Source organism: Metallibacterium sp., assembly GCF_054637675.1.
The window spans coordinates 1-56,937 of record NZ_JBTSRB010000015.1; the positions used below are offsets into that span (position 1 = coordinate 1).

Genomic DNA, 56,937 nt, shown 5'->3' on the forward strand with positions numbered 1-56,937 from the left:
GCCCCGCGGCGGGGGCGCGGGCCGCCGCCACTGGCAGATCGAGCAGCAGCGTGCGATCCGGCTTGAGATCCAGCGCGGCCCATTGCTCCAGCGCGCGAATGCGCGCGACGGGCTGGCCGCGCCCACCCCCCTGATAGGCGTAGCTGGCATCGGTGTAGCGGTCGCTGAGCACCCACCGCCCCACCGCCAGCGCCGGCGCGATGAGCTTGCGCACCAACTCGGCGCGCGCGGCGAACATCAGCAGCAATTCGGCCTCGGCGCTGAGCCCGGCCTGCGCGGGATCGAGCAGCAGTGCGCGCAGCGCCTCGCCCAGTGCGGTGCCGCCGGGCTCGCGCGTGCGCAGCGGATCGACGCCCTGCGCGCGCAGCCAGCTTTCGAGACCGCTGAGCAGCGTGCTCTTGCCAGCGCCCTCGCCGCCTTCCAGGGTAATGAAGCGTCCGCGTGTCATGGCTGCCGGTGCAGGATGTATTTGTCCACGGCCTGGTTTTGCTCCTGCAAGGTGTCGGAAAACTGGTGCGTGCCGTTGCCCCTGGCGACGAAGTACAGCGCCTTGCCCGGCGCCGGATGCAGCGCGGCTTGCAGTGCTGGCGCGCCGGGCATGCAGATCGGCGTGGGCGGCAGACCATAGCGCGTGTACGTGTTGTACGCGGTGTCGGTTTCCAGATCCTTGCGCGTGATGTCACCGTGGTAAGCCGCGCCGAGACCGTAGATGACACTGGGATCGGTCTGCAGCTTCATGCCGATTTCAAGACGCCGCACGAACACGCCGGCGATACGCGGTCGCTCGCTGGCCAGCGCGGATTCCTTCTCCACGATCGAGGCCAGGATCAACGCCTGATACGGCGTCTGCAGCGGCAACCCCGGAGCGCGCGCCGCCCAGTCCGCGGCCAGCGTGCGCTGCATGGCCGCGTGCGCGCGGCGCAACACGTCCAGATCGGAATCACCCAGCACGTAGGCGTAGGTCTGCGGCAACAGCCAGCCTTCGGGATTGGGGCCGTCGATGCCGAGGCGCTGCGCCACTTGCGCGTCACTGAGATTTTGCAGCGTGTGGCGCAGTTTGGGCGCCTGCGCCAGCGCCGCGCGCACCTGGGCGAAGGTCCAGCCATCGACCAGGGTGAACATGTGCTGCACCACGCGACCTTCGGCCATGCGCGTCAGCAGCGTGCGCGGAGTCAGCTTGGCATCGAGCGCGTACTCGCCGGCGTGCAGGCGATCGCTAACGCCCATGCTGGCGGCCAGCGCGCGCCAGTACAGCTCCGGCGCGTGCGTGACGCCTCGCTGCCGTAACATTGCAATGATTGATCGCAAAGTCGCGCCGCGCGGGATATCGATACTGTGTGCCGCAGTCTGCGCCAGCGGCGCACCGGCAAAGTCGCGGTAATCGCGATACAGCCAAGCCGCCGCGACGATGGCCAGCACCGCGACGGCGATGATCGCCATCACAGTCACGCGCCAACCCTGCGCCTTGTTCATGCCGTCACTCCCGTTCGGACGCCGCGCGCGGCGAACACGGCCTGCAGCGCAGCATCCGTGAGCGCTGCCAGACCCAGCGCGAAAGCCTAACCGTATTCCGCGAGCAGACCAATGCGCCTGGAGCCCACGCTGCGTACATTGATGGAATTCAGAGCGCGCGGAACACCAGCGTACCGTTGGTGCCGCCGAATCCGAACGAGTTGGACAGAATCACGCGCAGCGGCGCCTGGCGTGCAGTGTTGGGCACGAAATCCAGATCGCAGCCCGCGCCCGGATGATCGAGGTTGATGGTCGGTGGCACTACGCCGTCGCGCAGCGCCAGCACCGAGAAGATTGCCTCGACACCGCCGGCGGCGCCGAGCAAATGCCCAGTCATGGATTTGGTCGAGCTGACCATGAGCTTGTGCGCCGCGGCGCCGAACAGGCTCTTGATGCCCTGCACCTCGGCCAGATCACCGGCCGGGGTCGAGGTGCCGTGCGCATTGATGTAATCCACGTCCTCGGGATTGAGCGCGGCATCGCGCAGCGCGTTCTTCATGCAGCGCGCGCCGCCCTCGCCGCTTTCGCTGGGCGCGGTGATATGGAACGCATCGCCGCTCATGCCGAAGCCGGTCAGTTCACAGTAGATGCGCGCGCCGCGCTTGCGCGCGTGCTGGTAATCCTCGAGCACTAGCACGCCGGCACCGTTGGACAGCACGAAACCGTCGCGATCGCGATCCCACGGACGGCTGGCGCGCATCGGCTCATCGTTGCGCGTGGACAGCGCGCGCGCCGCGCAAAAGCCGCCCACCGCGGTGCCACTGGTGGCGTATTCGGAGCCGCCAGCGATCATCGCGTCGGCATCGCCGTACTGGATCATGCGCATGGCCAAGCCGAGGTTGTGCGTGGCCGTAGTGCAGGCGGTGACGCAGGCGATGTTGGGGCCTTTCAGGCCCAGCATGATCGAAAGGTTGCCCGAGATCATGTTGATGATCGAGCTGGGCACGAAGAACGGCGAGATCTTGCGCACCCCACCCTCGTGGAAGGTGATGCTGGTGCGCTCGATGGTGGCGATGCCGCCGATGCCCGCGCCGACGGCTACGCCGATGCGCTCGGCGTCGTGCTCGTGCGGGTGCAGGCCGGCGTCCTTGAGCGCGTCCATCGCGGCGGCGACGCCGTAGTGGATGAACGGGTCCATCTTCTTGACATCCTTGGCCGGCACGTAAGCGGCGGGATCGAAGTCGCGCACCTCGCCGGCGATGCGTGTGGGAAACGTGGCCGCATCGAACTGGGTGAGCGGACCGATGCCGCTGCGGCCTTCACGGATCGCGCACCAGGCGCTGACCAGATCATTGCCGACCGGCGACTTGATGCCCATGCCCGTGATCACGACGCGCCGCTTGCTCACGCTCTACCTACCTCGGGTCACACCCGATTGACTGGCTGCGCACGCCATACGCAAGCGCAGGGATGTATACAAAACGAAAGCTGCGTCTCGCGACGCAGCTTTGCTGTTTTCGCCGCGGCAGCGGCCGCCAACCACGCAGGCTCAGGCCTTGACGTGCGCCTTGATGTAATCGACCGCCTGCTGCACGGTGGTGATCTTCTCGGCTTCCTCGTCGGGGATCTCGCATTCGAACTCTTCCTCGAGCGCCATCACCAGCTCGACGGTATCCAGCGAGTCGGCACCCAGATCGTCCACGAACGAAGCCGTGGCGGTGACATCGTCCTCTTTCACGCCCAGCTGCTCGACAACGATCTTCTTGACGCGTTCTTCGATGGTGCTCATGGGTTGCATAGCCTCGCGGTAAAAAAGCCGGCGCATTGTAGTGTGAAAGCAAGGGTGTCGCTACTCGCCGTGCGCAGCGCCCCGTGGAGTCGATCACGGCATGTACATGCCACCGTTGACGTGCAGGGTCTCGCCGGTGATGTAGGCCGCAGCCGACGAGGCCAAAAACAATACCGCCTGGGCGATGTCCTCGGGCTTGCCAAGGCGACCCAGCGCGATCGTGGCTTCAAGCATCTTGCGCTGATCCTCGCCCAGCGCGCGCGTCATGTCGGTATCGATGAAACCCGGCGCGACCACGTTGACGGTGATGCCACGCGAGCCGATCTCGCGCGCCAAGGATTTGGAAAACGCGATGATGCCAGCCTTGGCCGCAGCATAATTGGTTTGCCCCGGATTGCCGGTGACGCCGACCACCGAGGCAATACTGATGATGCGCCCCTTGCGCGCCTTCATCATGCTGCGCAGCACGGCCTTGCTGGTGCGATACACCGAGCTCAGGTTGGTATCCAGGACCGCCCGCCAGTCCTCGTCCTTCATGCGCAGCAACAGCTGATCGCGGGTGATACCCGCGTTGTTGACCAGGATCGACAGCGCACCGTGCTCCATGATGATGGACTCGATCAGCGCCTCGACTGCGCCGTCGTCGGTGACATTGAGCACACGCCCCTGCCCGCCGTGCGCGGCCAGACGCTGACCGATGGCCTCGGCGCCGGCGGCGCTGGTGGCGGTGCCAATCACGCGCGCACCGGCGGCGGCGAGGGTATCGGCGATCGCCGCGCCGATGCCGCGGCTGGCGCCGGTCACCAGCGCGATTTCACCAGCCAGAGAAGTGTTCATCGAAACTCCACGAATCAATGCAATGCGTCAACTTGTTCGCGTGCCAACATGCTCAAAAGCCTGGCTGGCAGTTGCAACTCCCGACTGCCCATTTTCCACTGTCACTGCGCGATCCCCGACATCCAACCGGTCAGCCATGCGCCACCCGCCACGCGCCCAGCGCCGCATCCAGCTCGGCCGGCGTGCCCAGCGCACGCGCGTCGATGGACTTGTCGATGCGCTTGACCAAGCCACTCAGCACCTTGCCTGGCCCGCACTCGGCCACGCGCGTGATGCCCAGCGCGGCCAGCGCCTGCACACTCTCGGTCCAGCGCACCGGCATGTACAGTTGGCGCTCCAGCGCAGCGCGGATGTATTCAATGCTGCCATAGGCGCGCGCCTCGACGTTTTGTACGACCGGAACCACCGGCATGCGCCAGGCAATGCTGGCCATGCGCTCGGCCAGTCGCGCCGAAGCCTCGCGCATCAGTTCACAGTGCGAGGGTACCGACACCGGCAGACGGATGGCCTTGCGCACGCCACGCTCGGCCAGCAGCGCCAGTGCGCGATCCACCGCCTCGGCTTGGCCGGCGATCACGGTCTGGCCCGGTGCGTTGAAATTGGCTGGCGCCACGATCTGACCCTCGGCGACTTGCACGCAGACCTCGGCGATCATGGCATCGTCGCCGCCCAGCAGCGCCGCCATGGCACCCTCGCCCTGCGGCACGGCCTCTTGCATCAAGCGCCCACGCTCGGCCACCAAGGCCGCGGCCTCGTCCAGATCAAGCGCATCGGCGGCAACCAGCGCGGTGTACTCGCCCAGACTGTGCCCGGCCATCAGCTCCGGCAGCGCGCCGCCCAGCTTGCGCCAAACACGCCACACTGCGATGCCCGCCGCCAGCAGCGCCGGCTGGGTGTGCTCGGTGCGGTTGAGCTGATCCTCCGGCCCCTGCTGCGCGAGCGCCCACAAATCATGGCTTACGGCCGCCGAGGCTTCGGCAAACGCCGCTTCGATCTCGACATGTTGCGCGGCCAACTCGGACAGCATGCCAACTGCCTGTGAGCCCTGACCGGGGAACACGAATGCCAGATTCGGGACTGGGGACTCGGGACTCGGGACTCGGGAAACTGCATTCATGACGTATGCCATCGAACAATGTGCGTGTGTGGGCGCGGAATGCGCCAATACCGTTGCAAACACGAGTCCCGGATCCCCGGTCCCGGCATTAGTAGCGGATCAGCGCCGAAGCCCAGGTGAAGCCGCCACCGAAGGCCTCCAGCAACAGGGTCTGGCCGCGCTGCACCTTGCCCGAGCGCACCGCCTCATCCAGCGCCAGCGGCACCGATGCAGACGAGGTGTTGCCGTGGCGATCGACGGTGACGATCACGCGCTCCATCGGCAGGTGCAAGCGTCTGGCGGTAGCTTCGATGATGCGCAGGTTGGCCTGGTGCGGGATCAGCCAGTCGACCTGCGCTTCGCCCACACCCGCGGCTTCCAGCGTTTCTCCGACGATGCGATCCAGCGTGCGCACCGCGACCTTGAACACTTCGTTGCCGCTCATGCGAATGCACACGCCGGCATTGGACTCGTTGGCATGGAAACCCACCGACACACCCACCGGGCTGTACAGCAGATCCTTGTGGCCACCGTCGGCGTGCAGCTTGGTGGCCAGGATGCCAGGCTCGGCGCTGGCTTCCAGCACCACGGCGCCAGCGCCATCGCCAAACAGCACACAGGTGGCACGATCGCCCCAGTCGACCATGCGCGTCAGCGTCTCGGCGCCGACCACCAGCGCCTTGCGCGCGCTGCCGGCGCGGATGAAATTGTCGGCCACGCCCAGCGCGTAGAGGAATCCCGAGCACGCCGCGTTGACATCGAACGCCGCGCAGCCGTTGGCGCCCAGGCGATGCTGCAGCAGGCAGGCGGTGGACGGGAAGATGAGATCCGGCGTGGTTGTGCCAACGATGATCAGGTCCAGATCACGCGCTTCGACGCCGGCGCTGGCCAGCGCCGCAGTCGCGGCATGAAACGACAGGTCGCCGGTGGTTTCGCCCTCGGCCGCCTTGCGCCGTTCGCGGATGCCGGTGCGCGAACGAATCCACTCGTCGCTGGTTTCGACCAGGCGTTCGAGGTCAGCGTTGGTGACAACGTGGCTGGGCAGATAGCTGCCCGTGCCGGCGATGCGTGAGTACATCAGACCTGTCCCCGGAAGATTCGAGCTTGTCCACGGCCGCGTTGGACGGCCGTGCGCGCGCAGTGGAGCCGCAGGCTCAGTCTTCGTCGACGACAGCGGCCCGGGTCTGGATGACCTTCTTGCCGCGGTAGTAGCCGTCCTTGGTGATGTGATGGCGACGATGCACTTCGCCGCTGGTCGGATCGGTAGCCAATTGCACCGGCACCAGCGCGTCGTGGGAACGACGCATGCCACGCCGGGAGGGCGTCTTGCGGCTTTTTTGCACTGCCATGGGGTATCTCCGATAACTCTCAGTCGTGTTTCAGTTTGTGCAATCCCGCAAACGGATGCGGGGGCGTTGCAACAGGTTCCTGCGCTTTGGCTTGCCAGGGCGCGATCGCGCTCTCGCTGCCGGGACGCACCGGCACCAGCGGCAACGCCAGCAGCAATTCGTCCTCGATCACATCCTCCAGACGAATCGAGTCCTGCACCAGTAGCGCCTCGTAGCCTGGCGGCAGGGCGAATTCATCGGCCTCGTCGCGGATCAGGCCGAGCCGCAGGTCCAGCGCCAGCATGGTGCGAAAAGGCTCCAGCGTGCGTTGGCACAACAGATCGACCGCCGCGCGAACCTGCAACTCAAGATAGGCCGCGCCCAGATCATCGCGGCCGAATTCGAGCTGATAGTTCACATCCCCCGAGTCACCGGCCAGCAGCGGCCGCAGCCTCGCCAGCCTGGCAACGGGAAAGGATCCGATAAAGGACCGCCGCGCGGAAACCATGCGCCAGGCGTCCACCGACTCGGGCAGATGCGCGGACATGAAGGCGGAATGTTAGCAGCGCACGGCGCCAAGTCAATCGCTTGCAACGCTCAGCCGGGGGCTTGCGGCGCCGCGCTCGCTTCGGGCGTGGCCTCGATCTGATCGAGAAAATCCACCGCGCGGCGCAGATGCGGAATCACGATCGACCCACCCACCAGCAGGCCGACCTGAAAGATCTCCAGCATTTCCTCGCGGCTGACCCCGGCTTGCCGGCACTGCGCCACGTGGTAGCTCACGCAATCATCGCAACGCAACACCAGCGATGCCACCAGGCCCAGCATCTCCTTGGTTTTCACCTCCAGCGCGCCGTTCTTGTAGCACTGCGTGTCCAGCGCGAAGAAGCGTCGCACGACCTGATTGTCGTGCTCGAGAATGCGCGTGTTCATGCGCTGGCGAAATTCGGTGAACTGCTGGATGCGCTCGTTCATGTGCCCTGCTCCGTCAGCCATGCGGCGAGGCGACCGTCGCGATCGGCCGCAGCCAGGTCATCGAAACCGCCGACATGCTGCGCACCGATGAAGATCTGCGGCACCGTGCGCCGCCCGGCGCTGCGCGCCAGCATGGTTTCACGCGCTGCGGGGTCGCTGTCCACGCGCATTTCGTTGTAGCCGAGGCCGCGCGCCTTGAGCAGGTTCTTGGCGGCCACGCAGTACGGGCATACCGCCGTGGTGTAGATGAGGATGGGGGGCTGCGACACTGCGAACTCCTGCTTGATGAACATATTCGAGGCGAATCGAGATGAGGATTCTGCACGTCATTCGCGAATGGGAACGAGCGCGCGCACGTCACGCACGATGAGGTTGCAGGCGCGAAACATCAAGCCATGCACGCAAAAGCCGCGGCCGCGTTGTGCAAAGCGCGGCTTGAAGATCGTTGTACCGCGCTGGCGGGCGCAACGGACTGCGGCTAACGTAATGCAACTCCGATTCCGCCTCGCCCATGCGTTTGCGCCCCCTGCTGCTGTCCTCGTGCCTCGCCGCCGTTGCGCTGATCCCCGCCGCAACCGCCCAGGACGATGTGCGTCTGCCACATCTGGGCAGCAATGCCGACCAGGCCTTCACCCAGGCCGAAGCCGAAGCCTACGGCGCGTCCATGCTGCGCCAGATGCGCGCGCTGGGCCTGGTTCTGGATGATCCGCTGGCCACGCAATACATCAACGCGCTGGGCTACCGGCTGGTGTCCAGCAGCGAATCGCCCAAGACCCGCTTCACCTTTTTCATCCCGCGCGAGGACGTGATCAACTCGTTCGCAGCGCCCGGCGGCTACGTCGGCATCAACTCGGGCCTGATCACCGCGACGCAAAGCGAGGACGAACTGGCCGCGGTGATGGCGCATGAAATCAGTCACATCGAGCAGCATCATCTGCAGCGCGCCTTCGACGATGCCAGGAAGACCACACCGCTGTATGCATTGGCCATGCTGGGCGCGCTGGCCGCGGCGGTCGGCAGCAGCAACGTCAACGCGCCCATGGCCATCGCTTCGCTGGGAAAGGGTCTGGCGCTGCAGCGGCAGATCAACTTTACGCGCAAGGACGAGGCCGAGGCCGATCGCGTAGGCATCCAGACGCTGGCCAACGCCGGCTTCGATCCGGATGGCATGGCTGAATTCTTCAGTCGCATGCAACTGCTGCTGCGCGCCGACAGTGGCGGTTATGAAGTGCCGGCGCTGCTGCAAGACCACCCGGTGACCACGCTGCGCATCGCCGAGGCCGAGGCACGCGCGCACACACTCAAGGCGCAGATGGCGCAGCGCCAATCGCTGCCCCCCACCAGCGCGCGGCTGCCCACGTGGGAAACCTCACTGGTGCCGGTGCCGATGCTGCGACAGCCGGATGATTGGTTCAGCGCAGCGCAGCGCAGCGATGCGCCCGGCAGCAAAGCCGCACACGATTACTACCTGATGATGCGCGAGCGTGTGCGCGTGCTCTGCAGCACCGATTTGAACAGTCTGGCGCGCTACTACGCCGACAATCTCGTACGCCATCCGAGTTTCGATATCCCGTCCAATCATTACGGCTACGCACTGGTGCTGATGCGCAGCAACCACGCCGACGCCGCGCTCAAGCAGCTCGCACCGTTGCTCGCGCAAGACCCTGACAACCTGCCGCTGCGCCTGGCCGTGGCGCACGCCGAACTGCTGGCTGGGCAACGCGCGCAAGCACTGGCGCACTACGCGCGCATCAGCCACGACTGGCCGCGCAACCAGGCCGTCGCGCTGGACTATGCCAGTGCCCTGATCCTCGGCGCGAACCAGGCCGAAGGCGCCAGGGCCGAAGCCCTGCTGCGCCCGCAACTGAACGACAGCGACGCCCCCGAGGTGTACCGCATCTATGGTCGCGCCGCCGAGCTGGCCGGGCTGAAAATCCGCGCCGCCGAGGCCTTTGCCGATGCCACGTTTCTGTCCGGTCACGCCGCCGCGGCACTGGACCAGCTCACGCGCCTGAGTCAGCGCTCCGATCTGGATTACGCGCAGCGCGCGCGCATCGATGCGCGCATCGCCTGGCTTACGCCGATCGTGCTGGACCAGCGCCGCCTGCGCGCCCACTCGGTCGGTGCGGACGGCGGCGACAGTCTCTGATGACAAGTGCATGACAGCGACAGTCTGCGCAAACGCGGCCAACAGCCTTGCCGAGCGCTGCCAACCCGCTCCAAGCAACGCAATGCACGCCGCAGATGCATTTTTGTCATCGCGCTGCAATATCGGAAGACTGCAATAATCCCGTCAACCGCCGGGGATTGCATCGTGCAAAAGCGCATCTTGATCGTCGAAGACGAGGCATCGATCCGCGACATGGTCGCATTCGCCCTGCGCAAGGCAGGCATGGACCCGATCCACGCCGCCGACGCGCGCGCCGCGCAACTGGCGATCGCGGATAAAGTGCCCGATCTGATTCTGCTGGACTGGATGCTGCCCGGACTCAGCGGGCTGGACTTGGCGCGGCGCCTGCGCAAGGAGCAGATCTCGCGCGAGGTGCCGATCATCATGCTCACCGCGCGCGGCGAGGAGATGGATCGCGTCAACGGCCTCGAGGCCGGCGTCGATGATTACGTGGTCAAGCCGTTCTCCTCGCGCGAACTGGTGGCGCGCATCCGCGCGGTGCTGCGCCGCAGTCAGGGCGAGGATGGCGAGGGCATGGTCGAGGTCGGCAAGCTGCGCCTCGATGGCCCCGCGCATCGCGTGCACGCCGACGCGCAGCCGGTGCCGATCGGCCCCACCGAGTACCGCCTGCTGCACTTTTTCATGACCCACCCGGACCGCGTGTACTCGCGCACGCAATTGCTCGATCACATCTGGGGCAGCAGCGTGTACGTCGAGGAGCGCACCGTGGACGTGCATATCCGCCGCCTGCGCAAAACCCTCGAACCGTTCGGCCTCGACGCCATGGTGCAAACCGTGCGCAGCGCCGGTTACCGCCTCTCCGCCGACGCCTGAGGCATGCCGCGCAGCCGCCTGATCAACGCAGTTCTGCTCGGCGGCTGGCTGCTGGCTGTCACCTTGCTTGCTTATCTTGTGCGTCAACCGCTGGCCGGGTTCGCCGTGGCCGCCGCTCTTGCGCTCATCTGGATGTCCTGGTCCATGCAACGTTTGCGTTCCCTCCCCGCGCCCAGCGTCACGCCTGCCGATACGCCCGCGCACCCTGGCCACGATCCGCGCCGCGTGCGCCTGCTGGCGGCGCAGTTCCGTGCGCTGCGCAACGCCGTGGCGGCGCTGCCCGACGCGGTAGTGCTGCTGGATGATCAATGTCACGCGCTGTGGTTCAACCCCGCCGCTGGCGCCCTGCTGGGCTTGCAGCGGCCACTGCATCTGCACTGCAATCTGCGCGAGCAACTGCGCGACACGGCCATCGGCGACTGGCTGGCCGCGGGCGCCAACGAGCCTTTGCAAGACGCGCCAGCGCCGCAAGATCCGCTGCGCCATCTGTCACTGTCGCTGATCCCGGTTGGTGAATCGCAACGCCTGCTGCTGGCGCGCGACATCAGCACGCTGGCACGGCTGGAGCAGATGCGCCGCGATTTCGTGGCCAACGTCTCGCACGAGTTGCGCACGCCGCTGACGGTGATCCACGGCTATCTCGAATTGCTCGATCCGGAAGACGTGCCGCAACTGGCTGGCGTGCTCAACGACATGCGCGGGCAATCCAAGCGCATGGCGCAAATCGTCGAGGATCTGCTGACCCTGTCGCGCCTGGAAACCCAGACCGGCGCCAACGAGGAGCCCGTGGCGATGGCGCCACTGCTGGCCACGCTGCGTCGCGAGGCCGAGGCGCTCAGCCAGGGCCGCCACCGCATCACGCTGGAAGTCGAAACTCCCGCCGACTTGTTCGGCTCGCTGAAGGATCTGCACAGCGCCTGCTCGAATCTGGTCAGCAACGCCGTGCGCTACACCCCCAGCGGCGGCGGCATCCGCATTCGCTGGGAGCGGCGCGACGATGGCAACGGCGCATTTTCGGTGATCGACACCGGCTACGGCATCCCCGCACATCACATCAGCCGTCTCACCGAGCGCTTCTACCGCGTATCCTCCAGCCGCTCGCGTGACAGCGGCGGTACCGGACTGGGACTGTCCATCGTCAAGCACGCGCTGGGCATGCATCAGGCGCGCATCGAGATCCGCAGCGAGCCAGGCCAAGGCTCGACCTTCACCGCGCTGTTCCCGGCCGCGCGCATGCTGCTGCCGATCGCCGCAGCCGATGCGGCGCCCGTGGACTGAGGCAGCACAGGCGCAGGCTTGCCGCAAATCGCCGCGCGCGCGATGCTGGCGGGCCGCACGGACCGATCCATGGACGCATTGACCGACCTTTCCCGCAACGAGCTGTATCTCAACCGCGAACTCGCGGCGCTGGAATTCAACTTCCGCGTGCTGGCGCAGGCGCGCGATCCGCGCATGCCGCTGCTGGAACGCATGCGCTTCATGTGCATCTCGTCCAGCAATCTGGACGAGTTCTTCGAGGTGCGTGTCGCCGTGTTGCGCCAGCACATCAGCTATGGCGATGCGCGCCCCGGCCCGGACGGGCTGGCGCCCGGCGAAGTGCTGGCGCGCATCCGCGAACGCGCGCTGGAGCTGGTCGGCGAGCAATACCGCGTGTGGGCCGAGGAATTGCAGCCGGCGCTGGCCGAGGAAGGTGTGCGCTTCCTCACCCGCGACCGCTGGAGCGCGCGCCAGAAACGCTGGCTGCAGGGCTATTTCCGCAACGAGATCCTGCCGGTGCTGTCGCCGCTGGGGCTGGACCCGGCGCATCCGTTCCCGCGCATTCTTAACAAGAGCCTGAACATCGCCGTGGTGCTGGAAGGCCGCGACGCCTTCGGCCGCGCCGGACACATGGCGCTGGTGCGCGCACCGCGCTCGCTGCCACGACTGATCCGCCTGCCGGCGCAGGTTTCCGACGCGCCTTGCGAGTTCGTGTTTCTGGCCGGGCTGCTGCAACAGTTCGCCGACGAGATGTTTCCCGGCTTCAAGGTGCAGGGCTCGTATCAGTTCCGCGTCACCCGCAACAGCGAGCTGACCGTGGAGGAAGAGGAAGTCGAGAACCTCGCCAGCGCGCTGACCGCCGAGTTGATCGAGCGCGGCTTCGCGCGCCCGGTGCGCCTGGAGGTTGCCGAAAACTGCCCCAAGCCGATCACCGATCTGCTGATGGCCAATTTCGAGTTGAGCGAGCAGGACGTGTATCGCTGCGCCGGGCCGGTCAATCTCAGCCGCGTGGTCTCGATCTTCGACCAGGTGGATCGCGCCGATCTCAAGTTCCGGCCGTTCACCCCGCGCCTCAGTCCCGCGCTGGCGCAAGGCGCCAATGTGTTCGAGGTGGTCGGCAAGCGCGACGTGCTGCTGCATCATCCCTACGAGTCGTTCCAGTCGGTGATGGAGATGCTGCGCCAGGCGGCTACCGATCCCGATGTACTGGCGGTCAAGCAAACGTTGTACCGCGTCGGCAGCGACTCACCACTGGTCGAGCATCTGGTCGAAGCGGCGCGCGCCGGCAAGGACGTGACCGTGGTGGTGGAACTGCGCGCGCGCTTCGACGAGGAAGCCAACATTCGCCTCGCCAATCGCCTGCAGAGCGCGGGCGTGCAGGTGGTCTACGGCGTGGTCGGCTACAAGACTCACGCCAAGATGCTGCTGGTGGTGCGCCGCGAGGGCCGCAAGCTGCGTCGCTATGTGCATCTGTCCACCGGCAACTATCACCAGATCACCTCGCGTCTATACACCGACATCGGCCTGATGACCGCGCATGCCGAAATCGGCGAGGACGTGCACAAGGTGTTCCAGCAGCTTTCCGGGCTGGGACCGACGATCAAACTGACGCGCCTGCTGCAATCGCCGTTCACGCTTTACAAGGGATTGCTGCAACGCATCGAGCGCGAAATCAGCCACGCTGGCGCGGACAAGCCAGCACGCATCATCGCGCGCATGAACGCGCTCAACGAGCCCGGCGTAGTCGAGGCGCTGTATCGCGCCTCGGCCGCCGGGGTCGAGATCGACCTGATCGTGCGCGGCGCCTGCACGCTGCGCCCGGGCCTGCCTGGCATTTCCGAGCGCATCCGCGTGCGTTCGATTGTCGGGCGGTTTCTGGAGCACAGCCGCGTGTACTGGTTCGCCAATGACGGCGCGCCGGAGCTGTTCTGCTCCAGCGCCGACTGGATGGAGCGCAACCTGATGCAGCGTATCGAGGTGTGCTTTCCGATCCTCGACGCAACACTTGCGCAACGCGTCTATGACGAGACGCTGGCGAATTATATCAGCGACAACGCGCAGGCTTGGATTCTGCAGCCGGATGGCCGCTACGAGCGCGCTGCGCGCGGCGACGGTCCCGCGCACTCGGCGCAGCGCACGCTGCTGGCCAAGCTCACCGGCTGAGTCCCCACCGCACGCAACCGCGCTCATGCGTGCCGCTGCACCGCAGCGCGCAGCCGCTGGCGTCAATACGGGGGCGGAGTAAAATACTTCGTCCTCGCCCCGGCCCCGCGGCCTTCATTCGCCACCGCGCGCAACGCGCCGGTGCTGGCTCCCACACTTTTCTTTCGCCGCCCGCGCTGGCGGCTCCATTTCCTGGAGTAGTCATCGATGATCTTCGAAACCCTCGCAACCTACGGTCACGAGCAGGTGGTGTTTTGCCATCAGAAGGATGTTGGCCTGAAGGCCATCATCGCCATCCACAACACCGTGCTCGGGCCATCGCTGGGCGGACTGCGCATGTGGGCGTACAAGACCGAGCAGGAAGCGCTGAACGACGTGCTGCGCCTGTCGCGCGGCATGACTTACAAGAACGCCGTGGCCGGCCTGAACCTGGGTGGTGGCAAGGCGGTGATCATCGGTGATCCGACCAGGGACAAGTCCGAGGCGCTGTTCCGCGCATTCGGCCGCTTCGTGCAATCGCTGGGCGGCCGCTACATCACCGCCGAGGACGTTGGCATCGATGTCAACGACATGGAATACGTGTTTCGCGAAACCGAATTCGTCACTGGCGTGCATCAGGTGCACGGTGGCTCGGGCGATCCCTCGCCGTTCACCGCCTACGGCACCCTGCAAGGCCTGATGGCCGCGCTCAACCACAAGTACGGGCATGAGGACGTGGGCAAGCCCAGCTACGCAGTGCAGGGCGTCGGCCACGTTGGCCTGGAATTCGTCAAGCTGCTGCGCGAGCAGGGCGCCAAGGTGTTCGTGACCGACATCAACAAGGTCGCGGTGCAGCGCTGCGTGGATGAATTCGGCTGCGAGGCGGTGGGACTGGATGATATCTACGATGTCGATGCCGATGTCTACAGCCCGGCCGCGCTGGGTGGCACCGTCAATGAGCAAACCCTGCCGCGCCTCAAGTGCAAGATCATCTGCGGTCCTGCCAACAACCAGTTGGCCAACGACGCCATCGGCGATGAAGTGACCCGGCGCGGCATTCTGTACGCGCCCGATTACGCGGTGAACGCCGGCGGCGTGATGAACGTGTCGCTGGAAATCGACGGCTACAACCGCGAACGCGCCATGCGCATGATGCGCACGATCTACTACAACGTCGGGCGTATCTTCCAGATCGCGGATCGTGACGGCATCGCCACCTACAAGGCCGCCGACCGCATGGCCGAGGAGCGCATCGCCACCATCGGCAAGATCAAGCTGCCAACCATGGGCAACGGCCCACGCTTTCTGGGGCGCATGCGTGGGCAGTGAGTGAAGCGCGGTAACCGGGAACAGGAATCCGGTAGCCGGTTATCCAGTCTTCCATCACACTGAGCGACGGAGACTTGCATCGTGCTGCCGCTGACTTCGACCTCCCGTTCAAAAGCAAGCCGCCCGATTGTTGAGCAAGTGTCTTCCTGGCACTTGCTCGAGTTGCGAGTCCTGCGCAAGTCCATAGCCGCTCCCGCTTCTGGCTTCCGGTTACCGGCTACCGGTTGCCTGCTTCCAGCTACCGGTTACCCGTTCCCTGCTACCGGCTGACCCCCATGCGCCCGTTCTCCCTCGATGAAGACCTCGATCTGCTGCGCGACAGCGTGCGCGCGTTTGCGGACAAGGAAATCGCGCCGCGCGCGGATCGCATCGATCGCGAGAACGAGTTCCCCGACGACCTCTGGCGCAAGCTGGGTGAGCTGGGCCTGCTCGGCATCACCGTGGCGCCCGAGTTCGGTGGCAGCGGCATGGGTTACCTCGCGCACCTGGTGGCGATGGAGGAAATCTCGCGCGCCTCGGGTTCGGTCGGCCTGAGCTACGGCGCGCACAGCAATTTGTGCGTCAACAATATCTTTCTCAACGGCAGCACCGAGCAGCGCGCACGTTATCTGCCCAGGCTGTGCAGTGGCGAGTGGATCGGCGCGCTGGCCATGAGCGAACCTGGTGCCGGCTCCGATGTGGTCGGCTCGATGGCGTGCCGCGCCGAACGCAAGGGCGATCACTGGATCGCCAACGGTTCGAAAATGTGGATCACCAACGGCCCCAACGCCGATGTGCTGGTGGTGTATCTGCGCACCAGTGGACGTGAGGCCGGCAGCCGCAGCATGACCGCCTTCATCGTCGAGAAAGGCATGCCGGGTTTCTCCACCGCGCAAAAGCTGGACAAGCTGGGCATGCGCGGCTCCAACACCTGCGAGTTGGTGTTCGAGAACTGCGCGATCCCCGACGCCAACCGCGTCGGCGAGGTCAACGAAGGCGTGCGCGTGCTGATGAGTGGCCTCGACAGCGAGCGTCTGGTGCTGGCCGGCGGCCCGATCGGGCTGATGCAGGCGGCGCTGGACATCACCCTGCCCTACGTGCGCGAGCGCAAGCAGTTCAACGCGCCGATCGGTACCTTCGAGCTGATGCAGGCCAAGATTGCGGATATGTACACCGCGCTGCAATCGACGCGCGCCTATGCCTACATGGTCGCGCAGCAGTTCGACCGCAAGCAGCGCTCGCGCATCGATCCGGCCTCGTGCCTGCTGCTGGCTAGCGAGAACGCGGTACAGGTGGCGCTGGAGGCGATCCAGGCGCTGGGCGGCAACGGCTACATCAACGACTACCCGACCGGGCGCATCCTGCGCGACGCCAAGCTCTACGCCATCGGCGCCGGTACCAACGAGATCCGGCGCATGCTGATCGGGCGCGAGCTGTTCCACGGCAAGTCCTGATGCAATATGCGCCGAACACGTTTGCGGCAGCGCAACAGACGGCGTGATAATTGGGCCTTTCCATGATTCGCGGCACCCCCTGCCGCACGGAGTACAGCAATGTCTGACATCATCATCGCCGGCGCCAAGCGCACCGCGATCGGCTCGTTCCTCGGCCAGTTCACCGGCGTGCCCACACCCACGCTGGGCGCCACCGCGATCCGCGCCGCGCTGGCACACGCCGGGCTCGCGCCTGATCAAGTGTCCGAGGTGATCATGGGCTGCGTGCTGCCCGCCAATCTCGGGCAGGCGCCGGCGCGTCAGGCCGCGCTGGCCGCGGGCCTGCCGGCCAGCGCCGGCTGCACCACGATCAACAAGGTTTGCGGCTCGGGCATGAAGGCGGTGATGCTGGCGCATGATCTGATCCGCGCCGGCAGCGCCGATGTCGTGGTCGCCGGCGGCATGGAGTCGATGACCAACGCCCCGCACATGCTGCAGGCGCGCATCGGCATCCGCTACGGCGAGGGCACGCTGGTCGATCACATGGCCTGGGATGGCCTGACCAACCCCTACGACGGCAAGGCCATGGGCGTGTTCGGCGAGCTGTGCGCCGACAAGTACCACTTCACGCGCGAAGCACAGGATGCGTTCGCGGCCGAGTCGGTGCGTCGCGCGCTGGCCGCGCAACAAAGCGGCGCTTTCGCTGGCGAGATCGTTCCGGTGAAAGTGTCCACGCGCAAGGGCGAGCTCGAATTCAGCTCCGACGAGCAGCCCGGTCGTTGCGACATCGGCAAGATCCCCAGCCTCAAGCCGGCGTTCCGCAAGGACAACGGCACGATCACCGCGGCCAGTTCATCGAGCATTTCCGATGGCGCTGCGGCGCTGGTGCTGCTGCGCGCCGAGGACGCAGTGCGCCGCAACCTCAAGCCGCTGGCGCGCGTGATCGCGCACGCCACCCACTCGCAGGAGCCGGAGTGGTTCACCACCGCGCCGGTGGGTGCCATCCAGAAAGTGCTGGACAAGGCCGGTTGGCGCGTCGAGGACGTCGATTTGTTCGAGGTCAACGAGGCCTTCGCGGTGGTGGCGATGGCACCGATGCGCGAGCTGGGCATCAAGCACGAACGCCTCAACGTACACGGCGGCGCCTGCGCGCTGGGTCACCCCATCGGTGCCAGCGGCGCGCGCCTGATCGTGACTCTGATCCACGCCATGACCCAGCGCAAGGTCAAGCGCGGCGTCGCAGCGCTGTGCATCGGCGGCGGCGAGGCCACCGCCATCGCCATCGAATTGGCTTGAAATCGTATGCGCGCAACCCGCGCCGCTGATGCCGCGACCTTGTGCTGCACTGGCTTGCGCGCGTGTATTGTCGTTAAATAGCAGTATGGTTTCCGGGTTGACCGGTCGTTACGCGGCGCTTGCGCCCACAATGGCCGAGCTTGCAGCAATGGGGAATTCATTGCGGCGGCTTTGTACCGGACAGGTTTTCTGCGCTGACGTCGGGCCCGCGTCAGCGCAGAGCAGACGACGATTGGAAGCCGGGCCGCTTGCGGGAGTGCGTTTTTGTGGCATGCTCCCACTGGCGCCGGCGTTAAAGTCGCGTTTTAATATGGCGGCCATCCTTTGGCACTCACGGCATTTAGGAGAGACACACAATGAAGCTCACCCGCATCATTTTTGCGGCTTCGCTGGTTGCGTTGCTGGCTGCTTGCAGCCATCAGGAATCCAGCGAGCAGGCTCCGGCCGCCGCCAGTTCGGCTGCCATGGCACCGACTGAGGCTCCGGCCCCGGCCATGTCCAGCACGGCCGCTGCTCCGGCTTCGGCCAGCACCGCTGCCCCGGCTCCGGCCACCACGGCTGCGGCTCCGGCTGAACCCAGCACCGCTGCTCACGGCGGCTGATCGGTTCATCCCGATCACGAAAAACCGGTCGCAGTTGCGGCCGGTTTTTTTGTCCACGGAATCGTCCGCGCGCGGGTATCGCCGCCACCGACACGCCCTTATCATGCACAGGCATTCAAGCGGCCGAGAGCATGAGCATTCTCACCACGCGCATCGATGCGCGCTCCCCCGAGTTCCTCGCTAACGCCGAGCGCATGCGCAGCCTGGTGGCGGATCTGCGCCAGCAACTGGACCGCGCCGCCGCCGGTGGCGACGCCAAAGCACGCGACAAGCACTGCGCACGCGGCAAGCTGCTGCCGCGCGAGCGCATCAGCGTGCTGCTGGATGCCGGCAGTCCGTTTCTTGAAATCGCCCCGCTGGCCGCGCACGGCATGTACGAGGGCCAGGCGCCGGCTGCCGGGCTGATCGCCGGCATCGGCCGCGTGCACGGTCGCGAAGTGCTGGTGATCGCCAACGACGCCACGGTCAAGGGCGGCACCTACTTCCCGATGACGGTGAAAAAACACTTGCGCGCGCAGGAGATTGCGCTGGAAAACCGCCTGCCCTGCGTGTACCTAGTGGATTCCGGTGGCGCCTTCCTGCCGTTGCAGGACGAGGTGTTTCCCGACCGCGAGCATTTCGGCCGCATCTTCTACAACCAGGCACGCATGAGCGCGCTGGGCATCGCCCAGATCGCGGTGGTGATGGGCTCGTGCACCGCCGGTGGCGCTTACGTGCCGGCGATGAGCGACGAGACCATCATCGTCAGGGACCAGGGCACGATTTTTCTCGGTGGTCCGCCGCTGGTGAAAGCCGCCACCGGTGAGATCGTCGATGCCGAGGCGCTGGGCGGCGCCGATGTGCACACCGCGATCTCGGGGGTGGCCGACCACTACGCCGAGAACGACCGCCACGCCCTGCAACTGGCGCGCGATGCCATCACCCAGAGCAACCGCCCCGCCGCACCGCAGCCGCCGCAAGCTCCGCGCGCGCCACGCCTTGCCGCCGATGAACTGTACGGCATCGTGCCGCTGGACGCGCGCCAACCCTACGACGTACACGAGATCATCGCGCGCCTGGTCGACGACTCCGAGTTCCACGAGTTCAAGGCACGCTACGGCAAGACGCTGGTGACCGGCTTCGCGCACCTGTGGGGCTTCCCGGTGGGCATCGTGGCCAACAACGGGATTCTGTTTTCCGAGTCCGCGCTCAAAGGCGCGCACTTCATCGAGCTGTGCGCACAGCGCGGCGTGCCGCTGATATTCCTGCAAAACATCACCGGCTTCATGGTGGGGAAAAAATACGAAAATGGCGGCATCGCCCGTGACGGCGCCAAGATGGTCACCGCCGTCGCCTGCGCCGCGGTACCCAAGTTCACCGTGGTCATCGGTGGCAGCTTCGGCGCTGGCAATTACGCCATGTGCGGGCGCGCCTACGGAGGGCGCTTTCTGTGGATGTGGCCCAACGCGCGCATCAGCGTGATGGGCGGCGAGCAGGCCGCCAGCGTGCTGGCCACGGTGCGCCGCGACGGCCTCGAAGCGCAGGGCAGGATCTGGAGCAGCGAAGATGAGGAAGCCTTCAAGGCTCCGATCCGCTCGCAGTACGAGCACCAGGGCCATCCCTGGTACGCCACCGCCCGACTGTGGGACGACGGCATCATCGATCCTATCGATACGCGGCGCGTGCTGGGGCTGGCGATCTCGGCGAGCCTCAACGCCCCGATCGAATCCACGCGCTTCGGCGTGTTCCGCATGTAGCGCCGCTCGGATTCAGCGGTGCTTGCGCACGCGAAGTTGCACTGCGCCACTGCGACCACTCAGAAAAACTCATATTCCAACTGGAAGCGCAGCGTGCGGTCGGGCGAGCCGTTGACGGTACCAAACAGCAGCGCGGCGTCGTACTTCAGCGTGCGTCCGGCACCCAGCGCGGCGCGTCCGAAGAATGCCGGACCGAGCTTGTTCTCGGCGGCATGCAGGTAGCCGATGCGACCGAACGAGCCGAAACCCTGCAGGCCCGGCTCGAACAGCGCGTTGCCGCGCCACTTCCACTGCCATGCGTACTCGAATTCGGTGCCGGGCTCGCGATCGCTGGCGAGGCCGCGCGTGAACAGCAGGTTGAGGTTGACCAGGGCGCGACCGAATTCCTTCTGCAACATCGGCCCCAGCTCGATGTAATTCTTTTTCTCGATCCGATCGTGGGCGATTTCGGCGAACAGGCCGACGTCCATCCAGTATTCGCCGATCTCGGTCAGCTGGAACACGTTCTCCCATTCGTAGCCCTCGATCCGCGCGGCATTACCCGGCATCTTGGCGTAGAACACCGCGAGTTCGGTGAACCAGCGTGGCGCGATGCCGTAGCCAATGTCGGTGACATACTGTTGCGCGCGGTCGCCGGACTGGCCAGGCCACTGCTGGGCACCGCCGCGCAGCTCCAGCTCCCACTCGCCGTAGCTGACCTGGGGTGTGTAAACCTTGGACGCGGGGCCAGCCTGCGTCAACGCCGGTACGCACGCGAGCAGCAGCAGCGCGAGCGCGCGATGGCAGCGAATCAACAATCGGTTGCGGATCATCGGAATACCCCTGGTGTCTGGAATCGAAGCGAACGGAACCTGCGCGCCGCGGCGGCACAGTGATTGCGGAACGAGGAAAATTCAGTCGGTCATGGCGCGTCGTGCCGCCTCCGGGCGCATCCCGCGCGCCGGCCTCCCCGCGAAGCGCATGCCGACGCTCAGCAACATGACCGTCGCCAGCCAGGCCAGCAACTGGATCGGCGTCGGCCGTGCGGTGTAGCCCACCAGCACGTGCAATGCCTGGCCCGGCAGCGAGCGCTCGCTGAGCAGCGCACCGGTATTCCAGAGCGGCTCGCCCAGCGCCGGTAGCAAGTTGGCCTGCACCAGGAACGCCATCGCGTCCGCCGCCAGCCCGGCCGCCAGCAGGATCAACAGCGCATTGGTGGCGCCGAAAAAATGCCGCAGCGGGATGCGTAACAGACCGAAGTACAGCAGCAAGCCGATCGTCATGCCGGCCGTGAGGCCCAGCGCCAGTCCCGCACTCAGGTGGCCGGCGCCGTCGGCGAGCATGCCGTAGAGGAACAGCACCACCTCGGAGCCCTCGCGCAGCACCGCCAGCGCCACCACCACGACCAGCACGGCCAGCGGGCTGGCGCCAGCGCGCACGGCCTGCCCCACGCCCTGCATGCGCGCGGCCAGTTCGCGCCCGTGCGATGCCATCCAGACGACATGCCAGGCGATCATCAGCACCGCCGCCAACAGCACCGTCGCGTTGAAGACCTCCTGGCCGACGCCGCTGAACAGCGCGGCGATGCGACCGGCGCCCAGCGCCACCAGCACCGCGCCGAGCACGCCCAGACTGATGCCACCTAGAAGTGCCACACCGCGGCGTGACACGCCGCGCGTCGCCGCGGCCACGATCGAGACGATCAGCGCCGCCTCGAGCACCTCACGGAACACCAGCAGGGCAATCGCGAGCATGGTCTCACTCCACGCGCAGCAAGCCCTGCGCCGTCGCAGGGTTGAACTCACCGAAAAAGTGGTACTGCCCCGGCCGCAGCGGACCGACGAAGATCACCGCGCTGCTGTTCGGAAGGATCACCTTCTCGCGGTCGAAGTCGTTGCTCTCGAACTCCTCCGGCGTGGCGTCGCGGTTCTCGACCACCAGCTTCACCTTGGTGTTGGCGGGAATCGTCAGCGTGACCGGCTGAAAGCGATGGTTCACGATCGCCAGCCGGAGCGTCAGCGGTTCGGCGGCCACTGCAATGCGCGCAGTACCCGTGGCTGCAAACGCGAGCACACCGGACAAGAGAATGGAAATGCGATGCGGCATGACGAGTCCTCCAAAGATGTAGCGAATAATAACGATTCGTATTTGCTATTACAAGATGGCAAGAGTCCCGTGGTCCGGCCCGCTATCATTCCCGCCCTGCCCGGGAGTTCGCATGTCCAGTCCACTCGAAATCACCCGCACGGGAGCTGTCGCCCGCCTGACCTTGGCCCGCCCGCAAGTGCACAACGCCTTCGACGATGACCTGATCGCGCAGTTGACCGAGGCGCTGCTGGAGACCGATGCCGACCCGAGCGTGCGCGCCGTGGTGCTGACCGGCAGCGGCAGCACTTATTCGGCCGGGGCGGATCTGGACTGGATGCGGCGCATGGCGACTGCAGGCGCCGAGGAGAATCGCGCCGATGCGCTGCGCCTCGCGACGCTGATGCGCACGCTCAATTTCCTGTCCAAACCGACCCTCGCCCGCGTCAACGGCGCGGCTTACGGTGGCGGCGTCGGCTTGATCGCCTGCTGCGACATCGCGATCGGCATCGAGGGCGCCAAGTTCGCGCTCAGCGAGGTCAAGCTTGGTCTGGTGCCGGCGGTGATCTCGCCCTACGTCGTCGCGGCGATCGGCGCACGTCATGCGCGGCGGCTGTTCGTCAGCGGGGAAGTGTTCGATGCCGCCGCAGCCCTGCGCATCGGGCTGCTGCACCAGTGCGTGCCGGCAGCGGATCTGGACGTTGCGGTCGATCGCGCCCTGCATGCACTGGGCAAGGGCGGGCCGCTGGCCCAGCACGAGGCCAAGCGGCTCGCGCTGCGGCTGTCCGGGATGACGCCGGACAGCACCGATGCACTCGATCGTGAACATGCCACGCTGATCGCCACGTTGCGCGTTTCGCCCGAGGGCCAGCAAGGTCTCGGCGCGTTTCTGGACAAGAGATCGCCGTGCTGGATCGCACCCTCCGAATGAGCACGACCGCGCGCATGTTCAAACGTATCCTCATCGCCAACCGCGGCGAGATCGCCTGTCGCATCATCCGCAGTTGCCGCAAACTGGGCATTGAAACCATCGCGGTCTATTCGCAAGCGGACGCCGATGCGCAGCACGTGCGCCTGGCCGATGTGGCCTTGCCAATCGGCGGACCGCGGCCGCAGGACAGTTATTTGCGCGGCGAGACCCTCCTCGACGCCGCGCGGGCCAACGGCGCCGAGGCCATTCACCCCGGCTACGGTTTTCTCTCCGAGAATGCCGACTTCGCCGAGGCCGTCGAACGTGCCGGGCTTGCATTCATCGGTCCGCGCGCGGCGTCGATGCGCGCGATGGGCTCCAAGGCCGGCGCCAAGGATCTGATGGCCGCGCACGGCGTGCCGGTGGTGCCCGGCTACACCGGCACCGATCAGGATCCGGCGCTGCTGGCGCGCGAGGCCGAGCGCATCGGCTTTCCGTTGATGATCAAGGCTGCCCACGGCGGCGGCGGCAAGGGCATGCGCATCGTGCGCGCAACCGGTGAATTCGCGCAGGCACTGGCTGCGTGCCAGCGCGAGGCGCAAGGCGCCTTCGGCAACGCGCGCGTGTTGCTGGAGCGCTACATCGAACATCCGCGCCACATCGAGTTTCAGATCTTTGGCGACAGCCACGGCCACGTGATCCACCTCAACGAGCGCGAGTGCTCGGCGCAACGCCGTTACCAGAAGGTGATGGAGGAAACCCCCTCGCCGTTTCTGACCACGAAACTGCGCGCGCACATGGGCGCCGCCGCCATCGCCGCCGGCAAGGCGCTGGATTACAGCAACGCCGGCACGGTGGAGTTCATCGTCAGTCCGCGGGGTGAATTCCATTTCATGGAACTCAACACGCGCCTGCAGGTGGAGCATCCGATCACTGAGCTGACGCTGGGCCTGGATCTGGTCGAGCTGCAACTGCGCGTGGCCGCGGGTGAGTCGCTGCCGCCAGCGCTGCTGCGGGGCACGCCGCCGCAGCACGGCCACGCCATCGAGCTGCGCCTGTATGCCGAAGACCCTGCGCAGGGCTTTCTGCCCGGTTCGGGCAGGCTCGAACATCTGGCCCTGCCGGCTGCCTCAGCGCACGTGCGCATCGACAGCGGTGTGATCGAAGGCGACACGGTGAGCATCTTCTACGATCCGATGATCGCCAAACTCATAGCCTGGGATCTGGACCGTCCGCGCGCACTGGCGCGCATCGCCGAGGCGCTGGCGGCCTGCCATGTGCAAGGTCCGAAATCGAATGTGGCATTTCTGCAGCAACTCATTGCGCACCCCACGGTGCGCGAGGGGCGCATCGACACTGGTTATCTCGATCGCGCGCTGGACGAGTTCCTGCCCGCCGCTGCGCAGTTCAACGCCACGGCGATCGTGGCGGCAGCGGTCACGGCACTGCTGCACGCAGAAGCCGACGCGCGGGGGGATGCTTCGCCGTGGGCACCGCGTGACGCCTGGCGCATGCAGGGCGCCGCGGCGCGCGAGTTGTTTCTGCAGCAGGACGAGACACGTCTGCGCGTGCTGGCTCGCGGCCACGACGGTGACTACGAACTGCACGTCGACGGCTGCGACGCCGCGTTCGTCGTGGCCGGCGCGCGCCTGGATGCCGATGCGCTCAGTTTGCGCGTCGATGACCGCGCGTTGCGTCTGCACGTGCACCGCGCCGGCAGCGTGCTGGAGGTGCAGCACGATGGCACGCGTCACGGGTTCACGCTGGTGCCGGCCTACGTCGCGGCAAGCGCCAGTGCCACGCACGACGATGCCGTGCGTGCGCCCATGCCCGGTCGCGTGGTGCTGGTACAAACCGCGGTCGGCGCCGAGGTCGAAGCCGGCGCGGTGCTGCTGGTGATGGAAGCAATGAAAATGGAGTTGTCGCTGCGTGCGCCGCGCACCGGCACCGTGGCGGCGGTACAGACAGCGGCTGGCGATTTCGTCGAGGCCGACAGCGTCCTGATCCGCCTCGGTTGATGGCATCGATTTGCGTTGCGTGAACGTGTCCGCAAAGTGCCTGTGGGGCATGATGTCTGCCCGCACGGCTTCTGCATTCACGGCATCGCGTCGTACTCCGGGAAGCATCCATGACTCACACGCTCTACGCTGAAACTCCCTATCAGATGCACTGCACCACGCGCATCAGCGCCGTGCGCGATGCGGGTGTCGAACTCGAAGCCACCGTGTTTTATCCGCTGGGTGGCGGCCAGCCCGGCGACACGGGCTGGCTGATCGACGCTTCCGGCCAGCGGCAACGCATCATCGACACCCGTCGCGATCGCGACAGCGGCGCCATCGTGCATCTGCTCGAACCAGGAGCGATCGCCTCGCCGGTGGGCAGCACCGTCGATATTGAACTCGATTGGGCACGCCGTCACCGCCACATGCGCATGCATACCTGTCTGCATCTGCTCTCGGCGGTCGTGCCTCACGGCGTGACCGGGGGCAATCTGAGCGCCGACAGCGGCCGGCTGGATTTCGACACCGATGGCGCCACGCTCGATGCCGCGCATATCCAGACCGAGCTGGCGCGGCTGATCACGGCTGATCTTGCCGTCAGCACGCGCCTGATCAGCGGCGCCGAGCTGGCCGCGCAGCCGGAGCTGATCAAGACGCTCACAGTCAAACCACCCATGCACTTGCCGCAGATCCGCCTGATCGAGATCGTCGGCGCCGACCTGCAGCCCTGCGGCGGCACGCACGTGGCGCGCACCGGCGAGATCGGCGTGGTGCGTGTGCTCAAGATCGAAAGCAAGGGCACGCGCAACCGTCGCGTGGTGCTGGGCTTTGCGGAGGACGCGGCATGAACGAACACGTGCGCGTGGTCGAGGTCGGGCCGCGTGACGGCCTGCAAAATGAACAGGCCATCGTGCCGACCGCCATCAAGATCGAGCTGATCGAACGCCTCGCGGCCTGCGGTTACGACACCGTGGAAACCACCAGTTTCGTCAGTCCGAAGTGGATTCCACAACTGGCTGACGCCGAGGCGGTGATGCGCGGACTGCGGCGCAGACCCGGCGTGCGCTATCCGGTGCTGGTACCCAATCTGCATGGCTATGCGTGCGCGCGCGCTGCCGGCGCTTCCGAGATCGCGGTGTTCACCGCCGCCTCGGAAGCGTTCAACCAGAAGAACATCAACGCCTCGATCGATGAATCCATCGCGCGCTTCGAGCCGGTGCTGACGCAGGCGCTGGCCGATGGCGTCACGGTGCGCGGCTATGTCTCCACGGTGCTGGGCTGCCCCTATCAGGGCGAGGTGCCGCTGAGTGACGTGGTGCGCGTGGCCGCGCGCCTGCATGCGCTGGGCTGCGGCGAGATTTCGCTGGGCGACACCATCGGCGTGGGCACGCCGGCCAAGGCGCGCGCCATGCTGCGCGCGGTCAGCGAAGCGGTGCCGATGGCCACGCTAGCGGTGCATTTTCACGATACTTACGGGCAGGCGCTGGCCAACATTCTGGCTTGCCTGGAGGAAGGCGTGCGCGTGATCGATGCCGCCGTCGCCGGTACCGGCGGCTGCCCTTATGCGCGCGGCGCCAGCGGCAATGTGGCCAGTGAGGACGTGATCTACATGCTGCACGGCATGGGCCTGCACACCGGCGTGGATCTGGATGCGCTGGTCGCCAGCGGCCACTGGCTGGCCGCGCAATTGGGCCGCGTCACCGGCAGTCGCGTCGGTCGTGCGCGCGCGGCGGAGGCTGCATGAGCGCCGCGTTCCTGATCCGCCCGATCGCGGCGGCCGATGACGCCGCGATGGCGGCGATCATCCGCAGCGTGATGCCCGAGTTTGGCGCCGACGGTGCCGGCTTCGCCATCCACGATCCCGAGGTGGACTGGATGAGCCGCGCCTACGCGGCGCCGCGCAGCGCGTATTTCGTGATCGAGCGCGACGGTGCCATCGAAGGCGGCGGCGGCATCGCGCCACTGGCCGGCGGCGCCGAGGACACCTGCGAGCTGCGCAAGATGTATTTCCTGCCGGCGCTGCGCGGGATGGGCGCGGGTCGTGCGCTGATGGCGTGCTGTCTGGATGCCGCGCGCACCAGCGGCTTCCGCCAATGCTACATCGAGACCCTCACCGGCATGGATGCGGCGCAGACGCTGTATCTGCGGTCGGGCTTCACGCGCATCACCACACCCATGGGCGGTACCGGCCACCATGGCTGTGATCGCTACTACCTGCGCACACTGGATTGATACACGCCTGATCTACGCACCTGGTCAGCGAACGCAAGTCGCCGCACGCGGCTAAAATCACGTTTTCGATGGTCGCGGAAACTCCCATGCAGCTCGATCAGATCAAGGCCGCGATCAGCGGCGGCGCTTCCGGCCTCGGCTACGCCGTGGCCGAGCATTTGCTACGTCAAGGCGCGCGCGTATGCCTGCTGGATATCAACGCCGAGCGCGGTGCGCAAGCCGCGCAGGCGCTGGGACCGCTGGCGCAATTCCTGCGCACCGATGTCGGCAACGAGGACGAAGTGACCGCCAACCTCGCGTGCGCGGCCGAGGCCATGGGCAGCCTCAACGCCGCGATCAGTTGCGCCGGCATTCTTGGCGCCGGGCGCGTGCTGGGCAAGGAAGGCCCCATGCCGCTGAGCAGCTTCGCGCGCACCGTCGGTGTGAACCTGATCGGCAGCTTCAACCTGGCCAAGGCCGCCGCCAACCTGATGCAGCACAATGCCGCGGGTGAAGACGGCGAGCGCGGCGTGATTGTGTTCACCGCCTCGATCGCGGCCTTCGAGGGGCAAATCGGCCAAGCCGCTTACGCCGCGTCGAAGGGCGGCGTGGTGGGCATGACCCTGCCCATGGCGCGCGAGTTCGCGCGCATCGGCGTGCGCGTGATGACCATCGCGCCTGGCGTGTTCCACACGCCCATGGTCGAGGGCATGCCGGCGCAGGTCTACGACAGTCTGTGCGCGCAGGTGCCCTACCCGCCGCGCCTCGGTCAGCCGCAGGAATTCGCCGAAACCACGGCCTTCATCCTCGGCAACCGCTATCTCAACGGCAGCGTGATCCGCCTAGACGGTGCGATCCGGCTGCAGCCGAAATGACTCTCCACACCCTGCGAGCGCTCCTATGAAAGCCTCAGATATCAAGCGCGGCAACGCCGTCGAACACGCGGGCAGGACATGGCAAGTGCGCGAGGTCGAGAAAAGCTCGCCCACCGCGCGCGGTGGCAACACCACGTATCGCTTCGCGCTGTACGCCATCCCCGGCGGCCAGCGCCTGGACCTGACCCTGCGCGCCGACGACGAGCTGCGCGAAGTCGAACTAAGTCGCCGCCAGGCCCATTTCTCATACAAGGATACCGACGGCTATGTGTTCATGGATGCCGAGGACTACACCCAGTACATCCTCGGCGCCGAGCTGCTGGGCGAGGGCGCCGGTTACATCATCGACGGCCTGGACGGCTGCTACGTGCAGTTGATCGACGAGCAGCCGGTGGGCCTGCAATTGCCGTCCAGCGTCGCGCTGCGTGTGGTGGAGACCGCACCGGAACTCAAGGGTGCCAGCGCCACCAAGCGCCCCAAGCCCGCGCGGCTGGAGACGGGGCTGGAGATCCAGGTGCCGGATTACATCAGCGTCGATGACCAGGTACTGGTCAGCACGCTGACCGGCGAATTCGCCGGCCGCGCCTGAGCCGCGCGACGATGGCGATGGGTGCGCCCGGCGATCCAGCACGCGAAGCAAGATGCCGGTGAATTCGCGCTGGTCGCTGCGCGGCGCGCTGGACAGCAACCTGCTGCGCCTCAGCCGCCCCGATGTGCCGCTGATCGTGGCAACGCGCAATACCGTCGGCGTGGTGCTGCCGCTGCTGCTCGGCCTAGCCTTCGGCAAACTCGGCATCGGCATCTGGCTGGCACTGGGCGCACTGGTGGTGATGTTTTCCGATCAGCCCGGCCCTTATCGGCAGCGGCTGTCGCACATCGCCATGGCCGCACTGGGCGCGGCACTGGCGGGCTGGGCAGGATTCGTGTTCGGCGCGCAGCGCGAGATCATGATCGTGCTGGCCCTGCTGCTCGGATTCGGCGGTGGTCTGCTGGTGCAGTTCGGCGCGGCCGCATCGCGCATCGGCATGACCAGCATGATTCTGCTGGTGATCGCCGGCGCCTCGCCCATGCCGCTGCCACAGGCCACGCTGGATGGACTCTTGCTGCTCGGCGGCGGGCTGCTGCAGGCGCTGCTGGCGGTGGCGGCCTGGCCGCTGGGGCGCTGCCGCCCACAGCGCACGCTACTGGCGCAGATCTACCGCGAGCTGGCGCAACTGACGCGGCAGCGCCCTGGCGACGATGACGCACCGCCGCTGAGCGAGCGCCTGCTGGACGCGCAGACCATGCTGCTCGGCGGCTACGACGTGCGTGGACGCGCCAGCGAAGCACTGTTGGTGCTGCTCGACGCGGCGGAACAATTGCGCCTGCATGTGCTCGCCCCGGACGATGCCGTGCACACACCGGCACTGAGCCACGATACGGCCGCCGTGCTCGATGCCATCGCCGCGGCGCTGCAGACCGGCACGCCGAGCAGCGCGGCCGCGGATGCGCTGCAGCGCCTGCAGCAGCAGTCCGCGGCGGCCGGCATGGCGCAGGCCGCCGCGCTGGCGCCGCTGGCGCGCGCGGTGCGCAACGCCAACTGGGCCGGCAGTGCCGGCGAGCTGCGCGCGGCGGCCGACGACCGCAGCCTGCCGCCAGCACTGCGCGGCGATTCGCCCTGGGTGCAATTGCGCGCCAACCTCAACATGAAATCGGCGGCGTTCCGCCACGCGCTGCGCATGGGCGTCGCGCTGGCGCTGGGCGTGGCCGTCGAGCGCTATCTCGGGCTGGCACACGGTTACTGGCTGCCGATGACGCTGGCGATCGTGCTGCGCGCGGATTTCGCCGCCACGCTCAGCTTCGGCGTGCAGCGTGCGCTTGGCACGGTGCTCGGCCTGCTACTGACCACGCTGCTGCTGAATCTCAGCAGCAGCACCCTGGCCGCGATCCTGCTGCTGGGCGTACTGGCGTTTTTGTTTCGCTGGCTGGGCAACAGCAACTACCTGCTGGCTGTGGCCGCGCTGACCGGCGCCGTGGTCATTCTGCTGGCGCTGGCGGGCGAATCGGCGGCGCAGTCCATGCACGACCGCCTGATAGCCACCTTGCTGGCCTGCGGCGCCGCGCTGGGCGGCTATCTGTTGTGGCCGACCTGGGAACGCACGCGCATTCAACCGGCACTGGCGGCAATGCTGCGCGCGTATGCCGATTACCTCGAAGCACTGGCCGGCGCCGATGCGCGTCAGCTCACGCACATGCGCGCCGCATCGCGTCTGGCGCGGGTCAACGCGCTGGCCTCGCTGGAGCGCCTGCGCGGCGAGCCCTTCGCCACAGCGGAGCTGCGCATGCGTGCTGAGCGCGTATTCGCGCACGCCAATCGCCTGGTGCGCAGCGCGATGAGTCTGGAGTTGCTGCCCGCGGAGCAACGCGCCGCGCCCGCGGCCGCGGCGTGGCTGCGGCAATGCGCCGAAGGCGTCAACGCCTGCGCGCGCTATCTGGATGGCGCACGCGACGTGGCGCTGCCGCCCCCGCCAGATGTACCCAGCGAGCGCCTGATTCTGCAGCGTCTCGCCGACGCACTGCGCGCGCTGCAAAACGTGCTGCAGCCGGCACCGGCAGCCAACGCCGGCGCAGATTGAGATTTGCGTCCGGCGGCACCGACGCAACGCGGCGCTACACTTCAAGCCCGCCAGATTCCGCCACGTCAGGAACGTCCATGTCCAAGCCCCGACTTCGCGCCGCACCCGCCCTGCTCTGCGCGCTGCTGCTCAGCGCCGCAATCCTCAGCGCGCACGCCACCGACTATCAGTTGGCCGATGGCCGGGTGCGCTTCAGCGCCCCCGATGCATGGCCGCAAATCATGATGCAGACCAGCGGCAATCCGCAGTTCATGGCGTTTCAGGTGCCCGACCCCTCGCCGGTGAGCCAGCGCGTGCTGGCGCGCGTCACCGTCACCGTGGAGAAGATGCGCAACGGTCCCGCGTTCCAGCAGTGGGTCAACCAGCGCGTGCAGCACAGTCATCAGTTGCCGGGCTATGAATCGGTGGCGCAGCCAGGCTCGAGCAGCAACGTGGTGCGCTATACCGCGCTGGAGAGCGGCGTGCGCATGAGCTACAGCGAGCGCTATTTCCTCAAGGGTCTGGAAGGCGTGCAACTGCGCTGCCTGCGCCCCAATCGCGGCGAGGTCGACGCGGCCTGGGTGGCCAGCTTCGACAAGGGCTGTGACGCGATTGCCGCGAGCTTGCAACAAGGCGGTTGAGCGTGGCCGCACTGGCCGCCGAGGAGGCGCGCGCGCTGGCGCTGGACGCGAATGACGCGCTCAGCGCGTGGCGCGATGCGTTTCTGATTCCGCCGCACGGCGCGGGTGAGCAGGCGTATTTCTGCGGCAACTCGCTGGGCCTGCAGCCGCGCGCCGTGCGCGCCGCACTGGATATCGAACTGGAAAGTTGGGCGCGGCGCGCGGTGGAAGGTCACTTCGAAGGCCCGCAGCCGTGGATGGACGTGCAGGACGATTTGCAGCAGATGCTGGCGCCGCTGGTTGGCGCCGCGCCCACCGACGTGGTGGCGATGAATACGCTCAGCGTCAACCTGCAGTTGTTGCTGGCCAGCTTTTATCGGCCGCAGGACGCGCGCAACGCCATCCTGATCGAGCGCGGCGCGTTTCCGTCGGATCGGCACGTGGTGGTTTCACACCTCGCCTGGCACAGTCTGGACGAATCCGCGCTGATCGAAGTCACGCCCGATGCGCATGGATATTTCAGCAGCGAGGCCTTCGCCGCCGTGTTCGCGCGGCACGGTGCGCGCATCGCGCTGGCGCTGCTGCCGGGCGTGCAGTATCGCAACGGGCAGGTGTTCGACATCGCCGGGTTGACCGATCTGGCGCATCGCCATGGCGCCATCGCCGGCTTCGATCTGGCGCACGCCGTGGGCAATATCCCGCTGGCCCTGCACGACTGCGGTGTCGATTTCGCCGCGTGGTGCAGCTACAAGTACCTCAACGGCGGCCCCGGCGCGCCCGGCGGCGTGTTCGTGCATCCGCGCCATGCGCAGCGGCCACGCCTAGCCGGCTGGTGGGGTCATGCGCAGACCACGCGTTTCCAGATGGCAGCGGAGTTCGTGCCCGAGCAGGGCGCACGCGGCTGGCAATTGTCCAACCCGCCGATCCTGGCCATGGCACCGCTGCGCGCCAGTCTGGCGCCGTTCGCCAGCATTGGCATGCCGGCGCTGCGCGCGCGCGCACTACGCCTGACCGGCTATCTCGATGAACTGCTGCGCGTGCATGCGGCGAACAGCATCGAGATCCTGACCCCCGACGACGAATCCCAGCGCGGCTGCCAGCTCAGCCTGCGCGTACGCGCCGGACGCGAAGCGGGGCGCGTGCTGTTCGCGCACCTCGTCGCGCAGGGCGTGCTCGGCGACTGGCGCGAGCCGGACGTGATCCGCCTGGCGCCGGTGCCGCTGTACAACCGGCACACCGATTGCCTGCGCGCGCTGCGCGCTATCGTTGACTGGGCGCGGGGATGAAAACAAACCCCGCGTCGGCGGGGTTTGTTTTACTTCACGTCGAGCAAGCTCACTTACTCGCCGATCTGCTTGCGCAGGTGCTCGCGGCGCTCCTGCGCGTCGAGGCTGAGCGTGGCGATGGGGCGTGCTTCCAGACGCTCCAGACCGATGTCCTCGTCGGTCTCCTCGCAGAAACCGTAGCGGCCTTCCTCGATGCGACGCAGCGCCTTGTCGATCTTGGCAATGAGCTTGCGGTAGCGATCGCGCGTGCGCAACTCCAGCGAATTCTCGGTTTCGCGCGTGGCGCGCTCGGCGTCGTCGCCGACATCGCGCACTTCCTCGCGCAGGTTGTCCATGGTCTGGCGCGATTCCTCGACCAACTGATCGCGCCAGTCGCGCAGCTTATTGCGGAAATAGGCGAGATGCCGCGGGCACATGTACTCCTCGCTGGTCTTGGGCTTGTAGCCCTTGGGCAGATCGATGTGCGTGGAGGCGGGCAGTGCGTAGCGACCGTCGTCGCGGGTGAGCGCGACGTCGTCGATGGATTTGATGGGGGGGGCTTTGATCGAATTCACGGAGCTGCTTGGTTTGACAGTGGGTTTGCCGGCCACGGAAGTTGGCAGCTTGGCCGGGTGCGATTGCACGGGTTTGACCGTGGCGGACTTGCCGGATTTGACGACTGCGTGGCCGTGCCTGGCCGATTGCTCGGCGGGCTTGGGCGCGGGCTTGCCGGCGCGCTTGACCATGGGCGCCACAGCGGGCTTGCTGGCCGGTTTGGCGGCTGGCTTGTGCGCGGGCAGCTTCTTCGCAGGGGTCTTGCCGGTTGGCAATTTCTTCCTCGCGGGTGTCTTCTTGACTGCCGGTTGCGCGCGGGCTGCCCCGGGGGTCACAGGCCTCTTGGCCACAGGCTTCTTGGTCGCGGGCTTCTTGGTCGCGGGCTTGCCGGCCACGGCGGACTTTTTGGCAGATGCAGGCTTGTGCGCGTTGGTAGCTTTCCTGGCCGGCGCAGCCTTTTCCGCCGCAAGCGGCTTCTTCACCGCGACCGGTTTCTTTGCCGATTTCGCCGGCTTGGCTGCTGCCTTGGTGGCGGCTTTGGCCGTGCTTGCGGGCTTGTGCGTTTTCATCATCTGTTCCCCGAGGGCGGGCGCTACCTGCCGCGCGCCTGTCGATGCGGACTCCGTGGCCGCGGGCTTCGGCGGTTGAGGCTCGAAGGCGGCGTGTTATAGCCTAGTCCCCCTGCCCCGGCAATAAGCGCGTCGTCGCGCGCGCTCGCCGCCTCTGGTCGTATCCCGGCGTGACCCGCCTCATTCTTGCCTTGCTGGCACTGTACAAACGGCTGCTCAGCCCGCTGTTGGGGCAGCACTGCCGCTTCCATCCCAGTTGCTCGGACTACGCGCGCATCGCGGTGTCGCGCTTCGGCCCGTTGCGCGGCAGCATGCTGGCGCTGTGGCGCATCCTGCGCTGCCAGCCACTGTGCCATGGTGGCCACGATCCGGTGCCCGAGCACTTCCATCTCACCCGTTGTCATCCCAAGGAATCCGAGCATGAGCGAACGCTGGCTGATCCGTGACGCCGAGTTGGTCAACGAGGGCCGCCGCTGGCACGCCGATGTGCGCATGCGCAACGGACGCATCGCGCGCATCGCGCCCGGCCTCGCCGCCAAACCCGGCGAGCAGGTACTGGAGGCGCGCGGACGCTGGCTGCTGCCGGGCATGATCGATGACCAGGTGCACTTCCGCGAGCCGGGGCTGACGCACAAGGCCGATATCGAGCACGAGTCGCGCGCCTGCATCGCCGGCGGCATCACCAGCTTCATGGACATGCCCAACACGCGCCCGCCAGCGCTGGACGCGGCGCTGCTGGAGGCCAAGTACGCGCGCGCCGCCGAGGTCAGCCGCGCCAACTACGGGTTCTACATGGGTGCCAGCAACGACAATCTCGAGCACATCAAGCGCCTCGACCCGCGCAGCGCGCCGGGCGTGAAGGTGTTCATGGGCGCGTCCACCGGCAACATGCTGGTGGACGATCCGGCCACGCTGGATGGCATCTTCGCGGCGGCACGCGTGCCGGTGATCACGCACTGCGAGGACACGCCGATGATCGAGGCCAACCTCGCCGCCGCGCGCGCGCGTTACGGTACGAACATTCCGATTGGCGAGCATCCGTTGATCCGCTCGCGCGAGGCCTGTCTGAAGTCCACCACGCTGGCGATCTCGCTGGCGCGGCGTCACGGTACGCGCCTGCATGTGCTGCACATCTCCACCGCCGACGAGCTGGCGCTGTTCGCGCCGGGCCCGGTCCAGGGCAAGCAGATCACCGCCGAGACCTGCGTGCATTACCTGCACTTCTGCGATGCAGATTACGCGCGCATGGGCAATCGCATCAAGTGCAACCCCGCGATCAAGACCGCCGCCGATCGCGCCGCGATCACCCAGGCCTTGGCCGAGGGGCGCATCGACGTGCTGGCCACCGATCATGCCCCGCATCTGGAAAGCGAGAAGGCGCAGGATTACGACCATGCACCGTCCGGCCTGCCACTGGTGCAGTACGCGCTGCAGGTGGCGCTGGAGCGCGTGTTCGACGGCCAGCTCACGCTCGAGCGCGTGGTCGAGGCGGTATGCCACGCGCCGGCGCTGCGCTTCGGCGTGCACCAGCGCGGCTTTCTGCGCGAGGGCTATCACGCCGATCTGGTGCTGGTCGATCCGGCCCATCCGCATGCGGTGACACGCGGCGAGATCTTGTCCAAGTGTGGCTGGTCGCCATTCGAGGGCGAAACCTTGCGCAGTTCGATCGCGGCCACCTTCGTCAATGGCAGCATGGCCTTCGACGGCACGCAAGTGCTGGACGGAGTGCGCGGGCAACGTCTGGCTTTCGCGCGTTGATGGCGTGCCGGGCCAAGGGCGTGGCGGGTTAAAATCACGGTCTTTGCGCATCACCTCATGCCCGATTTGCCGACCGCGCCCGCGTCCCCCGCGCCGCTGCTGACCACGCCATCACTGCCTGCCGATGCGCGCCAATGGCGGCGCTGGCTGCAGCCGCCCGGCGCCGGCCTGGCGCTGGCGCTGTGCGAGGCCGCGCGCGGCGCCGATGCGCCGGTGGTGGCGATCACCGCCGACAGCGCCGCGGCACTGACGCTGGAGCACGATCTGGCGGTGTTCGCCGGTGAGCTGCCGATCCTGGCGCTGCCCGACTGGGAAACCCTGCCCTACGAGCTGTTCTCGCCGCACAGCGAGATCGTCGCGCAGCGTATCGCCACGCTGAATCGCCTGCCGGGGCTGCAACGCGGTGTGCTGGTGCTGCCGGCGGCCACGCTGATGCAGCGTCTGGCGCCGCGCAGCTATCTGGCGCAATCCGGTCTGCAACTGGCGCGCGGCCAGAAGCTCGATCTGGAAACCGAGACGCGGCGCCTGCAATCCAGCGGCTACCGGCGCGTGGCGCAAGTGGGTGATCCGGGCGAATTCGCACTGCGCGGCGCGGTACTGGACATCTACCCCAGCGGCGCGCCGCTGCCCTACCGTATCGAGCTGCTCGATGATGAAATCGACTCGTTGCGTAGCTTCGATGTCGAAACCCAGCGTTCGCTGCAGACCCTGCAACGCATTGACCTGCTGCCGGCACGCGAGTTTCCGCTCACCGAGGAGGCCGTGCGCGGCTTCCGCGCACGCCTGCGCGAGCGTTTTCCGATCGACGTGCGCCATTGCCCGGTGTATCAGGATCTGCGCGAAGGCAGCACGCCCGCCGGCATCGAGTACTACCTGCCGCTGTTCTTCGCGGCCACCGAAACGCTGTTTGACTATCTGCCAGCGCGCGCGGTGTTCGTGCTGGCTGACGCGGCGCTGGATGCGGCCGAGCGTTTCTGGCAGCAGACCGGTGCGCGCCATGCGCAGCGCGCGCACGATCTGGAGCGCCCGATCCTGCCGCCGGCCGAGCTGTATCTGGCGCCACAGGCGCTGCGCGAGCAGCTCAATCGCAGCCGCCGCGTCGAGCTGTGCACCGCCGATGCCGCGCACGCGCAGGCGCTGGACATCGGCGCCGCGCCGCAAGTGCAGGCCGTAGCGCACGCCAGTCCCGCGCAAATGCTGCAAACCCTGCTGCAGGGCCTGCGCGGCTGCGTGCTGCTGGCTGCTGATTCGCCGGGGCGCCGCGAAATGCTGCGCGAACTGCTGACCACGACCGCGCTCAACGCCGAGACGCTCGCCGACTGGCCCGCGTTCCTGGCTTGGCGCGACGCGCAGGTGCCCGCGCAAGCGGCGGCGCGCCTCGCCCTGAGCGTGGTCGCGCTCAGCGCCGGCTTCAGCCTGCCGCGGGCCGGCATCACCGTGCTCAGCGAACAGGAGCTGGTCGGTGAGCGCGTGCGTCAGGAGCGCACGCGCCGACGCGGCGCGGCGCGCGATCCCGAGGCGGTGCTGCGCGATCTGACCGAGCTCAGCATCGGCGCGCCGATCGTGCATGTTGATCACGGCGTCGGCCGCTATCTCGGGCTGATCACGCTGGATGTCGGCGGCAGCACCGGCGAGTTTCTGGCGCTGGAGTATGCCAAGGGTGACAAGCTCTACGTACCGGTGGCGCAACTCGGGCTGATCAGCCGCTACAGCGGCGCCGCGCCCGAGCTGGCGCCACTGCACAGCCTCGGCGGCGACGCCTGGGAGCGCGCCAAGCGCAAGGCCGCCGAAAAGGTGCGCGATGCCGCGGCCGAACTGCTCGGCCTGCACGCCGAACGCGCGGCGCGCGGCGGCGCCGAATTGCGCGCCGATCCGGCTTTGTACGCGCAATTCGCCGCCAGCTTCCGCTTCGATGAAACTCCCGATCAGCAGACCGCGATCGAGGCCGTGCTCGCCGATATGGCTGCCCCGGCGCCGATGGATCGCGTGGTCTGCGGCGATGTCGGCTTCGGCAAAACCGAAGTGGCGCTGCGCGCGGCGTTCGTGGCCGCGCTGGCCGGGCGCCAGGTGGCGGTGCTGGTGCCGACCACGCTGCTGGCGCAGCAGCACTGGCAGAATTTCCGCGACCGCATGGCCGACTGGCCGATCCACATCGAGGCGCTGACGCGCTTCCAGTCCCGCGGTGATGCGCTCACGGTGCTGCAACGCCTGGCGAGTGGCGAGATCGACATCATCATCGGCACGCATCGCCTGCTGCAGACCGATGTGCGCTTCGACCGGCTCGGACTGGTGATCGTCGATGAGGAGCACCGCTTCGGCGTGCGCCACAAGGAGCAGCTCAAGCGCCTACGCGCCGAGGTCGATCTGCTGACGCTGACCGCCACGCCGATTCCGCGCACGCTGAATATGGCGATGATGGGCATGCGCGACCTGTCCATCATCGCCACGCCGCCGTCGCAGCGCCTGGCGGTGAAAACCGTGATCACACCGTGGGACACGGCACTGATCCGCGAGGCGTTTCAGCGCGAGCTGGCGCGCGGTGGACAGATTTATTTTCTGCACAACGAGGTCGACAGCATCGAGCGCATGCAGCGCGAGCTGGCCGAGCTGGTGCCCGAGGCGCGTATTCGCATCGCGCACGGCCAGATGCCCGAGCGCGAGCTGGAAAACGTGATGCTCGATTTCCACCGCCAGCGCTTCAACACGCTGGTGTGCACCACCATCATCGAATCCGGTATCGATATCCCCAGCGCCAATACCATTCTGGTCAACCGCGCCGACAAGTTCGGCCTCGCGCAGTTGCACCAGTTGCGCGGTCGCGTGGGGCGCTCGCACCACCGCGCGTATGCGTATCTGATCGTGCCCGAACGCGCCGCGCTGAACGGCGACGCCGAAAAACGTCTGACCGCGCTGGCCTCGCTGGAGGAGCTGGGCGCCGGTTTCACCCTGGCCACGCACGACATGGAAATTCGCGGTGCTGGCGAGCTGCTGGGCGAGGAGCAATCCGGCCAGATCGAGGCACTTGGTTTCACCCTGTACACCGAACTGCTGGAGCGTGCGGTGCGCGCGCTGCGTCAGGGCAAGGTGCCCGATTACAGCTTCAATGCCGAGCACGAGGCCGAGATCGTGCTGCACACGCCGCTGCTGATCCCGGACGACTACCTGCCCGACGTGCACGCGCGCCTGACCCTGTACAAGCGCATCGCCAGCGCCAGCACGCCGGCCATGCTGCGCGAGCTGCAAGTGGAGATGATCGACCGCTTCGGCCTGCTGCCGCAGCCGACGCGCGATCTGTTCGCGGCGGCCGAATTGAAGCTGGCCGCCAATGCGCTGGGCGTGCGCAAGCTCGAACTGGGCGAATCCGGCGGGCGCTTGCAATTCCGCGCGCAGCCCGCGATCGACCCGCGCAAGGTGATCCGCATGATCCAGCGCGAGCCGAAGGTCTATCGCCTCGATGGACAGGACAAGCTGCGCATCACGCGCGAATCGGCCACGGCGGAAGCGCGTATCGCCTTCGCGCACGCGCTGCTGGAAGCGCTCGGTCCCGCCATCGGTTGAACCGCGCTGTCAACGCCGATGCGCATATCAGAAACGGATGATGTTGCTGCGCAATGCAAGAAAGTGTTGCGGGCCGCATACGTGCGGCGTAAGTTTCGAGCACGCGGCGAATTGTCGCAGAGCACGTGGCGGCAACGTTCGCACGCAGCGCATGTGTCCGGTTTCTGATGGGAGCCCGCGATGACGGCAAGCACGGATCTCAAGCACTTCGGCAAGATCTCGGCAGCACTGGCCCTGCTGCTGTGCGCGGCATGCATGGCAGCACCCGGCGCACGCGCCGCAGACAGCGCGGACGGCGCACAGTGCCGCGCACTGGCGCAACGCATGCTGGACGCTCTGGTCAGAGGCGACAGCAGGGCCGCTGCGCACGCCTTTGATACCGACATGCGCACGGCACTACCCCCCGCCAAGCTGTCCGAGCTGTGGGGCGAAGTGCAAAGCAACTTTGGAAAGTACAAGGCACAGAGCAGCGCGCGCATCCTGAAGGTCAACGGCATCAACGTGGTGATCACGCCGATGCAGTTCACCAAGACCGCACTCGACGCGCAGGTAGCCTGCAACGCGCAGGGCCAGATCGCCGGCTTCTTCCTGCGCCCCGACAACACCTGACCTCGGCACAGCTTCTCGAAGTGCCCTGCATGGCGGGGTGCCATGCCCCGCGCACATCGTGAACACGAGGGACTGCGCGCGGGCAGAATTCACCGCATGCTTCCGTGCCACGCGCATGCTGCCGATCACGGAGAGCTTGATGGCGCGGCGCTGGGTGTCGGATTCCTCACTGATGCGCCATCATTCACGCATGCTGCGCACCCCTCCTCCCGCGACCCTCGGCGTCGGCGCGCGCGCGCGCGCCATGCGCGCCGCGCAAGCCTTGGGCATACCGGTTGATTACGGTCACGCGCGCTCGCTGCGTCCGCAGCGCGAACCGGCGCGACTGCAATCCATCGGTCTCGACGTCCAGCAGCGCCCCGCCTGGCTGCGCCCGCGCGCGGCCGCGGCATTCCTGCGCATGCGGCGGGCGGCGATGCATGATGGCATTGAATTGCAGGTGGTCTCGGCCTGGCGTTCCTGCGAATACCAACTGGGCATCATCAGGCGCAAATGCGAGCACGGACAGGACATGGCCGCGATCCTCGCGGTCAGCGCCGCCCCCGGCTACAGTGAACACCACAGCGGGCGCGCGCTGGATCTGACCAGTCCCGGCAGCGCGGTGCTGGAAGAGGCGTTCGAGCAAGCGCCCGCATTCGCCTGGCTGCAGAACCACGCACGCAATTACGGCTTCGCGCTGTCCTACCCGCGCGGCAACCGTCACGGCATCGCCTACGAGCCATGGCACTGGTGCTGGCACGCGCGTCGGGCGCGCTGAAATGTCCCTCACGCAAAGTTTATGCGGCGTGTGAAACCATGCTGGGTGCCCGCTCCAGCGCGGCTTGCGCGGAACCAATGCGTATGGGTTTTGTCTCAGCACGTCGACACCCGAAACGGATTTCAGCGCGTTTTTGCCAAGGCATTGTGCACGGCAAGCGCGTCGGCCATGCGGGCCATGGCGATGGCATTCGCTCCGTCGCGTGCCATTCGGCCGATGATGCCTGCCACAGGATGCGCACTGGTGCATCGGGTTTGTTGTTGCAGGCAACCAGGAGCAACCGTGTCATGAATCAGGCAAGTCCCGGCAAGATCCTCATGCTCTACGATCGCGCGCACAGCGGCGAGCGGCTGTTTCTCGAAGCGCTGCGCATCGCGGCGGAGAAACACTGCGTGCTGTACATCGTGGGCGCATGCGAGAGTGCACCCGAAAGCAGCACGCCGGACTGGGCGCCCCTACCCAGCGACCGTGTGGCGGATGATCTGATCAACATGTCGCGCATGGCGCAAAGCCACGGCCTGATGATCGACGGCTGCGTCCTCGCCGAGCCGTCAGCCGAGCAATTGCGCGGCGTGCTGCAGGAGCAGGCGATCACACGCATCGTGCGCATGCACCCGGGTAGCCGCGAAAGCGTGGAACGACGCTGGGGCCGCGCGCTGGAGCAGGCGGCGCAGGCTCTGGGACTGCCCTTGGTCGACGTTGATCCCACGGCCACTGCAACGTAATTGACCGCTTCACCCACGGCTTGAACGCCGACTGCAAGCCGCGCCCCGTGGCCGGGTTCGCGCACGCCTATAATCGCGTTTTTACGCTTGGAGTGTTCCGATGCCGCAGACCATGCGCGCGCTGGTCAAGCGCGAGCCCGCCAAGGGCATCTGGATGGAGGAGGTACCGCTGCCCGTGATCGGCCCCAACGAGGTGCTGATCAAGCTGGAGAAGACCGCCATCTGCGGCACCGACCTGCACATCTACAAGTGGGATGAGTGGTCGCAACGCGTGATCAAGCCCGGTCTGGTGATCGGCCACGAGTTCGTCGGCCGTATCGTCGAGATCGGCGCGGGCGTCAAGGGTTACAGTCTCGGCCAGCGCGTCAGTGCCGAGGGCCATATCGTCTGCGGCATGTGCCGCAACTGCCGCGCCGGCCGCCAGCACCTGTGTCCCAACACCGTCGGTATCGGCGTCAACCGCCACGGCGCCTTCGCCGAATACATCGCCATGCCGTCCAGCAATTTGTGGCCGATCCCGGATCAGATTCCTTCCGAGCTGGCGGCGTTCTTCGATCCCTATGGCAATGCCGCGCACTGCGCGCTGGAGTTCGACCTGATCGGCGAGGACGTGCTGATCACCGGCGCCGGCCCGATCGGCATCATCGCCGCCGGCATCGCCAAGCATGTCGGCGCGCGCAACGTGGTGGTCACCGACGTCAACGACTACCGCCTCAAGCTGGCCGCCGACATGGGCGCCACGCGCGTGGTCAACGTCGCCAACCAGTCGCTGACGGATGTGGTCAAGGATCTGCACATGGAAGGCTTCGACGTGGGCCTGGAGATGAGCGGCAACCCGCGCGCCTTCAACGACATGCTCGAGGTGATGTACCACGGCGGCAAAGTCGCGCTGCTCGGTATCCTGCCCAGGGGCGCCGGCATCGACTGGGACAAGGTGATCTTCAAGGGCCTGACCCTGCAGGGCATCTATGGCCGACGCATGTACGAGACCTGGTACAAGATGACGCAAATGGTGCTCACCGGGTTCCCGCTGCAGAAGGTGCTCACGCACCAGGTGGCGATCGATGATTTCCAGCGCGGCTTCGACCTGATGGAAGCCGGCGACTGCGGCAAGGTGGTGTGCTCGTGGAACTGAGCGCCGCATCGATGAGGACACCCGCATGACCTACACCGCCAAGGCGCGCTACGCGCAGGAACTGGCCGGCATCGAGCAGCAGGGCCTGTTCAAGCGCGAGCGCATCATCACCTCGCCGCAATCGGCCGAGATCACCCTGGCCGACGGGCGCCGGGTGCTGAACTTCTGCGCCAACAATTACCTGGGTCTGGCCGATCATCCCGAGGTGATCGCCGCGGCCAAGGCGGCGCTGGACACGCACGGCTTCGGCATGGCCAGCGTGCGCTTCATCTGCGGCACGCAGGATCTGCACAAGCAGCTCGAGGCGAAGATCGCCGCGTTCTTCGGCACCGACGATGCCATCCTCTACGCCGCCTGCTTCGATGCCAACGGCGGCCTCTACGAGCCGCTGCTGGGCGAGGAGGACGCGATCATCTCCGACGCACTCAACCACGCCTCCATCATCGACGGCATCCGCCTGTGCAAGGCCAAGCGCTTCCGCTATGCCAACTGCGACATGGCCGATCTGGAGAAACAACTGCAGGCCGCCGACGCCGTCGGCGCGCGCAGCAAGCTGATCAGCACGGACGGTGCGTTCTCGATGGACGGCTTCATCGCGCCGCTGAACCGCATCACCGCGCTGGCGGAAAAGTACGCCGCCATGGTGCATATCGACGAGTGCCACTGCACCGGATTCCTGGGCGCGACCGGCCGTGGCTCGGCCGAGGTGCACGGGGTGATGGACAAGATCGACCTGTTCACCGGCACCCTGGGCAAGGCCCTGGGCGGCGCGCTGGGTGGTTTCACCACCGGTCACGGCGAGGCCATCGAGCTGCTGCGCCAGCGCTCGCGGCCGTATCTGTTCTCCAATTCCTTGCCGCCGCACGTGGTGGCCGCGGCGATCAAGGTATTCGACATGCTGGAGAGCGCCGCCACGCTGCGTGAACAGCTGCAGGACAACACTCGTTACTTCCGTGAGCACATGACGCGCGCCGGCTTCGACATCAAGCCCGGCACGCACCCCATCGTGCCGGTGATGATTTACGACGCACCCAAGGCGCAGGCCATGGCCGCCGCGTTGCTCGACGCGGGCATCTACGTCACCGGGTTTTTCTATCCGGTGGTGGCGCAGGGCCAGGCGCGCATTCGCACGCAGATGAGCGCCGCGCACGCGCGCGCGCATCTGGATCAGGCCATCGACGCGTTCACGCGCGTCGGCCGCGATCTTGGCGTGCTGCGCCACTGACGCGATGCAAACCGAGCGCGTCCGGCTGTTCCAGACGCTGCCGCAAGCTTGCGGCTACTGGCACGGACGCACTGCGGTCAATCTTGTGCTCGATCCCAGCCTCGAAGGCCTGGCCGCGCTATACCCGCAGGCGCTGGCGCACGGCTTCCGCCGCGCCGGCCCGCACCTGTATCGGCCCAATTGCCCGCGCTGCACCGCTTGCGTGGCTTGCCGCATTCCGCTGGACGCGTTCCGTCCCGATCGCAGCCAGCGCCGCTGCCTGAGCCGCAATGCAGCGTTGCAATGGCACGATGCCGAGCCCGGCTTCAGCCCAGAGCGCTGGGCGCTGTATCAGCGCTATCAGCGCCAGCGCCACCCGGGCGGTGGCATGGACGATGGAACCATCGAGGATTTCCGCGAGTTTCTCGCCGTAACCTGGAGTCCGACGCACTTTCTCGAATTGCGCGAGGGCAACCGCTTGCTCGCCGTGGCCGTGACCGATATCGGCAGCGCGGCGCTATCAGCCGTGTACACGTGGTTCGATCCCGCCGAAACGGCGCGCGGGCTGGGTACACTGGCGATCCTGCAGCAGATCGACTACGGCCGCGCGCACGGTCTGCAACACTTGTACCTCGGTTACTGGATCGCCGGGCACCCGAAGATGGACTACAAGTGCCGCTTCCGCCCGCTGGAAGTGATGGGGCAGCATGGCTGGCAGCGCCATGATGTCGCGGCCGATTCGAAAGGCCGCTGACCGCGCGCGACGAGGCATTGCCAGTACCGCGCATCTGCGCCAGCAACAGTAAAAAGACCATCTCAACCGCGATAGCCGTCCGTGGCGCGGATCAGCGCATCGGTGTTGCCGGGCTCGAAGGCCGAGTGGCCAGCGTCGGACACGATCTCAAGCCTGGCCTCGGGCCAGACGCGATGCAGATCCCACGCCGAACGCAGCGGGCACACCACGTCGTAGCGGCCTTGCACGATGGTCGCCGGGATGTGGCGGATGCGGGCAACCTCCAGCAACAATTGATCGTCCTGCTTGAGAAATCCGCCGTTGACAAAGTAATGGCACTCGATGCGCGCAAAGGCCAGCGCGAAGGCATCGGCGCCGCTGGACTCGATATGCGCGGGGTCTTGATACAGAAAACTAGTGGCGCCTTCCCATACCGACCAGGCGCGCGCCGCGGCCAGGCGCACGGCGGCATCCTCGTGGGTCAGACGGCGATGGTAGGCGCTGATCAGATCGCCGCGCTCGGCGGGTGGAATCGGCTCGAGATATTTTTCCCAGGCATCGGGAAACAGCGCGTCACAACCCTGCTGGTAGAACCACTCCAGTTCCCAGCGGCGCAGCAGGAAAATACCGCGCAATACCAGCTCGGTGACGCGCTCGGGATGCGTCTCGGCATAGGCCAACGCCAGCGTCGAACCCCATGAGCCGCCAAATACCTGCCAACGCGCGATGTCCAGATGCGCGCGCAGACGCTCGATGTCGGCGACCAGATCCCAGGTGGTGTTCTCGCGCAATTCGGCGTGCGGCGTGGAACGTCCGCAGCCGCGCTGATCGAACAGCACGATGCGATAGACCGCAGGATCGAAAAACTGCCGGCAGCGCGCGTTGCAACCGCCACCCGGACCGCCGTGCAAGAACACCACCGGCTTGCCTTGCGGATTGCCACACTGCTCGTAGTACAGCGCATGCAGCGCGGAAACCTGCAACTGGCCCGTGGCGTAGGGCTCGATTTCCGGATACAGAGTGCGCCGCGTGCCGGCGTGTTCGTTGGACATGGCCTGGCTCCAAACGCATGCGGCGCCGAGTGGCGCCGCAGGATGACCGGAACTGGTCGGGGCGGCGAGATTCGAACTCGCGACCCCCACAACCCCATTGTGGTGCGCTACCAGGCTGCGCTACGCCCCGACGCGATTCCAGAGCGCGCGATTGTAGCAGTGTCGCCGCGCCAAAAAGAAGCACGCGCACCTCAACGCAGCAGGGTGAGCAGCTCTTCCAGTTCCTGACGCAACTGGCGTGCCACCTGCCCCGAATAGCTGGCCTCGACCTTGGCCTGGCCACCTTCCAGACGCTGGCGCGCTCCGGTGATGGTGAAGCCCTGTTCGTACAGCAGCGCACGGATCTGGCGGATCATCAGCACATCGTGGCGCTGGTAATAGCGTCGGTTGCCGCGACGCTTGACCGGATTGAGCCCGGAGAACTCCTGCTCCCAGTAACGCAGCACGTGCGGTTTCACGCCGCACAAATCGCTCACCTCACCGATGGTGAAGTAGCGCTTGGCCGGAATCGGCGGAAGCTCGCTGTTGCTACCTGGGTCCAGCATATGCCTCAACCCTCTGTTTCAGTCGCTGGCCGGCGCGAAAGGTCACCACGCGCCGCGCGGAAATGGGGATCTCCTCGCCGGTCTTGGGGTTGCGGCCCGGACGCTGATTCTTGCTGCGCAGCTCGAAGTTGCCAAAACCGGAGAGCTTGATCTGTTCGCCGTCTTCCAGCGCCTTGCGGATGGCCTCGAAAAACGCGTCCACGAATTCCTTGGCCTCGCGCTTGTTGAGGCCCACTTCGGCAAACAGCCGCTCGGCCATTTCTGCTTTGGTCAGTGCCACGACTACCCCCTGATACGCGCGGCGTATGCCTGCGCCAGTGCTTGCAGCACCCGGGACACGCAGGCATCCGCGTCGGTATCGGTTAGGGTGCGCGAATGTTCCTGCAAAATCAAGCCCATGGCATAACTTTTGTGTCCCGGATCGAGTCCGGTGCCGCGATAAACATCAAACAGGCGCAGCTCGGCCAGCACCTCGCCCGCGGCCGCGCGGGCCTGCGCCTCGACCTGTGCCCAGGTGACCGCCTCGGCCACGACGATGGCCAGATCACGGCGCACGCCGGGGAAGCGCGGCAGCGCCTGCGGTCGCGGCAAGGTTTGCGCACGCAGCAGGGCCAGATCGAATTCGGCTGCGTAGACGATGGTTTCCAGCCCCAGCGTCTGCTCCAGCAGCGGGTGCAGCGCGCCGATCACGCCCAGTTCCCGCGTCCCGTCCAGCAGGCGCGCGCCGCGGCCCGGATGCAGCCATGCGGGCAAGCCATCGGCCACGAAGCACAGGCCATCGGCGTCAGCGCCGCGCAAAGCCAATACCGCTTCGATATCACCCTTGAAGTCGTGAAAATCCAGCGCGCGCGTCGGCAAACCCCATTGCTCGGACGAGGCTGTACCGCAGGCCACAAGCGCCAGCCGCTCGACTTCGCGCTCCGCGGCGGGCGCCGGATGAAAACTGCGTCCGATCTCGAACAGGCGCACGCGCGACTGCTGGCGATTGCGATTGGCGCGCAGGGCGGCCAGCAGGCCGGGCAGCAGCGAGGGGCGCATGCGCGCCAGCTCGGCCGATAACGGATTGGCCAACGGCAGCGAGGCCTCCAGCATGTGCCAGGGTGCCAGCAGCGCAGCGCCGACCAGCGACAGGTTTACCGCCTCGCGGTAATCGCGCGCGGCCAGCGCCGCACGCAAACGCCGCAGCGGAATGCGTGCCTGCGCATCGGGCTGCACCGGCATGGCTTCGCTGGGCAGACTGCTGGGCACGCGCGCGTAGCCGTGGATGCGCGCGATTTCCTCGATCAAATCCTCTTCGCGCGCCAGATCGAAACGCCGTGTCGGCGCTAGCGCCAGCCAGCCGTCGGTCTCGCGCGCGAGCTTGATGTCCAGCGCCAGCAGGATGCGTTCCACATCGTTGTCGGGAATGGCGAGACCGAGCACGCGCGCCAGGCGCGCGCGACGCAAGCGAATCGATGCGCGCGGCGCTATCCAACCCGGCAACTCGGCGCGCTGCAGTGGCCCCGCGCGACCACCGCAAACCGCCAGCAACAGTGCCGTGGCGCGCTCCAGCGCACGTTCGGGCAGATCCGGATCGACGCCGCGCTCGAAGCGATGCGCGGCGTCGGAATGCAGGCCGAAGCGACGCGCCACGCCCATGATCGCGGCCGGCGCGAAGTGCGCGCTTTCCAGAAACACCGTGCGCGTGCCCGCGCCGACCGCGCTGTCGGCGCCGCCCATGACCCCGGCCAGCGCTTGCGCGCCCTGCGCATCGGCGATCACCAATTGACCATCCAATTCAACCACGCTGCCGTCGAGCAGGCGCAGATGCTCGCCGGCGTGCGCCCGGCGCACCGCGATCGCACCATCCAGCCGCGCATCGTCGAAAGCATGCAGCGGCTGACCCAGCTCCAGCATCACGTAGTTGCCAACATCGACGATGGCGCTGATCGGGCGCAAACCGGCACGGCGCAGACGCTCGGCCATCCACAGTGGCGTGGGTGCTTGCGCGTCGAGATCCTCGATCACGCGCCCGCAATAGCGGGGACAGACTTCGCCCGCCTGCAACTGCATTGCGCGGCTGCGCGCACTCCGCGCCGGCACCGGCGCGCAGTCCGGCAGGCACGTGGCGCCGCCGAACAGCGCGGCGACATCGTGCGCCAGCCCGACCATGCCAAAGCAATCGGCGCGGTTGGGCGTGAGCTTCAGCTCGATGCTGGCGTCGGGCAAGCCCAGATACTCGGCCAACGCATGGCCGACCGGGGCATCGTCGGGCAGCTCCAGCAGGCCGGAAGCATCGCTGTCCAGTGCCAATTCACGCGCCGAGCACAGCATGCCCTGCGAGCGCACGCCGCGCAGTTCCACCGCGCGAATAGGCACATCACCCGGCAGCAGCGCGCCTTCCAGCGCCAGCGGCGCCTTCAGGCCCACGCGCGCGTTGGGCGCGCCGCACACGATTTGCAGCGGCGCCGCCAGACCTGCCTCGACGCTGCATACGCGCAGGCGCTCCGCGTTCGGGTGCGGCTGGCATTCGATGATCGCGCCGATCACCACGTGATCGAGACCGGCGCCGAGCGCGGTTACCGCCTCGACTTCCAGCCCGGCCATGGTCAGTCCCTCGACTAGCACATCGCGATCGGCGCCGACGCCCACCAGCGCGCGCAGCCAGCGTTCACTGAATTTCATCGTGTCTGCCCCTCAGCCGAACTGCGCCAGAAAACGCACGTCGTTGTCGAAGAACGCGCGCAAGTCATCCACGCCATAGCGCAGCATGGCGAACCGCTCCACGCCCAGCCCGAAGGCGAAGCCGGTGTAGCGCTCGGGATCGATGCCACCGTTCTCCAGCACGCGCGGATGCACCATGCCGCAGCCCAATACCTCCAGCCAGCGCATGTTGCCCGCGGCGTCATCCCAGCGGATGTCGACCTCGGCCGAAGGCTCGGTGAAGGGAAAGTAGCTGGGGCGAAAGCGCATCGCGAAGCTGCGCCCGAAAAACGCCGCGATGAACACCTCCAGCGTACCTTTCAGATCGGCGAAGCTGACCTGCTCGCCGACCATCAGGCCCTCGACCTGGTGAAACATCGGCGAGTGCGTCTGATCCGAATCGCTGCGATAAACGCGCCCCGGCGCGATGATGCGCAGCGGCGGCTGGCGTCCCTGCATGGCGCGAATCTGCACCGGCGAGGTGTGTGTGCGCAACAGCTCGCCGCTGGCGAAATAAAACGTGTCGTGCATGGCACGCGCCGGGTGCTGCGGCGGAAAATTCAGCGCCTCGAAGTTGTGCCAGTCGTCCTCGATCTCGGGGCCTTCGGCGCGCTGATAGCCCATGCGCTCGAAGATCTCGCAGATGCGCGCCTCGGTCTCGACCACCGGATGCAGACTGCCCTGCATCGCGCCGCGTCCGGGCAGGCTGACATCGATCGCCTCGCGCGCCAGACGCGCCTGCGTCGCGGCAGCCTCCAGCACGTCGCGCCGTGCGGCCAGCGCGTCGCTCAATTCAGTCTTGAACACGTTGAGTTCGGCGCCGCGCTGCTTGCGCGCATCGGCCGGCAGCGCACCCAGTTCCTTCAACGCCGCGGTCAGCAGCCCGTTCTTGCCGAGCAGGCTGACGCGCAGGCTTTCCAGCGCCTGCATATCGGTCGCCGCGGCAATCGCGCCACGCGCGGCATTGATGCGTTCCGCCAAGCTGTCCATCGACGCCTCAGCAAATCAAGTAAAGCCAACAAGGCACGCCATCGCGCAGCGCAGCCCAAAAAACAGAAGCCCCAAAACGAATGGGGAGCGAGCCCAAGCCCGCTCCCCACAGTGCGTCATGCCGACCGGCGCGAGTCCGGTGGCCATTGCGCTCAGGCGGCGAGTGCGGCCTTGGCCTTCTCGGCGATCACGCCGAAAGCCTTGAGGTCATGCACCGCCAGATCCGCCAGCACCTTGCGATCCACCACAATCCCGGCCTTGGTCAGGCCATTGATCAGACGGCTGTAGGACAGGCCGTGCAAGCGCGCGGCGGCATTGATGCGCACGATCCACAGCGCGCGGAACTGACGCTTGCGCTGCTTGCGGCCGATGTAGGCGTACTGCAACGCGCGCGTGACCGCCTGCTTGGCGACGCGGAAGACCTTGCGGCGGGCGTTGTAATAGCCCTTGGCGCGGCCAATGATTTTCTTGTGACGGCGGCGCGCGGTGACGCCACGCTTTACACGTGCCATGGGTCAGATCCTCAGAGGTAAGGCAGCATGCGCGCGACATGGCCTGCGTCGCAGGCGCGCACATGGTTGGGTCCACGCAGATTGCGTTTGCGCTTGGTGGACTTCTTGGTGAGGATGTGACTCCGAAAGGCGTGGCCGGCCTTGAACTTGCCGCTCGCCGTCTTGCGGAAGCGCTTGGCCGCCGCACGATTGGTCTTGATCTTGGGCATGGAATGCTCCTGGTTTTATGGACTGACCCCGGCGGCGGCGATTGCCGCGCTTGCCATCCCTGCCGGAACCCGCGAATCCGATTCAACAGCGAATCGGGCCGTGCAGTTTATACGCAAACCGATGCCGCTTCCAGCGCGAAAGCCGCGCCGGATGCTGCATGCCGATGGGGGCCACCGCGCGCCGTGGCGCGACTGCGCCGCTTATTTCTTCTTGGGCGCGATCATCATGATCATCTGGCGCCCTTCGAGCCTTGGAAACTGTTCGATCACGCCCTGCTCGGTCACGTCCGCCTGGATGCGCTTGGCCAGCTCGTAGCCCAGCTCCTGGTGCGACATCTCGCGCCCGCGAAAGCGGATGTTGACCTTGACGCGATCGCCCTCGTCGAGAAAGCGCAGCAGGTTGCGCATCTTGATCTGGTAGTCGCCCACATCCGTGGTGGGGCGGAACTTGAGTTCCTTGATCTCGACCTGCTTCTGCTTCTTCTTGGCCGCCTGGGTCTTTTTCTGCTGCTCGAAGCGGAACTTGCCGAAGTCCATGATGCGGCACACCGGCGGATCGGCCGTGGGCTGGATCTCGACCAGATCCATGCCGACTTCCTCGGCCGCACGCAGCGCTTCTTCGCGGGTCAGGATGCCGAGCTGTTCGCCTTCGGCGTCGATCACGCGCACACGCGGCACGCGGATCTCGTTGTTGCGACGGTGTGACTTGGTTTCGGTAGGCGTAGCGATCGTGATGTCTCCGGGAACAATTTGCACCACCGGGCATCTTGCCGCGGTTTGCAAGCAAACGGTCGCGGCAGAGCCGCGCCACCTTTGCTGCGATTCGCGCCAACGCGCGCATCGCAGCGAGGCACATCCTGTGCCGATACCCCAAGGAAGGTCTGAACAAGTTCAGAGGTCCCTAAGCGGGTTGTGCTGCTGCTGCCAAGCGGGCGGCGAAATCGGGCAGCGCCATGCTGCCCAGATCCTCGCCGCTCAAAGCGCGCACGGCAACCGCGCCCGTTTCCACCTCGCGGTCACCGACCACCAGCAGATAGGGCACGCGCTGCAGCGTGTGTTCGCGAATCTTATAGCCCACTTTTTCGTTGCGCAAATCGGCTTCGACGCGGAATCCTTGCCGCACCAGCGATTGCGCCACCCCGGCGGCATAGCCCGCATGCGCATCAGTGATGTTCAGCACCACGGCTTGCAGCGGCGCCAGCCACACCGGAAATGCGCCGGCGTGGTGCTCGATCAGAATGCCGATGAAGCGCTCCATCGAGCCGACGATGGCCCGGTGCAGCATCACCGGATGGCGGCGCTGGCTGTGCTCGTCCACGTATTCGGCGTCGAGGCGGCCGGGCATCATGAAGTCCACTTGCATGGTGCCCAACTGCCAGGTGCGGCCAATGGCGTCCTTGAGGTGGTATTCGATCTTGGGGCCATAGAACGCGCCCTCGCCCGGCAGTTCCTGCCATTCCACGCTGGCGCCGCGCAGTGCCGCGCGCAGCGCGTGCTCGGCCTTGTCCCAGGTGTTGTCATCGCCCAGGCGTTTGTCCGGACGCAACGCGATCTTGACCTGGATATCAGCGAAACCGAAGTCAGCGTAGACCTTCAGCGCCTGACGGTGGAACGCGGCGACCTCGGCCTCTATCTGTTCCTCGGTGCAGAAAATATGGCCATCATCCTGGGTAAATCCGCGCACGCGCAGGATGCCGTGCAGCGCGCCCGAGGGCTCGTTGCGGTGGCAGGCGCCGAACTCGCCGTAGCGGATCGGCAGGTCGCGGTAGCTGTGCAGGCCCTGGTTGAACACCTGCACGTGGCCGGGGCAGTTCATCGGCTTGACCGCGTAGGTGCGCTTCTCCGACTCGGTGAAGAACATGTTCTCCTTGTAATTGTCCCAGTGGCCGGATTTCTTCCACAACGACACATCCAGGATCTGCGGGCAGCGCACCTCGCCGTAGCCGGTGTCGCGGTACACGCGGCGCATGTATTGCTCGACCACCTGCCAGATCGACCAGCCCTTGGGATGCCAGAACACCAGGCCCGGGCCTTCCTCCTGCAGGTGAAACAGGTCCAGCGCCTTGCCGATCTTGCGGTGGTCGCGCTTCTCGGCTTCCTCGACCTGATGCAGATAGGTCTTGAGGTCCTTGTCGTTGAGAAACGCGGTGCCGTAGATGCGGCTCAACATGGCGTTGTTGCTGTCGCCACGCCAGTAGGCGCCGGCCACCTTGAGCAGCTTGAAGGCCTTCAGGCGCCCGGTATCCGGCACGTGCGGTCCGCGGCACAGGTCGGTGAACTCGCCCTGCGAATACAGCGACAGTTCCTCTTGCACGGGGATGGCGCGGATGATCTCGGCCTTGTAGGTCTCGCCAATGCCCTGAAAAAACGCCACGGCCTCGTCGCGCGATTTCACCGTGCGGCTCAGCGGCATGGCCTCGGCGGCGATCTTGCGCATCTCGTTCTCGATGCGTGGCAAATCCTCGGGCGTGAACGGCCGCTGGTAGGCGAAGTCATAGTAGAAACCGTTGTCGATCACCGGCCCGATGGTCACCTGCGCGCCCGGAAACAGGCGCTGCACCGCCTGCGCCAGCAGGTGCGCGGTGGAGTGACGGATGATCTCCAGCGCCTCGGGGCCTTTCTCGGTGATGATTTCGAGCGTGGCATCGCGCTCGATGACGCGGCTGAGATCGACCAGTGCGCCATCGACGCGCCCAGCCAGCGCGGCCTTGGCTAGGCCGGGGCCGATGGACGCGGCGACATCGCGCACGCTGGGCGCGTGCTCGAAACCGCGCTGGCTGCCGTCGGGGAGGGTGATCTGGATCATGGCATTGCATTCCAAGGCAAATCGCTGGCCCACAAAAGGGCCACAAAAAAGGGCGTCGAACGCCCTTGTGGTCGGCGCGACGCATGGCGGATGGATTCAGTGGGTAGTGCTCATGTCACACGCTCGGCTTGCGGTTGCCCGCGCGCCACCCGATGCAGTGGAAGCTGCACGCAAGCTAGCCAGCGGCCCGCACGCTGTCAACGGCGCGACAGGTACGGCTGATAGACTTCACCCATCCCCCAGGCCGATTTTCCATGCGCATTCTGGTCACCGGCGCGGCCGGCTTCATCGGCGCCGCGCTGATCGAGCATCTACTGGCGCGCGGCGAACGCGTGCTGGGCATCGACAACCACAACGATTACTACGACCCGGCGCTGAAACAGGCGCGGCTGGATCGCTTCGCCACGCATCCGGGTTACCAACACGTGCGCCTCGACATCGCCGATGCCACCGCGCTGCGCGCTGCGTTCACGCAATTCCACCCCGAGCGCGTGGCGCACTTGGCTGCGCAGGCCGGCGTGCGCTACTCGCTGCGCAATCCCGAGGCTTACGTGCGGAGCAATCTGGTCGGCTTCGGCCATGTGCTGGAAGCCTGCCGCCACGGCGCCGTGCAGCACCTGGTGTTCGCCTCATCCAGCTCGGTGTACGGCGCCAACCGCAAACTGCCCTTCAACGAAGCCGATGCGATCGATCACCCGGTCAGCCTGTATGCCGCCACCAAGAAATCCAACGAACTGATGGCGCACGCCTATAGCCATCTGTATCGCCTGCCCGCCACCGGGCTGCGCTTTTTCACCGTGTACGGGCCGTGGGGGCGGCCGGACATGTCGCCGATCCTGTTCGCCGATCGCATCAGCCGCGGCGAAGCGCTGGATGTGTTCAACCACGGCCAGCACCGGCGTGATTTCACCTACATCGACGACATCATCGCCGGCGTGCTGGCGGTGCTCGACCAGCCCGCCACGCCCGATCCCGCCTACGACGCGCTGCACCCGCACCCCGGCCGCTCCGCTGCGCCGTTTCGCATCTACAACATCGGCGGCGATCAGCCGGTGGAGCTGCTGCGCTTCATCGATCTGCTGGAACAGGCGCTGGGCCGGCGCGTGGAGAAAAACTTGCTGCCCATGCAACCCGGCGATGTCGAGGCCACCTGGGCCGATGTCTCCGCGCTGCGCGCCGCCACCGGCTGGCAGCCACGTGTCGGCATCGAGGACGGCATCGCGCGCTTCGTGGCGTGGTATCGCGATTACTACGGACGCTGAAGCAAAACGCGTCTTATCATTGTCATCGCCCTGCAATTTTCCCACTCGGAGCACGCCGCATGTGTGGCATCGTCGCCGCCGTGGCGCAACGTGATGTTGCGCCGATCCTGATCGCCGGACTGAAAGCGCTGGAATACCGCGGCTACGACTCTGCCGGCATAGCCGTGATCACGCCGCTGGGCCTGCGCCGCGTGCGCGCCAAGGGCAAGGTGCGCGAGATGGAGCAGCGCTATCTGGCCGACCCGTTTTCTGGCAGCACCGGCATCGCGCACACGCGCTGGGCCACGCACGGTGTGCCCAGCGAGGGTAACGCGCATCCGCTGCTGGTCGGTCGAGTGACCGTCATACACAACGGCATTATCGAAAACCACGCCGCACTGCGCGGCGAACTGCAGGCACGGGGGCGCGTGTTCGAGTCGGAAACCGATACCGAGGTCATCGCGCATCTGGTCGATATCGAGCTGGCGCGCGGCCTCGGCCTGCGCGAAGCCACGTTGCGCGCCATCGCGCGTCTGCAAGGCGCCTACGCCATCGCGGTGATGGACGCGCACGATCCCGAGCGCATCATCGGCGCGCGCCTCGGCAGCCCGCTGGTGCTGGGCGTGGGCATCGGCGAGCACTTTCTCGGCTCCGACGTGCAAGCGCTGATCCAGGTCACGCGCCGCGCGATTTATCTGGAGGAAGGCGATCTGGCCGAAATCCGCCGCGACGGCTATGCCGTGTTCGACCGCAATGGCGCGCCAGTACAGCGCGCCGTGCATGAAACCGAACTCAGCAGCGACGCCATCGACAAGGGTGAATTTCGCCATTTCATGCTCAAGGAAATCTACGAGCAGCCGCGCGCCGTGGCCGACACGCTGGAGGGTCGCCTCGGCGCGCATGGCCCGCTGCCCAACATCTTCGGCCCCGGCGGCGACGCGCTGCTGGCGCGCGTGGCGGGCCTGCATATCGTCGCCTGCGGCACCAGCTACCACGCCGGACTGGTGGCCCGCATCTGGATCGAGGCGCTGGCGCATCTCCCGGTCTGCGTCGAGGTGGCCAGCGAATACCGCTACCGCGAAGTGGTGGTGCCGCCCGGCACGTTGTTCGTGGCGATCTCGCAATCCGGCGAAACCGCCGACACGCTGTCGGCGCTGCGCGAAACCCGCGCGCGCGGCTATCTGGGCACGCTGGCGCTGTGCAACGTGCCCGAGTCCTCGCTGGTGCGCGAAGCCGACCTCAAGCTGATGACCCGCGCCGGCCCCGAGATCGGCGTGGCCTCGACCAAGGCCTTCACCACGCAGCTTGCCGCGCTGGCGCTGCTGACGCTGGAACTGGCGCGCACGCGCGGCCTGGCGCAAGCGCGCCTGGATGCGCTGGTCGCCGAGCTGGCGCATCTGCCGCGCATGCTCGAACAGGCGCTGGCCATCGATGCCGACATCGAGGCGCTGGCCGCGCGCATCGTGCCGCGCCAGCATGCGCTGTTTCTCGGCCGCGGCACGCAGCAGGCGGTGGCCATGGAGGGCGCGCTCAAGCTCAAGGAGATCTCCTACATCCACGCCGAGGCCTACCCCGCCGGTGAACTCAAGCACGGTCCGCTGGCGCTGGTGGACAGCGACATGCCGGTGATCGCGGTGGCGCCCAACAACGCGCTGCTGGACAAGCTCAAGTCCAACTTGCAGGAAGTACGCGCGCGCGGCGGTGAGCTGTACCTGATCGCCGACCGCAATTCGGCGCTGGAAGGCGAAGATCCCACGCGCGTGCTGCGCCTCGACGTGGGCGGCGAGATGATCGCCCCGGCCGTGCTGACCGTGCCGCTGCAACTGCTGGCTTACCACGTCGCCGTGCTGCGCGGCACCGATGTCGATCAACCGCGCAATCTGGCCAAATCGGTGACGGTGGAATAGACCGCGCGAGTTCGAAGCCAAACTGTTCTAACCAAATATAGTCGTGAACAGGTCATTAAAGTCGTGAACAGGGGCCTAGGCTGGGTGCGGCTTTGCAGGCATGACGCAATTTTCGTTTCGTCTAAAGTCGTGAACGTACAGCTCAGCGAGCCTGCGCATGCTCGCCACAGCTATCCCCGGCGCTTATTTGCCTGCAGCCTCTGCCCGCTTGTTATCGAGCAGGCCGCGCGTGCGTATTCTGATCAAACCTGTTGCCCGTAGCGGTCTGAACCAGGCCACTTGGAACGGTCTCAAACCATCCACGGACGGGCTCAAAGGCGCCACGACTCGAGAGCGTCTGCAAGAACAGCTCGACCGGCCGCAGGCCCCCCTTAGCGGACACCTGCCGCAACGCGCCGCCTAGGACTTTGTCGCCGCACCCTAAACCTTTGGCACCTCCCGACATTAACGGCTAGGTGACTGAAATCGTTTATGTTCGCCGGCGACGGTGCATTTCGTTATTTTACCGAACTGTGTGGAAACGCCGCCGTTTCAGGTGCAGTTGTCGGGAAATGACACCGTTTAAGGTCCTGCTCCACGCTTGCGCGGCGAACACG

Annotated in this window: 54 protein-coding genes and 1 tRNA gene; 30 read left to right on the top strand and 25 right to left on the bottom strand. The window is 66.6% G+C overall.

Translation table 11 applies throughout. From position 1 onward, the window contains the following. The 11 genes from tmk to grxC all read right to left on the bottom strand — a co-directional run. A partial coding sequence (tmk, locus tag ACYDAT_RS06825; protein WP_461449166.1) for a dTMP kinase occupies positions 1–448 on the bottom strand: 448 nt, incomplete at its 3' end. Then, positions 445–1,473: an endolytic transglycosylase MltG gene (gene mltG, locus ACYDAT_RS06830; RefSeq protein ID WP_461438362.1), complete on the bottom strand. Its 1,029-nt coding sequence runs from the start codon at positions 1,471–1,473 to the stop codon at positions 445–447. The genes tmk and mltG, both read right to left, overlap by 4 nt. A gap of 148 nt (positions 1,474–1,621) precedes the next feature. Further along, positions 1,622–2,860, bottom strand: a complete 1,239-nt coding sequence (fabF, locus tag ACYDAT_RS06835) for a beta-ketoacyl-ACP synthase II (RefSeq protein ID WP_461438363.1) — start codon at positions 2,858–2,860, stop codon at positions 1,622–1,624. Between the two features lie 141 nt (positions 2,861–3,001). Further along, the gene (gene acpP, locus ACYDAT_RS06840; RefSeq protein ID WP_081128385.1) at positions 3,002–3,241 is read right to left on the bottom strand and encodes an acyl carrier protein; all 240 of its coding nucleotides are present in this window, start codon (positions 3,239–3,241) and stop codon (positions 3,002–3,004) included. Between the two features lie 93 nt (positions 3,242–3,334). Then, positions 3,335–4,078, bottom strand: a complete 744-nt coding sequence (gene fabG, locus ACYDAT_RS06845; RefSeq protein WP_461449168.1) for a 3-oxoacyl-ACP reductase FabG — start codon at positions 4,076–4,078, stop codon at positions 3,335–3,337. Positions 4,079–4,208: 130 nt separating this feature from the next. Then, on the bottom strand, positions 4,209–5,195 hold the full coding sequence (gene fabD, locus ACYDAT_RS06850; protein ID WP_461438365.1) for an ACP S-malonyltransferase: 987 nt from the start codon (positions 5,193–5,195) through the stop codon (positions 4,209–4,211). Positions 5,196–5,283: 88 nt separating this feature from the next. Further along, positions 5,284–6,252, bottom strand: a complete 969-nt coding sequence (locus tag ACYDAT_RS06855) for a beta-ketoacyl-ACP synthase III (protein ID WP_461449170.1) — start codon at positions 6,250–6,252, stop codon at positions 5,284–5,286. Between the two features lie 76 nt (positions 6,253–6,328). Further along, positions 6,329–6,523, bottom strand: a complete 195-nt coding sequence (gene rpmF, locus ACYDAT_RS06860; RefSeq protein ID WP_461438367.1) for a 50S ribosomal protein L32 — start codon at positions 6,521–6,523, stop codon at positions 6,329–6,331. Between the two features lie 19 nt (positions 6,524–6,542). Beyond that, on the bottom strand, positions 6,543–7,049 hold the full coding sequence (locus tag ACYDAT_RS06865) for a YceD family protein (RefSeq protein ID WP_461438368.1): 507 nt from the start codon (positions 7,047–7,049) through the stop codon (positions 6,543–6,545). A gap of 50 nt (positions 7,050–7,099) precedes the next feature. Beyond that, entirely contained in the window at positions 7,100–7,477 is a 378-nt protein-coding gene (locus ACYDAT_RS06870) for a carboxymuconolactone decarboxylase family protein (RefSeq protein WP_461449172.1), read from the bottom strand. Continuing rightward, positions 7,474–7,770 (bottom strand): glutaredoxin 3, encoded by a 297-nt coding sequence (grxC, locus tag ACYDAT_RS06875; protein ID WP_461449174.1) that lies wholly within the window; start codon positions 7,768–7,770, stop codon positions 7,474–7,476. Before grxC ends, ACYDAT_RS06870 begins: the two co-directional genes overlap by 4 nt. Before the next feature lie 218 nt (positions 7,771–7,988). Between grxC and ACYDAT_RS06880 the strand changes: the two genes are divergently transcribed. From ACYDAT_RS06880 to ACYDAT_RS06920, 9 genes are all read left to right on the top strand, one after another. Beyond that, positions 7,989–9,626, top strand: a complete 1,638-nt coding sequence (locus tag ACYDAT_RS06880; RefSeq protein WP_461449176.1) for a M48 family metalloprotease — start codon at positions 7,989–7,991, stop codon at positions 9,624–9,626. 165 nt (positions 9,627–9,791) lie between these two features. Then, on the top strand, positions 9,792–10,481 hold the full coding sequence (gene phoB, locus ACYDAT_RS06885) for a phosphate regulon transcriptional regulator PhoB (protein WP_461438372.1): 690 nt from the start codon (positions 9,792–9,794) through the stop codon (positions 10,479–10,481). Positions 10,482–10,484: 3 nt separating this feature from the next. Next, on the top strand, positions 10,485–11,759 hold the full coding sequence (gene phoR / locus ACYDAT_RS06890) for a phosphate regulon sensor histidine kinase PhoR (RefSeq protein WP_461449178.1): 1,275 nt from the start codon (positions 10,485–10,487) through the stop codon (positions 11,757–11,759). A 69-nt stretch (positions 11,760–11,828) separates the two neighbouring features. Continuing rightward, complete coding sequence (gene ppk1, locus ACYDAT_RS06895; protein ID WP_461438374.1) at positions 11,829–13,901, top strand: polyphosphate kinase 1; 2,073 nt, start codon at positions 11,829–11,831, stop codon at positions 13,899–13,901. Between the two features lie 207 nt (positions 13,902–14,108). Beyond that, entirely contained in the window at positions 14,109–15,209 is a 1,101-nt protein-coding gene (locus tag ACYDAT_RS06900) for a Glu/Leu/Phe/Val dehydrogenase dimerization domain-containing protein (RefSeq protein ID WP_461438375.1), read from the top strand. Between the two features lie 275 nt (positions 15,210–15,484). After that, on the top strand, positions 15,485–16,642 hold the full coding sequence (locus ACYDAT_RS06905) for an isovaleryl-CoA dehydrogenase (RefSeq protein WP_461438376.1): 1,158 nt from the start codon (positions 15,485–15,487) through the stop codon (positions 16,640–16,642). Between the two features lie 99 nt (positions 16,643–16,741). Further along, positions 16,742–17,917, top strand: coding sequence for an acetyl-CoA C-acyltransferase (locus tag ACYDAT_RS06910; protein WP_461438377.1), 1,176 nt, complete (start codon positions 16,742–16,744; stop codon positions 17,915–17,917). A 356-nt stretch (positions 17,918–18,273) separates the two neighbouring features. Next, entirely contained in the window at positions 18,274–18,519 is a 246-nt protein-coding gene (locus ACYDAT_RS06915; protein ID WP_461438378.1) for a hypothetical protein, read from the top strand. Between the two features lie 131 nt (positions 18,520–18,650). Next, on the top strand, positions 18,651–20,255 hold the full coding sequence (locus ACYDAT_RS06920; protein WP_461449180.1) for a carboxyl transferase domain-containing protein: 1,605 nt from the start codon (positions 18,651–18,653) through the stop codon (positions 20,253–20,255). Between the two features lie 59 nt (positions 20,256–20,314). Here ACYDAT_RS06920 and ACYDAT_RS06925 read toward each other — a convergent pair whose 3' ends face one another. The 3 genes from ACYDAT_RS06925 to ACYDAT_RS06935 form a co-directional block, all read right to left on the bottom strand. Then, on the bottom strand, positions 20,315–21,067 hold the full coding sequence (locus tag ACYDAT_RS06925; RefSeq protein ID WP_461438380.1) for a hypothetical protein: 753 nt from the start codon (positions 21,065–21,067) through the stop codon (positions 20,315–20,317). A gap of 81 nt (positions 21,068–21,148) precedes the next feature. Further along, positions 21,149–21,988, bottom strand: a complete 840-nt coding sequence (locus ACYDAT_RS06930) for an FTR1 family iron permease (protein WP_461438381.1) — start codon at positions 21,986–21,988, stop codon at positions 21,149–21,151. A gap of 4 nt (positions 21,989–21,992) precedes the next feature. Beyond that, positions 21,993–22,340: a cupredoxin domain-containing protein gene (locus ACYDAT_RS06935; protein ID WP_461449182.1), complete on the bottom strand. Its 348-nt coding sequence runs from the start codon at positions 22,338–22,340 to the stop codon at positions 21,993–21,995. 112 nt (positions 22,341–22,452) lie between these two features. Here ACYDAT_RS06935 and ACYDAT_RS06940 point away from each other — a divergent pair, with 112 nt between their 5' ends. The 10 genes from ACYDAT_RS06940 to kynU all read left to right on the top strand — a co-directional run bounded on the left by ACYDAT_RS06940 (position 22,453) and on the right by kynU (position 32,815). After that, complete coding sequence (locus ACYDAT_RS06940) at positions 22,453–23,250, top strand: enoyl-CoA hydratase-related protein (RefSeq protein WP_461449184.1); 798 nt, start codon at positions 22,453–22,455, stop codon at positions 23,248–23,250. Between the two features lie 14 nt (positions 23,251–23,264). Beyond that, positions 23,265–25,247, top strand: coding sequence for an acetyl/propionyl/methylcrotonyl-CoA carboxylase subunit alpha (locus tag ACYDAT_RS06945; protein WP_461438383.1), 1,983 nt, complete (start codon positions 23,265–23,267; stop codon positions 25,245–25,247). A gap of 110 nt (positions 25,248–25,357) precedes the next feature. Next, positions 25,358–26,077 carry an alanyl-tRNA editing protein gene (locus ACYDAT_RS06950; protein WP_461438384.1) on the top strand — a complete coding sequence of 240 codons (720 nt, stop codon included), beginning with the start codon at positions 25,358–25,360 and terminating at the stop codon, positions 26,075–26,077. After that, positions 26,074–26,973, top strand: coding sequence for a hydroxymethylglutaryl-CoA lyase (locus tag ACYDAT_RS06955; RefSeq protein WP_461441022.1), 900 nt, complete (start codon positions 26,074–26,076; stop codon positions 26,971–26,973). Before ACYDAT_RS06950 ends, ACYDAT_RS06955 begins: the two co-directional genes overlap by 4 nt. Next, positions 26,970–27,461, top strand: a complete 492-nt coding sequence (locus tag ACYDAT_RS06960) for a GNAT family N-acetyltransferase (protein ID WP_461438386.1) — start codon at positions 26,970–26,972, stop codon at positions 27,459–27,461. The genes ACYDAT_RS06955 and ACYDAT_RS06960 overlap by 4 nt, the downstream gene beginning before the upstream one ends. A gap of 86 nt (positions 27,462–27,547) precedes the next feature. Then, positions 27,548–28,315 (top strand): SDR family NAD(P)-dependent oxidoreductase, encoded by a 768-nt coding sequence (locus ACYDAT_RS06965; RefSeq protein WP_461438387.1) that lies wholly within the window; start codon positions 27,548–27,550, stop codon positions 28,313–28,315. Positions 28,316–28,340: 25 nt separating this feature from the next. Then, complete coding sequence (efpL, locus tag ACYDAT_RS06970; RefSeq protein ID WP_461449186.1) at positions 28,341–28,904, top strand: elongation factor P-like protein EfpL; 564 nt, start codon at positions 28,341–28,343, stop codon at positions 28,902–28,904. Between the two features lie 52 nt (positions 28,905–28,956). Then, entirely contained in the window at positions 28,957–30,930 is a 1,974-nt protein-coding gene (locus tag ACYDAT_RS06975) for an FUSC family protein (protein WP_461449188.1), read from the top strand. Between the two features lie 77 nt (positions 30,931–31,007). Beyond that, positions 31,008–31,550 (top strand): hypothetical protein, encoded by a 543-nt coding sequence (locus tag ACYDAT_RS06980; protein ID WP_461438390.1) that lies wholly within the window; start codon positions 31,008–31,010, stop codon positions 31,548–31,550. Positions 31,551–31,561: 11 nt separating this feature from the next. Next, positions 31,562–32,815 (top strand): kynureninase, encoded by a 1,254-nt coding sequence (kynU, locus tag ACYDAT_RS06985; protein WP_461449224.1) that lies wholly within the window; start codon positions 31,562–31,564, stop codon positions 32,813–32,815. Between the two features lie 53 nt (positions 32,816–32,868). Here kynU and dksA read toward each other — a convergent pair whose 3' ends face one another. Continuing rightward, on the bottom strand, positions 32,869–33,921 hold the full coding sequence (dksA, locus tag ACYDAT_RS06990; RefSeq protein WP_461449190.1) for an RNA polymerase-binding protein DksA: 1,053 nt from the start codon (positions 33,919–33,921) through the stop codon (positions 32,869–32,871). A 167-nt stretch (positions 33,922–34,088) separates the two neighbouring features. Between dksA and yidD the strand changes: the two genes are divergently transcribed. The 9 genes from yidD (at position 34,089) to ACYDAT_RS07035 (ending at position 44,418) form a co-directional block, all read left to right on the top strand. Next, a complete protein-coding gene (gene yidD / locus ACYDAT_RS06995) occupies positions 34,089–34,364 on the top strand; it encodes a membrane protein insertion efficiency factor YidD (protein WP_461441018.1) in 276 nt (91 codons plus the stop codon). Next, the gene (locus ACYDAT_RS07000; protein WP_461449192.1) at positions 34,339–35,676 is read left to right on the top strand and encodes a dihydroorotase; all 1,338 of its coding nucleotides are present in this window, start codon (positions 34,339–34,341) and stop codon (positions 35,674–35,676) included. The genes yidD and ACYDAT_RS07000 overlap by 26 nt, the downstream gene beginning before the upstream one ends. A 57-nt stretch (positions 35,677–35,733) precedes the next feature. Beyond that, on the top strand, positions 35,734–39,234 hold the full coding sequence (gene mfd / locus ACYDAT_RS07005; RefSeq protein WP_461449194.1) for a transcription-repair coupling factor: 3,501 nt from the start codon (positions 35,734–35,736) through the stop codon (positions 39,232–39,234). A gap of 180 nt (positions 39,235–39,414) precedes the next feature. Continuing rightward, the gene (locus tag ACYDAT_RS07010; protein ID WP_461449196.1) at positions 39,415–39,843 is read left to right on the top strand and encodes a DUF3887 domain-containing protein; all 429 of its coding nucleotides are present in this window, start codon (positions 39,415–39,417) and stop codon (positions 39,841–39,843) included. A 172-nt stretch (positions 39,844–40,015) separates the two neighbouring features. Beyond that, positions 40,016–40,600: a M15 family metallopeptidase gene (locus tag ACYDAT_RS07015; RefSeq protein ID WP_461449198.1), complete on the top strand. Its 585-nt coding sequence runs from the start codon at positions 40,016–40,018 to the stop codon at positions 40,598–40,600. 287 nt (positions 40,601–40,887) lie between these two features. After that, the gene (locus ACYDAT_RS07020; RefSeq protein WP_461449200.1) at positions 40,888–41,325 is read left to right on the top strand and encodes a hypothetical protein; all 438 of its coding nucleotides are present in this window, start codon (positions 40,888–40,890) and stop codon (positions 41,323–41,325) included. Positions 41,326–41,425: 100 nt separating this feature from the next. Continuing rightward, on the top strand, positions 41,426–42,460 hold the full coding sequence (gene tdh / locus ACYDAT_RS07025) for an L-threonine 3-dehydrogenase (protein WP_461449202.1): 1,035 nt from the start codon (positions 41,426–41,428) through the stop codon (positions 42,458–42,460). A gap of 25 nt (positions 42,461–42,485) precedes the next feature. Further along, positions 42,486–43,685, top strand: coding sequence for a glycine C-acetyltransferase (gene kbl, locus ACYDAT_RS07030; RefSeq protein ID WP_461449204.1), 1,200 nt, complete (start codon positions 42,486–42,488; stop codon positions 43,683–43,685). Positions 43,686–43,689: 4 nt separating this feature from the next. Next, positions 43,690–44,418, top strand: a complete 729-nt coding sequence (locus ACYDAT_RS07035; RefSeq protein WP_461449206.1) for an arginyltransferase — start codon at positions 43,690–43,692, stop codon at positions 44,416–44,418. Positions 44,419–44,480: 62 nt separating this feature from the next. Here ACYDAT_RS07035 and pip read toward each other — a convergent pair whose 3' ends face one another. From pip to thrS, 10 genes are all read right to left on the bottom strand, one after another. After that, complete coding sequence (pip, locus tag ACYDAT_RS07040; protein WP_461440532.1) at positions 44,481–45,449, bottom strand: prolyl aminopeptidase; 969 nt, start codon at positions 45,447–45,449, stop codon at positions 44,481–44,483. Between the two features lie 53 nt (positions 45,450–45,502). Beyond that, positions 45,503–45,579 (bottom strand) — tRNA-Pro (locus tag ACYDAT_RS07045). A 61-nt stretch (positions 45,580–45,640) separates the two neighbouring features. Then, complete coding sequence (locus ACYDAT_RS07050; RefSeq protein ID WP_297900632.1) at positions 45,641–45,994, bottom strand: MerR family transcriptional regulator; 354 nt, start codon at positions 45,992–45,994, stop codon at positions 45,641–45,643. Beyond that, complete coding sequence (locus ACYDAT_RS07055) at positions 45,978–46,274, bottom strand: integration host factor subunit alpha (RefSeq protein WP_461440533.1); 297 nt, start codon at positions 46,272–46,274, stop codon at positions 45,978–45,980. The genes ACYDAT_RS07050 and ACYDAT_RS07055 overlap by 17 nt, the downstream gene beginning before the upstream one ends. Positions 46,275–46,276: 2 nt before the next feature. Beyond that, positions 46,277–48,658, bottom strand: coding sequence for a phenylalanine--tRNA ligase subunit beta (pheT, locus tag ACYDAT_RS07060; protein ID WP_461449208.1), 2,382 nt, complete (start codon positions 48,656–48,658; stop codon positions 46,277–46,279). A gap of 12 nt (positions 48,659–48,670) precedes the next feature. Beyond that, complete coding sequence (gene pheS / locus ACYDAT_RS07065; protein WP_461449210.1) at positions 48,671–49,666, bottom strand: phenylalanine--tRNA ligase subunit alpha; 996 nt, start codon at positions 49,664–49,666, stop codon at positions 48,671–48,673. Positions 49,667–49,818: 152 nt separating this feature from the next. Next, positions 49,819–50,178 carry a 50S ribosomal protein L20 gene (gene rplT / locus ACYDAT_RS07070; protein ID WP_461439928.1) on the bottom strand — a complete coding sequence of 120 codons (360 nt, stop codon included), beginning with the start codon at positions 50,176–50,178 and terminating at the stop codon, positions 49,819–49,821. Between the two features lie 11 nt (positions 50,179–50,189). Next, positions 50,190–50,387, bottom strand: a complete 198-nt coding sequence (gene rpmI / locus ACYDAT_RS07075) for a 50S ribosomal protein L35 (protein ID WP_297900616.1) — start codon at positions 50,385–50,387, stop codon at positions 50,190–50,192. Positions 50,388–50,588: 201 nt separating this feature from the next. Continuing rightward, positions 50,589–51,116, bottom strand: coding sequence for a translation initiation factor IF-3 (gene infC, locus ACYDAT_RS07080; protein ID WP_461439929.1), 528 nt, complete (start codon positions 51,114–51,116; stop codon positions 50,589–50,591). Positions 51,117–51,288: 172 nt separating this feature from the next. Then, entirely contained in the window at positions 51,289–53,193 is a 1,905-nt protein-coding gene (gene thrS, locus ACYDAT_RS07085; RefSeq protein ID WP_461449212.1) for a threonine--tRNA ligase, read from the bottom strand. A 254-nt stretch (positions 53,194–53,447) separates the two neighbouring features. Here thrS and ACYDAT_RS07090 point away from each other — a divergent pair, with 254 nt between their 5' ends. Both ACYDAT_RS07090 and glmS read left to right on the top strand, forming a co-directional pair. Further along, positions 53,448–54,455, top strand: a complete 1,008-nt coding sequence (locus ACYDAT_RS07090) for an NAD-dependent epimerase (RefSeq protein ID WP_461439925.1) — start codon at positions 53,448–53,450, stop codon at positions 54,453–54,455. Between the two features lie 59 nt (positions 54,456–54,514). After that, positions 54,515–56,341: a glutamine--fructose-6-phosphate transaminase (isomerizing) gene (gene glmS / locus ACYDAT_RS07095; RefSeq protein WP_461439924.1), complete on the top strand. Its 1,827-nt coding sequence runs from the start codon at positions 54,515–54,517 to the stop codon at positions 56,339–56,341. The last annotated feature ends 596 nt before the right edge of the window (positions 56,342–56,937 follow it).

What these genes read in the sequence shown, in the direction of transcription:
- mltG (WP_461438362.1), bottom strand. Translation starts at nt 1,473, where the DNA reads ATGAACAAGGCGCAGGGTTGGCGCGTGACTGTGATGGCGATCATCGCC.
- acpP (WP_081128385.1), bottom strand. Translation starts at nt 3,241, where the DNA reads ATGAGCACCATCGAAGAACGCGTCAAGAAGATCGTTGTCGAGCAGCTG.
- fabG (WP_461449168.1), bottom strand. Translation starts at nt 4,078, where the DNA reads ATGAACACTTCTCTGGCTGGTGAAATCGCGCTGGTGACCGGCGCCAGC.
- fabD (WP_461438365.1), bottom strand. Translation starts at nt 5,195, where the DNA reads ATGAATGCAGTTTCCCGAGTCCCGAGTCCCGAGTCCCCAGTCCCGAAT.
- ACYDAT_RS06855 (WP_461449170.1), bottom strand. Translation starts at nt 6,252, where the DNA reads ATGTACTCACGCATCGCCGGCACGGGCAGCTATCTGCCCAGCCACGTT.
- rpmF (WP_461438367.1), bottom strand. Translation starts at nt 6,523, where the DNA reads ATGGCAGTGCAAAAAAGCCGCAAGACGCCCTCCCGGCGTGGCATGCGT.
- ACYDAT_RS06865 (WP_461438368.1), bottom strand. Translation starts at nt 7,049, where the DNA reads ATGTCCGCGCATCTGCCCGAGTCGGTGGACGCCTGGCGCATGGTTTCC.
- ACYDAT_RS06870 (WP_461449172.1), bottom strand. Translation starts at nt 7,477, where the DNA reads ATGAACGAGCGCATCCAGCAGTTCACCGAATTTCGCCAGCGCATGAAC.
- grxC (WP_461449174.1), bottom strand. Translation starts at nt 7,770, where the DNA reads ATGTTCATCAAGCAGGAGTTCGCAGTGTCGCAGCCCCCCATCCTCATC.
- ACYDAT_RS06880 (WP_461449176.1), top strand. Translation starts at nt 7,989, where the DNA reads ATGCGTTTGCGCCCCCTGCTGCTGTCCTCGTGCCTCGCCGCCGTTGCG.
- phoR (WP_461449178.1), top strand. Translation starts at nt 10,485, where the DNA reads ATGCCGCGCAGCCGCCTGATCAACGCAGTTCTGCTCGGCGGCTGGCTG.
- ppk1 (WP_461438374.1), top strand. Translation starts at nt 11,829, where the DNA reads ATGGACGCATTGACCGACCTTTCCCGCAACGAGCTGTATCTCAACCGC.
- ACYDAT_RS06900 (WP_461438375.1), top strand. Translation starts at nt 14,109, where the DNA reads ATGATCTTCGAAACCCTCGCAACCTACGGTCACGAGCAGGTGGTGTTT.
- ACYDAT_RS06905 (WP_461438376.1), top strand. Translation starts at nt 15,485, where the DNA reads ATGCGCCCGTTCTCCCTCGATGAAGACCTCGATCTGCTGCGCGACAGC.
- ACYDAT_RS06910 (WP_461438377.1), top strand. Translation starts at nt 16,742, where the DNA reads ATGTCTGACATCATCATCGCCGGCGCCAAGCGCACCGCGATCGGCTCG.
- ACYDAT_RS06915 (WP_461438378.1), top strand. Translation starts at nt 18,274, where the DNA reads ATGAAGCTCACCCGCATCATTTTTGCGGCTTCGCTGGTTGCGTTGCTG.
- ACYDAT_RS06920 (WP_461449180.1), top strand. Translation starts at nt 18,651, where the DNA reads ATGAGCATTCTCACCACGCGCATCGATGCGCGCTCCCCCGAGTTCCTC.
- ACYDAT_RS06925 (WP_461438380.1), bottom strand. Translation starts at nt 21,067, where the DNA reads ATGATCCGCAACCGATTGTTGATTCGCTGCCATCGCGCGCTCGCGCTG.
- ACYDAT_RS06930 (WP_461438381.1), bottom strand. Translation starts at nt 21,988, where the DNA reads ATGCTCGCGATTGCCCTGCTGGTGTTCCGTGAGGTGCTCGAGGCGGCG.
- ACYDAT_RS06935 (WP_461449182.1), bottom strand. Translation starts at nt 22,340, where the DNA reads ATGCCGCATCGCATTTCCATTCTCTTGTCCGGTGTGCTCGCGTTTGCA.
- ACYDAT_RS06940 (WP_461449184.1), top strand. Translation starts at nt 22,453, where the DNA reads ATGTCCAGTCCACTCGAAATCACCCGCACGGGAGCTGTCGCCCGCCTG.
- ACYDAT_RS06945 (WP_461438383.1), top strand. Translation starts at nt 23,265, where the DNA reads ATGTTCAAACGTATCCTCATCGCCAACCGCGGCGAGATCGCCTGTCGC.
- ACYDAT_RS06950 (WP_461438384.1), top strand. Translation starts at nt 25,358, where the DNA reads ATGACTCACACGCTCTACGCTGAAACTCCCTATCAGATGCACTGCACC.
- ACYDAT_RS06955 (WP_461441022.1), top strand. Translation starts at nt 26,074, where the DNA reads ATGAACGAACACGTGCGCGTGGTCGAGGTCGGGCCGCGTGACGGCCTG.
- ACYDAT_RS06960 (WP_461438386.1), top strand. Translation starts at nt 26,970, where the DNA reads ATGAGCGCCGCGTTCCTGATCCGCCCGATCGCGGCGGCCGATGACGCC.
- ACYDAT_RS06965 (WP_461438387.1), top strand. Translation starts at nt 27,548, where the DNA reads ATGCAGCTCGATCAGATCAAGGCCGCGATCAGCGGCGGCGCTTCCGGC.
- efpL (WP_461449186.1), top strand. Translation starts at nt 28,341, where the DNA reads ATGAAAGCCTCAGATATCAAGCGCGGCAACGCCGTCGAACACGCGGGC.
- ACYDAT_RS06975 (WP_461449188.1), top strand. Translation starts at nt 28,957, where the DNA reads ATGCCGGTGAATTCGCGCTGGTCGCTGCGCGGCGCGCTGGACAGCAAC.
- ACYDAT_RS06980 (WP_461438390.1), top strand. Translation starts at nt 31,008, where the DNA reads ATGTCCAAGCCCCGACTTCGCGCCGCACCCGCCCTGCTCTGCGCGCTG.
- dksA (WP_461449190.1), bottom strand. Translation starts at nt 33,921, where the DNA reads ATGATGAAAACGCACAAGCCCGCAAGCACGGCCAAAGCCGCCACCAAG.
- ACYDAT_RS07000 (WP_461449192.1), top strand. Translation starts at nt 34,339, where the DNA reads ATGAGCGAACGCTGGCTGATCCGTGACGCCGAGTTGGTCAACGAGGGC.
- mfd (WP_461449194.1), top strand. Translation starts at nt 35,734, where the DNA reads ATGCCCGATTTGCCGACCGCGCCCGCGTCCCCCGCGCCGCTGCTGACC.
- ACYDAT_RS07010 (WP_461449196.1), top strand. Translation starts at nt 39,415, where the DNA reads ATGACGGCAAGCACGGATCTCAAGCACTTCGGCAAGATCTCGGCAGCA.
- ACYDAT_RS07015 (WP_461449198.1), top strand. Translation starts at nt 40,016, where the DNA reads ATGCGCCATCATTCACGCATGCTGCGCACCCCTCCTCCCGCGACCCTC.
- ACYDAT_RS07020 (WP_461449200.1), top strand. Translation starts at nt 40,888, where the DNA reads ATGAATCAGGCAAGTCCCGGCAAGATCCTCATGCTCTACGATCGCGCG.
- tdh (WP_461449202.1), top strand. Translation starts at nt 41,426, where the DNA reads ATGCCGCAGACCATGCGCGCGCTGGTCAAGCGCGAGCCCGCCAAGGGC.
- kbl (WP_461449204.1), top strand. Translation starts at nt 42,486, where the DNA reads ATGACCTACACCGCCAAGGCGCGCTACGCGCAGGAACTGGCCGGCATC.
- ACYDAT_RS07035 (WP_461449206.1), top strand. Translation starts at nt 43,690, where the DNA reads ATGCAAACCGAGCGCGTCCGGCTGTTCCAGACGCTGCCGCAAGCTTGC.
- pip (WP_461440532.1), bottom strand. Translation starts at nt 45,449, where the DNA reads ATGTCCAACGAACACGCCGGCACGCGGCGCACTCTGTATCCGGAAATC.
- ACYDAT_RS07050 (WP_297900632.1), bottom strand. Translation starts at nt 45,994, where the DNA reads ATGCTGGACCCAGGTAGCAACAGCGAGCTTCCGCCGATTCCGGCCAAG.
- pheT (WP_461449208.1), bottom strand. Translation starts at nt 48,658, where the DNA reads ATGAAATTCAGTGAACGCTGGCTGCGCGCGCTGGTGGGCGTCGGCGCC.
- pheS (WP_461449210.1), bottom strand. Translation starts at nt 49,666, where the DNA reads ATGGACAGCTTGGCGGAACGCATCAATGCCGCGCGTGGCGCGATTGCC.
- rplT (WP_461439928.1), bottom strand. Translation starts at nt 50,178, where the DNA reads ATGGCACGTGTAAAGCGTGGCGTCACCGCGCGCCGCCGTCACAAGAAA.
- rpmI (WP_297900616.1), bottom strand. Translation starts at nt 50,387, where the DNA reads ATGCCCAAGATCAAGACCAATCGTGCGGCGGCCAAGCGCTTCCGCAAG.
- thrS (WP_461449212.1), bottom strand. Translation starts at nt 53,193, where the DNA reads ATGATCCAGATCACCCTCCCCGACGGCAGCCAGCGCGGTTTCGAGCAC.
- ACYDAT_RS07090 (WP_461439925.1), top strand. Translation starts at nt 53,448, where the DNA reads ATGCGCATTCTGGTCACCGGCGCGGCCGGCTTCATCGGCGCCGCGCTG.
- glmS (WP_461439924.1), top strand. Translation starts at nt 54,515, where the DNA reads ATGTGTGGCATCGTCGCCGCCGTGGCGCAACGTGATGTTGCGCCGATC.